This is a genomic window from Alcanivorax sp., assembly GCF_019431375.1.
Lineage (GTDB): Bacteria > Pseudomonadota > Gammaproteobacteria > Pseudomonadales > Alcanivoracaceae > Alcanivorax > Alcanivorax jadensis_A.
Genome location: NZ_CP080267.1, coordinates 1,095,759 through 1,150,793, shown reverse-complemented (window position 1 = coordinate 1,150,793; position 55,035 = coordinate 1,095,759). Strand labels below are relative to the sequence as shown.

At 57.5% G+C, this 55,035-nt stretch carries 59 protein-coding genes and 3 pseudogenes (1 of these 62 cut by a window edge); 42 read left to right on the top strand and 20 right to left on the bottom strand.

All coding sequences use genetic code 11. From position 1 onward, the window contains the following. From KZ772_RS05245 to KZ772_RS05185, 13 genes are all read left to right on the top strand, one after another. Window positions 1-294: the final stretch of a branched-chain amino acid ABC transporter permease gene (locus KZ772_RS05245; protein WP_290538782.1), read on the top strand. 771 nt of this gene lie to the left of the window's left edge; only the last 294 of its 1,065 coding nucleotides appear in the window; its start codon lies off the left edge, out of view; it ends in the stop codon at window positions 292-294. Beyond that, window positions 287-1,054, top strand: a complete 768-nt coding sequence (locus KZ772_RS05240) for an ABC transporter ATP-binding protein (RefSeq protein WP_290538781.1) — start codon at window positions 287-289, stop codon at window positions 1,052-1,054. The genes KZ772_RS05245 and KZ772_RS05240 overlap by 8 nt, the downstream gene beginning before the upstream one ends. Further along, complete coding sequence (locus KZ772_RS05235; protein ID WP_063508089.1) at window positions 1,041-1,748, top strand: ABC transporter ATP-binding protein; 708 nt, start codon at window positions 1,041-1,043, stop codon at window positions 1,746-1,748. The genes KZ772_RS05240 and KZ772_RS05235 overlap by 14 nt, the downstream gene beginning before the upstream one ends. A gap of 69 nt (window positions 1,749-1,817) precedes the next feature. Continuing rightward, entirely contained in the window at window positions 1,818-2,915 is a 1,098-nt protein-coding gene (locus tag KZ772_RS05230) for an ABC transporter substrate-binding protein (RefSeq protein WP_290538780.1), read from the top strand. Between the two features lie 80 nt (window positions 2,916-2,995). Beyond that, window positions 2,996-3,160 carry a 3-hydroxyacyl-CoA dehydrogenase NAD-binding domain-containing protein gene (locus KZ772_RS18585; protein ID WP_365870866.1) on the top strand — a complete coding sequence of 55 codons (165 nt, stop codon included), beginning with the start codon at window positions 2,996-2,998 and terminating at the stop codon, window positions 3,158-3,160. Window positions 3,161-3,171: 11 nt separating this feature from the next. Then, a complete protein-coding gene (locus KZ772_RS05220) occupies window positions 3,172-3,588 on the top strand; it encodes a 3-hydroxyacyl-CoA dehydrogenase family protein (protein ID WP_290538778.1) in 417 nt (138 codons plus the stop codon). A gap of 180 nt (window positions 3,589-3,768) precedes the next feature. Then, window positions 3,769-4,965: an acyl-CoA dehydrogenase family protein gene (locus KZ772_RS05215; protein ID WP_290538777.1), complete on the top strand. Its 1,197-nt coding sequence runs from the start codon at window positions 3,769-3,771 to the stop codon at window positions 4,963-4,965. A gap of 10 nt (window positions 4,966-4,975) precedes the next feature. Further along, window positions 4,976-6,118: an acyl-CoA dehydrogenase gene (locus KZ772_RS05210; RefSeq protein ID WP_290538776.1), complete on the top strand. Its 1,143-nt coding sequence runs from the start codon at window positions 4,976-4,978 to the stop codon at window positions 6,116-6,118. Window positions 6,119-6,420: 302 nt separating this feature from the next. After that, the gene (locus KZ772_RS05205; RefSeq protein ID WP_290538775.1) at window positions 6,421-7,449 is read left to right on the top strand and encodes an NADP-dependent oxidoreductase; all 1,029 of its coding nucleotides are present in this window, start codon (window positions 6,421-6,423) and stop codon (window positions 7,447-7,449) included. Then, a complete protein-coding gene (locus KZ772_RS05200; protein ID WP_290538774.1) occupies window positions 7,449-8,897 on the top strand; it encodes a DHA2 family efflux MFS transporter permease subunit in 1,449 nt (482 codons plus the stop codon). The genes KZ772_RS05205 and KZ772_RS05200 overlap by 1 nt, the downstream gene beginning before the upstream one ends. Continuing rightward, on the top strand, window positions 8,894-9,814 hold the full coding sequence (locus KZ772_RS05195; protein ID WP_290538773.1) for a 2-dehydropantoate 2-reductase: 921 nt from the start codon (window positions 8,894-8,896) through the stop codon (window positions 9,812-9,814). The genes KZ772_RS05200 and KZ772_RS05195 overlap by 4 nt, the downstream gene beginning before the upstream one ends. 311 nt (window positions 9,815-10,125) lie before the next feature. Then, complete coding sequence (locus KZ772_RS05190; protein WP_290538772.1) at window positions 10,126-13,479, top strand: Ig-like domain-containing protein; 3,354 nt, start codon at window positions 10,126-10,128, stop codon at window positions 13,477-13,479. A gap of 14 nt (window positions 13,480-13,493) precedes the next feature. Further along, window positions 13,494-14,348, top strand: coding sequence for an OmpW family outer membrane protein (locus tag KZ772_RS05185; RefSeq protein WP_290538771.1), 855 nt, complete (start codon window positions 13,494-13,496; stop codon window positions 14,346-14,348). A 107-nt stretch (window positions 14,349-14,455) separates the two neighbouring features. Here the strand turns inward: KZ772_RS05185 and KZ772_RS05180 are convergent, their stop codons facing one another. After that, the gene (locus tag KZ772_RS05180) at window positions 14,456-15,424 is read right to left on the bottom strand and encodes an NAD(P)H-quinone oxidoreductase (RefSeq protein WP_290538770.1); all 969 of its coding nucleotides are present in this window, start codon (window positions 15,422-15,424) and stop codon (window positions 14,456-14,458) included. Between the two features lie 157 nt (window positions 15,425-15,581). On the opposite strand from KZ772_RS05180, the gene KZ772_RS05175 reads away from it, so the two are divergent. After that, window positions 15,582-16,601, top strand: a complete 1,020-nt coding sequence (locus KZ772_RS05175; RefSeq protein WP_290538769.1) for an MBL fold metallo-hydrolase — start codon at window positions 15,582-15,584, stop codon at window positions 16,599-16,601. Window positions 16,602-16,775: 174 nt separating this feature from the next. Here KZ772_RS05175 and KZ772_RS05170 read toward each other — a convergent pair whose 3' ends face one another. Both KZ772_RS05170 and KZ772_RS05165 read right to left on the bottom strand, forming a co-directional pair. Continuing rightward, window positions 16,776-18,206, bottom strand: a complete 1,431-nt coding sequence (locus KZ772_RS05170) for a hypothetical protein (RefSeq protein ID WP_290538768.1) — start codon at window positions 18,204-18,206, stop codon at window positions 16,776-16,778. A 50-nt stretch (window positions 18,207-18,256) separates the two neighbouring features. Next, window positions 18,257-19,414, bottom strand: a complete 1,158-nt coding sequence (locus KZ772_RS05165) for an acyl-CoA dehydrogenase family protein (protein WP_290538767.1) — start codon at window positions 19,412-19,414, stop codon at window positions 18,257-18,259. Between the two features lie 327 nt (window positions 19,415-19,741). Between KZ772_RS05165 and KZ772_RS05160 the strand changes: the two genes are divergently transcribed. From KZ772_RS05160 to KZ772_RS05115, 10 genes and pseudogenes are all read left to right on the top strand, one after another. Further along, window positions 19,742-20,944 carry a 3-oxoadipyl-CoA thiolase gene (locus KZ772_RS05160; protein WP_290538766.1) on the top strand — a complete coding sequence of 401 codons (1,203 nt, stop codon included), beginning with the start codon at window positions 19,742-19,744 and terminating at the stop codon, window positions 20,942-20,944. Window positions 20,945-20,990: 46 nt separating this feature from the next. After that, window positions 20,991-22,157, top strand: coding sequence for an acyl-CoA dehydrogenase (locus tag KZ772_RS05155; RefSeq protein ID WP_290538765.1), 1,167 nt, complete (start codon window positions 20,991-20,993; stop codon window positions 22,155-22,157). Between the two features lie 117 nt (window positions 22,158-22,274). Further along, window positions 22,275-22,730, top strand: coding sequence for a MarR family transcriptional regulator (locus tag KZ772_RS05150; protein ID WP_290538763.1), 456 nt, complete (start codon window positions 22,275-22,277; stop codon window positions 22,728-22,730). A 127-nt stretch (window positions 22,731-22,857) separates the two neighbouring features. Continuing rightward, a pseudogene (locus tag KZ772_RS05145) lies at window positions 22,858-23,285 on the top strand (organic hydroperoxide resistance protein). Between the two features lie 131 nt (window positions 23,286-23,416). Next, window positions 23,417-23,866: pseudogene (locus KZ772_RS18580) on the top strand (YbaY family lipoprotein); the annotation flags it as partial. A 634-nt stretch (window positions 23,867-24,500) separates the two neighbouring features. Continuing rightward, window positions 24,501-24,956 carry a MarR family transcriptional regulator gene (locus KZ772_RS05135; protein ID WP_290538763.1) on the top strand — a complete coding sequence of 152 codons (456 nt, stop codon included), beginning with the start codon at window positions 24,501-24,503 and terminating at the stop codon, window positions 24,954-24,956. Between the two features lie 127 nt (window positions 24,957-25,083). Next, entirely contained in the window at window positions 25,084-25,512 is a 429-nt protein-coding gene (locus KZ772_RS05130; RefSeq protein WP_290538762.1) for an organic hydroperoxide resistance protein, read from the top strand. Window positions 25,513-25,649: 137 nt separating this feature from the next. Next, window positions 25,650-26,492 carry a YbaY family lipoprotein gene (locus KZ772_RS05125; protein WP_290538761.1) on the top strand — a complete coding sequence of 281 codons (843 nt, stop codon included), beginning with the start codon at window positions 25,650-25,652 and terminating at the stop codon, window positions 26,490-26,492. Between the two features lie 75 nt (window positions 26,493-26,567). After that, window positions 26,568-26,915 carry a DUF3302 domain-containing protein gene (locus KZ772_RS18575; protein ID WP_365870861.1) on the top strand — a complete coding sequence of 116 codons (348 nt, stop codon included), beginning with the start codon at window positions 26,568-26,570 and terminating at the stop codon, window positions 26,913-26,915. Then, window positions 26,915-28,042 (top strand): HlyD family secretion protein, encoded by a 1,128-nt coding sequence (locus tag KZ772_RS05115; RefSeq protein ID WP_290538760.1) that lies wholly within the window; start codon window positions 26,915-26,917, stop codon window positions 28,040-28,042. The genes KZ772_RS18575 and KZ772_RS05115 overlap by 1 nt, the downstream gene beginning before the upstream one ends. Here KZ772_RS05115 and KZ772_RS05110 read toward each other — a convergent pair. Then, window positions 28,036-28,281, bottom strand: a complete 246-nt coding sequence (locus tag KZ772_RS05110) for a hypothetical protein (protein ID WP_290538759.1) — start codon at window positions 28,279-28,281, stop codon at window positions 28,036-28,038. The genes KZ772_RS05115 and KZ772_RS05110 overlap by 7 nt on opposite strands. Before the next feature lie 122 nt (window positions 28,282-28,403). On the opposite strand from KZ772_RS05110, the gene KZ772_RS05105 reads away from it, so the two are divergent. The 3 genes from KZ772_RS05105 to KZ772_RS05095 all read left to right on the top strand — a co-directional run bounded on the left by KZ772_RS05105 (window position 28,404) and on the right by KZ772_RS05095 (window position 30,465). Further along, the gene (locus KZ772_RS05105) at window positions 28,404-28,955 is read left to right on the top strand and encodes a YigZ family protein (protein ID WP_290538758.1); all 552 of its coding nucleotides are present in this window, start codon (window positions 28,404-28,406) and stop codon (window positions 28,953-28,955) included. Between the two features lie 176 nt (window positions 28,956-29,131). Next, window positions 29,132-29,539 carry a DUF1330 domain-containing protein gene (locus KZ772_RS05100; protein WP_290538757.1) on the top strand — a complete coding sequence of 136 codons (408 nt, stop codon included), beginning with the start codon at window positions 29,132-29,134 and terminating at the stop codon, window positions 29,537-29,539. Window positions 29,540-29,733: 194 nt separating this feature from the next. Next, window positions 29,734-30,465 (top strand): dienelactone hydrolase family protein, encoded by a 732-nt coding sequence (locus tag KZ772_RS05095; protein ID WP_290538756.1) that lies wholly within the window; start codon window positions 29,734-29,736, stop codon window positions 30,463-30,465. Window positions 30,466-30,578: 113 nt separating this feature from the next. Here KZ772_RS05095 and KZ772_RS05090 read toward each other — a convergent pair whose 3' ends face one another. After that, window positions 30,579-30,998 carry a DUF3617 domain-containing protein gene (locus KZ772_RS05090; protein ID WP_290538755.1) on the bottom strand — a complete coding sequence of 140 codons (420 nt, stop codon included), beginning with the start codon at window positions 30,996-30,998 and terminating at the stop codon, window positions 30,579-30,581. 71 nt (window positions 30,999-31,069) lie between these two features. Further along, entirely contained in the window at window positions 31,070-31,708 is a 639-nt protein-coding gene (gene nth, locus KZ772_RS05085; protein ID WP_290538754.1) for an endonuclease III, read from the bottom strand. A gap of 73 nt (window positions 31,709-31,781) precedes the next feature. On the opposite strand from nth, the gene gltS reads away from it, so the two are divergent. Then, the gene (gene gltS / locus KZ772_RS05080; protein ID WP_290538753.1) at window positions 31,782-32,966 is read left to right on the top strand and encodes a sodium/glutamate symporter; all 1,185 of its coding nucleotides are present in this window, start codon (window positions 31,782-31,784) and stop codon (window positions 32,964-32,966) included. Window positions 32,967-33,243: 277 nt separating this feature from the next. Here the strand turns inward: gltS and KZ772_RS05075 are convergent, their stop codons facing one another. Next, entirely contained in the window at window positions 33,244-33,774 is a 531-nt protein-coding gene (locus KZ772_RS05075) for a glycine zipper 2TM domain-containing protein (protein WP_290538752.1), read from the bottom strand. Between the two features lie 121 nt (window positions 33,775-33,895). Continuing rightward, entirely contained in the window at window positions 33,896-34,462 is a 567-nt protein-coding gene (locus KZ772_RS05070; RefSeq protein ID WP_290538751.1) for a hemerythrin domain-containing protein, read from the bottom strand. 109 nt (window positions 34,463-34,571) lie between these two features. Here KZ772_RS05070 and KZ772_RS05065 point away from each other — a divergent pair, with 109 nt between their 5' ends. Further along, on the top strand, window positions 34,572-35,003 hold the full coding sequence (locus tag KZ772_RS05065; protein ID WP_290538750.1) for a hypothetical protein: 432 nt from the start codon (window positions 34,572-34,574) through the stop codon (window positions 35,001-35,003). 145 nt (window positions 35,004-35,148) lie between these two features. Here the strand turns inward: KZ772_RS05065 and KZ772_RS05060 are convergent, their stop codons facing one another. From KZ772_RS05060 to rsxA, 6 genes are read right to left on the bottom strand one after another with little or no spacing between them, the layout of a single operon-like run. Beyond that, a complete protein-coding gene (locus tag KZ772_RS05060) occupies window positions 35,149-35,862 on the bottom strand; it encodes an electron transport complex subunit E (RefSeq protein ID WP_290538749.1) in 714 nt (237 codons plus the stop codon). After that, window positions 35,855-36,502 carry an electron transport complex subunit RsxG gene (gene rsxG, locus KZ772_RS05055; protein ID WP_290538748.1) on the bottom strand — a complete coding sequence of 216 codons (648 nt, stop codon included), beginning with the start codon at window positions 36,500-36,502 and terminating at the stop codon, window positions 35,855-35,857. The genes KZ772_RS05060 and rsxG overlap by 8 nt, the downstream gene beginning before the upstream one ends. Beyond that, window positions 36,499-37,518 (bottom strand): electron transport complex subunit RsxD, encoded by a 1,020-nt coding sequence (gene rsxD / locus KZ772_RS05050; RefSeq protein WP_290538747.1) that lies wholly within the window; start codon window positions 37,516-37,518, stop codon window positions 36,499-36,501. Before rsxD ends, rsxG begins: the two co-directional genes overlap by 4 nt. Further along, on the bottom strand, window positions 37,518-40,403 hold the full coding sequence (gene rsxC / locus KZ772_RS05045) for an electron transport complex subunit RsxC (RefSeq protein WP_290538746.1): 2,886 nt from the start codon (window positions 40,401-40,403) through the stop codon (window positions 37,518-37,520). Before rsxC ends, rsxD begins: the two co-directional genes overlap by 1 nt. Next, window positions 40,400-40,984: an electron transport complex subunit RsxB gene (rsxB, locus tag KZ772_RS05040; RefSeq protein ID WP_290538745.1), complete on the bottom strand. Its 585-nt coding sequence runs from the start codon at window positions 40,982-40,984 to the stop codon at window positions 40,400-40,402. Before rsxB ends, rsxC begins: the two co-directional genes overlap by 4 nt. Next, window positions 40,981-41,565, bottom strand: a complete 585-nt coding sequence (gene rsxA / locus KZ772_RS05035) for an electron transport complex subunit RsxA (RefSeq protein ID WP_290538744.1) — start codon at window positions 41,563-41,565, stop codon at window positions 40,981-40,983. The genes rsxB and rsxA overlap by 4 nt, the downstream gene beginning before the upstream one ends. A 283-nt stretch (window positions 41,566-41,848) precedes the next feature. On the opposite strand from rsxA, the gene KZ772_RS05030 reads away from it, so the two are divergent. Then, the gene (locus tag KZ772_RS05030; RefSeq protein WP_290538743.1) at window positions 41,849-42,976 is read left to right on the top strand and encodes an aminotransferase class V-fold PLP-dependent enzyme; all 1,128 of its coding nucleotides are present in this window, start codon (window positions 41,849-41,851) and stop codon (window positions 42,974-42,976) included. 201 nt (window positions 42,977-43,177) lie between these two features. After that, window positions 43,178-43,828, top strand: a complete 651-nt coding sequence (locus KZ772_RS05025) for an alpha/beta fold hydrolase (RefSeq protein WP_290538742.1) — start codon at window positions 43,178-43,180, stop codon at window positions 43,826-43,828. A gap of 271 nt (window positions 43,829-44,099) precedes the next feature. Here the strand turns inward: KZ772_RS05025 and KZ772_RS05020 are convergent, their stop codons facing one another. Both KZ772_RS05020 and KZ772_RS05015 read right to left on the bottom strand, forming a co-directional pair. Then, window positions 44,100-44,831: a type II restriction endonuclease gene (locus tag KZ772_RS05020; protein WP_290538741.1), complete on the bottom strand. Its 732-nt coding sequence runs from the start codon at window positions 44,829-44,831 to the stop codon at window positions 44,100-44,102. Beyond that, on the bottom strand, window positions 44,821-45,069 hold the full coding sequence (locus KZ772_RS05015; RefSeq protein ID WP_290538740.1) for a helix-turn-helix transcriptional regulator: 249 nt from the start codon (window positions 45,067-45,069) through the stop codon (window positions 44,821-44,823). Before KZ772_RS05015 ends, KZ772_RS05020 begins: the two co-directional genes overlap by 11 nt. A gap of 97 nt (window positions 45,070-45,166) precedes the next feature. Between KZ772_RS05015 and KZ772_RS05010 the strand changes: the two genes are divergently transcribed. The 5 genes from KZ772_RS05010 to KZ772_RS04990 all read left to right on the top strand — a co-directional run bounded on the left by KZ772_RS05010 (window position 45,167) and on the right by KZ772_RS04990 (window position 49,229). Further along, the gene (locus KZ772_RS05010) at window positions 45,167-46,087 is read left to right on the top strand and encodes a Dam family site-specific DNA-(adenine-N6)-methyltransferase (protein WP_290538739.1); all 921 of its coding nucleotides are present in this window, start codon (window positions 45,167-45,169) and stop codon (window positions 46,085-46,087) included. 323 nt (window positions 46,088-46,410) lie between these two features. After that, on the top strand, window positions 46,411-47,238 hold the full coding sequence (locus KZ772_RS05005) for an ATP-binding protein (protein ID WP_197492679.1): 828 nt from the start codon (window positions 46,411-46,413) through the stop codon (window positions 47,236-47,238). Window positions 47,239-47,245: 7 nt separating this feature from the next. After that, a complete protein-coding gene (locus KZ772_RS05000) occupies window positions 47,246-48,133 on the top strand; it encodes a cation diffusion facilitator family transporter (protein ID WP_058090873.1) in 888 nt (295 codons plus the stop codon). Window positions 48,134-48,487: 354 nt separating this feature from the next. Then, window positions 48,488-48,877 (top strand): hypothetical protein, encoded by a 390-nt coding sequence (locus tag KZ772_RS04995; RefSeq protein WP_272962493.1) that lies wholly within the window; start codon window positions 48,488-48,490, stop codon window positions 48,875-48,877. A gap of 1 nt (window position 48,878) precedes the next feature. After that, complete coding sequence (locus KZ772_RS04990; protein ID WP_272962494.1) at window positions 48,879-49,229, top strand: hypothetical protein; 351 nt, start codon at window positions 48,879-48,881, stop codon at window positions 49,227-49,229. Between the two features lie 146 nt (window positions 49,230-49,375). On the opposite strand, the gene KZ772_RS04985 is transcribed toward KZ772_RS04990, so the two are convergent. Continuing rightward, complete coding sequence (locus tag KZ772_RS04985) at window positions 49,376-49,759, bottom strand: MerR family transcriptional regulator (protein WP_272962495.1); 384 nt, start codon at window positions 49,757-49,759, stop codon at window positions 49,376-49,378. Between the two features lie 74 nt (window positions 49,760-49,833). On the opposite strand from KZ772_RS04985, the gene KZ772_RS04980 reads away from it, so the two are divergent. Together KZ772_RS04980 and KZ772_RS04975 are read left to right on the top strand one after the other, a co-directional pair. Then, entirely contained in the window at window positions 49,834-50,286 is a 453-nt protein-coding gene (locus KZ772_RS04980) for an SRPBCC family protein (RefSeq protein ID WP_272962496.1), read from the top strand. A 124-nt stretch (window positions 50,287-50,410) separates the two neighbouring features. Further along, window positions 50,411-50,782 carry a hypothetical protein gene (locus KZ772_RS04975; protein ID WP_272962497.1) on the top strand — a complete coding sequence of 124 codons (372 nt, stop codon included), beginning with the start codon at window positions 50,411-50,413 and terminating at the stop codon, window positions 50,780-50,782. Window positions 50,783-50,916: 134 nt separating this feature from the next. On the opposite strand, the gene KZ772_RS04970 is transcribed toward KZ772_RS04975, so the two are convergent. The 3 genes and pseudogenes from KZ772_RS04970 to KZ772_RS18565 form a co-directional block, all read right to left on the bottom strand. Continuing rightward, window positions 50,917-51,972 (bottom strand): oxygenase MpaB family protein, encoded by a 1,056-nt coding sequence (locus tag KZ772_RS04970; RefSeq protein ID WP_290538738.1) that lies wholly within the window; start codon window positions 51,970-51,972, stop codon window positions 50,917-50,919. Window positions 51,973-52,354: 382 nt separating this feature from the next. Continuing rightward, window positions 52,355-52,471 carry an SDR family oxidoreductase gene (locus KZ772_RS18570; protein WP_365871173.1) on the bottom strand — a complete coding sequence of 39 codons (117 nt, stop codon included), beginning with the start codon at window positions 52,469-52,471 and terminating at the stop codon, window positions 52,355-52,357. 46 nt (window positions 52,472-52,517) lie between these two features. After that, window positions 52,518-52,889: pseudogene (locus tag KZ772_RS18565) on the bottom strand (SDR family NAD(P)-dependent oxidoreductase); the annotation flags it as partial. Window positions 52,890-53,201: 312 nt separating this feature from the next. Here KZ772_RS18565 and KZ772_RS04960 point away from each other — a divergent pair. The 4 genes from KZ772_RS04960 to KZ772_RS04945 all read left to right on the top strand — a co-directional run bounded on the left by KZ772_RS04960 (window position 53,202) and on the right by KZ772_RS04945 (window position 54,879). After that, window positions 53,202-53,333 carry a hypothetical protein gene (locus KZ772_RS04960; protein ID WP_290538736.1) on the top strand — a complete coding sequence of 44 codons (132 nt, stop codon included), beginning with the start codon at window positions 53,202-53,204 and terminating at the stop codon, window positions 53,331-53,333. Window positions 53,334-53,613: 280 nt separating this feature from the next. Further along, window positions 53,614-53,931: a hypothetical protein gene (locus KZ772_RS04955; protein ID WP_290538735.1), complete on the top strand. Its 318-nt coding sequence runs from the start codon at window positions 53,614-53,616 to the stop codon at window positions 53,929-53,931. A 371-nt stretch (window positions 53,932-54,302) separates the two neighbouring features. Further along, complete coding sequence (locus KZ772_RS04950) at window positions 54,303-54,581, top strand: type II toxin-antitoxin system RelE/ParE family toxin (RefSeq protein WP_290538734.1); 279 nt, start codon at window positions 54,303-54,305, stop codon at window positions 54,579-54,581. Window positions 54,582-54,591: 10 nt separating this feature from the next. After that, window positions 54,592-54,879: a HigA family addiction module antitoxin gene (locus KZ772_RS04945; RefSeq protein WP_103917038.1), complete on the top strand. Its 288-nt coding sequence runs from the start codon at window positions 54,592-54,594 to the stop codon at window positions 54,877-54,879. The last annotated feature ends 156 nt before the right edge of the window (window positions 54,880-55,035 follow it).

Here is a 55,035-nt window from a genome sequence, read left to right as displayed (position 1 = left end):
CTGGTGGGTGGCATAGGCACCCTGATGGGGCCGCTGTTGGGCACCCTGGCGATTACCTGGCTGACCCAGTCCCTGCAGTTCCTGGAAGAGTATCGGATGATCGTGTTCGGCCCATTGCTGGTGGTGCTGGTGATCTTCTTCCCGCGTGGGGTGGTGGGGACATTCCTGACCTGGCGTGGCCGCCGTCTGGCCGCGGCCCAGGAAACCGCCAAAAAGGAAGCTGCCAGCGAAAAAAAGCCGTCGTCGAACAAGGCGGTGACACCTCGCAACCAGGAGGCCGGTAACCATGCTTAAGATCAATAACCTGACCAAACGGTTCGGTGGCCTGGCGGCGGTGAATAACGTCAGCATCGAATTTGAAGCCAACAAGATCAACGCCATCATCGGTCCCAACGGTGCCGGTAAGAGTACCTTCTTCAATCTGGTAGCCGGGGCCATGGCGCCCACGGAAGGTTCCATCGAATACCAGGGCATGGATATCACTGGCATGGCCTGTGATCGCATCGCCCGGCTGGGTATCGCGCGAACCTTCCAGACCACCTCGCTGTTCGATGAATCCACGGTGCTGGACAACCTGATTGTGGGCCACCGTCTGCGCACCCAGTCACGGCTGTGGGATGTGATCATCAACTCCAAGCGCCTGCGTGATGAAGAAAAGAAGTGTCGTGCCCGGGCCCAGGAAGTGCTGGATTTCGTCGGCCTGTCCCATATCGGTCATCGCATTACTGCGGACATCAGCCAGGAAGAAAAAAAGCGCGTGGCGTTTGCGCTGGCTCTGGCCACCGATCCGGAACTGGTGCTGCTGGATGAGCCCGCCGGTGGTATCAACCCGGAGGAGACCGAGAATCTGGCGGCATTGATTCGCAAGATGGTGGAGCACGGCGTCACCGTCTGCCTGATCGAGCACAAGATGGACATGATCATGAGCCTGGCGGACAAGATCATGGTGCTGGACCACGGTGAAAAAATTGCTGAAGGCACCCCGGAACAAATCCGCAACAATCCGGTGGTAATCGAAGCCTATCTGGGGAGTGATGACGATGCTGCAGCTTAACGATGTGGAAGCCCGCTACGGCAGCTTCAAGGCCCTGGAAAAAGTGTCCATGACGGTGGGCGAGGGTGAACTGGTGGTATTGCTGGGAGCGAATGGCGCCGGCAAGAGCACGCTGTTCAATACCATCAGTGGCTTGCTCAAACCCACCGCCGGCAAGATTTCCCTGAATGGCAAGGATGTCACCGGCCTGAAGCCCTCCGGGCTGGTGCAGAGCGGTGTGGTGCAGTGTCCGGAAGGGCGCAAGCTGTTCCCGGAAATGTCGGTGCTGAAAAACCTGATGCTGGGTGCCTATGTGCATCGCCGGGACAAGGCCGCCATGAAGAAGACGCTGGACCAGGTGCTGGCACTGTTTCCGATTCTCGACGAGAAGAAGGACCATGCGGCCGGCTCCCTCAGTGGCGGCCAGCAACAGATGGTGGCCATTGGTCGCGCCATGATGGGCCGCCCCAAACTGCTGCTACTGGACGAGCCTTCACTCGGGCTGGCTCCGCTGGTGGTGAAGCAGATGTTTGAAACCATCAAGGGCATCAACGAACAGGGCACCACAGTGTTGCTGGCGGAGCAGAATGCCTTCGCCGCACTGAAAATTGCTCACCGCGCTTACGTGATCGAAAACGGTCGCCTGGTGATGGAGGGCGATAAAGACGCGATGCTGGGTAACGAAGAAATTCGCAAGGCCTATATTGGCGCCTGAGTGAACTTCACAAAACCAGCAGCGTGTGCGCTACAACAAGCTTGAGCAAAACAATAACGGGAGAGTTTCATGAGCAACGGAAAAAATACACTGGTTAAGCGCTTCAGCCGTCTGGCCTGCGCCAGTGCCATCGCACTGGCTGCCAGCGGTGCACAGGCCGCCGAAACCGTTACTATCGGGTTCACCGGCCCACTGAGTGGCGGTGCTGCCTTGTACGGCCAGAACACCCTGGAAGGTCTGCAAATGGCCGCCAAGGAAATCAACGACAAGGGTGGTTTCAAGGTGGGTGATGAAACCTACGAAATCAACCTGGTATCCCTGGATGACAAGTATGCCCCCAGTCAGGCGGCGGTGAACGGCAAGCGCCTGGTGCAGCAGTACAATGCACCGGTGATCTTTACGCCGCATTCCGGTGGTACCTTTGCGTTGCAGGCCTTCAATGAGCGGGATGATTTCCTGGTGATGTCCTATACCTCTGTGCCTACTGTGACCGAGAAGGGTAATGAACTGACTGTGCGTATCCCGCCCACCTTCACCGGCTACATGAAGCCGTTCACCAAGATCGCCATGGAACAGAATGGCAAGAAAGTGGCCATCGCAAATGCTACCCATGACTACGCCAAGTACTGGACCAAGGCATTCGTCCCCACCTGGGAAGCCATGGGCGGTACCGTGGTAGCGGACAACCCCATGGACTACAACAAGTCGGCGGACTTCTATACCGGCGTGAGCAAGGTGCTGGCAGAGAAGCCGGATGTGCTGTTCATCGGCGGGGCGTCCGAGCCTACCGCACTGGTAGCCAAGCAGGCCCGTCAACTGGGCTTCAAGGGCGGCTTCGTGATCATGGACCAGGCCAAGATGGGTGAAATGTCCAAGATCATTGGCGGCTACAAGATGCTGGAAGGCTCCGTGGGTGTGGTCCCGCTGACCATGTACGAAGAGCAGGGTGCCAAGGACTTCGTTGCCAAGTACCACAAGCAAAATGATGGCAAGGATCCGACCACCGAAGTGGCCTACAACTACTTCGCCATGCACACCGTGATTCAGGCCATGAAAGAAGCCGGTACCGTTGAGGACTCCAAGGCGATCCGCGCGGCCATGGGCGATGCCCTGAAGAGCTTCGACAGAACGCCAAACGTGAATCAAACAGGTTGCCCAGCTTTATAGGCACCGGTAAAAATTCTCGATTCGCAAGAACTGCGAACGAGGCGCTGAGATTCCTGGTAATCGAAGCGGTGTTCGAGAACATGGACGTGAAAAAGGGCCGTGTTCAGCGAACTGGAAGAGGGGACGTGAACCGCATCGCCGCTTTCACCAACCGTCCCGAAGACGTGATGGGCATGCACTTTTTCAGCCCGGCCAATGTGATGAAACTGCTGGAAAACCGTGGCGAAAGACCTCCGACGAGGTGATTGCCACTGTCATGGATCTGAGCCGTCGCATCGGCAAGGTCGGTGTGCTGGTGGGCGTGTGCCATGGTTTCGTCGGCAATCGCATGCTGCACAAGCGCCAGGCGGAAGCCATCGAGCTGGTCAATGAAGGCGCCAGCCCGGAACAGGTGGACAAGGTGCTGTTCGATCTGGGCTTCCCCATGGGGCCTTTTGCCATGTCTGACCTGGCCGGTATGGATGTGGGCTACCGCATCCGTGAGGAATTGCGAAAGGAAGACGACGAACTGGTTGAAGCCGGCCGATTGGGCCAGAAAACCCAGGCTGGCGTATTTGACTATAAAGAGGGCGATCGTACCCCTGTCCCTTCACCGGATGTAGACGGCATTATTGAACAATACCGTAGTGAAAACGGGATCACCCCGCGCGATCAGCGAACAGGAAATCCTTGAGCGCTGCATGTACGTGATGGTCAACGAGGGCGCGAAGATTCTGGAAGAGGGCATCGCCGCCCGCCCGCTGGATGTGTAACCGACCGTTGGAACCTTGCTTGCAAGGCGAACGCGTTCTGAAGTCAGCAAGGCTCCAACAGTGGTTGCGAAGCAAAGAACAACCTTTCAAGAGGTTTAAAAATGGATATCAACTACACCCCGGAAGAACTGGCGTTTCGCGATGAAGTGCGCGCCTTTCTGGACGAGAAGCTGCCCAAGGAAATTGCCAGCAAGGTCAAGAACAACCAGCACCTGGGCAAGGAAGACACCATCCGCTGGCAGAAAATTCTCAACGAAAAAGGCTGGATGGCCCTGCACTGGCCGAAGGAACACGGCGGCACCGGCTGGTCTCCGATCCAGAAGCATATCTTCGAGGAAGAGTGTGCCGAGTACGGTGCCCCCACCGTGCTGCCTTTCGGTGTGAACATGGTGGCACCGGTAATCATCAAGTTCGGCACTGAAGAGCAGAAGAAAACCTATCTGCCCTCCATCCTTAACAGTGATGTGTGGTGGTGTCAGGGTTATTCCGAGCCGGGCGCCGGTTCTGACCTTGCCGGCCTGAAAACCAAGGCCGTCCGTGAAGGCGACCACTATGTGGTCAATGGTCAGAAAACCTGGACCACCCTTGGCCAGCATGCTGACTGGATCTTCTGTCTGGTGCGCACCGACCCCAATGCCAAGAAACAGGAAGGCATTTCCTTCCTGCTGATCGACATGCAGACCCCGGGCATCACCGTGCGCCCCCTGATTACTCTGGACGGCGAGCACGAAGTGAACGAAGTGTTCTTCGACGACGTAAAAGTGCCGGTGGAAAACCTGGTCGGTGAAGAGAACAAGGGCTGGACCTGCGCCAAGTACCTGCTGACTTTTGAACGCACCGGTATTGCCGGTGTGGGCCAGTCCAAGGCAGCCCTCAAGCACTTGAAAGAAGTGGCTGGCAAGGTGCAGCAGAATGGCAAGCCGCTGATCGAAGACCCGCTGTTCCGCAACCGTCTGGCGGATGTGGAAATGGAATTGATGGCCCTGGAAATGACCAACCTGCGCACCGTGGCTGCGGCTCAGGCCGGCGGTGTCCCCGGGGCGGAAAGTTCCTTTCTGAAAATCATGGGTACCGAACTGCGTCAGGAAATTACTGATCTGTTCCGTCGTGCAGCAGGTCCCTATGCTCTGCCATTCATGCCGGAAACTTTTGACGCGGATTACGACGGCGAGAGGGTGGGCCCCGACTTTGCCAACAGCGTTTCCACCAAATACTTCAACATGCGCAAGCTGTCGATCTTCGGCGGCTCCAATGAAATTCAGAAGAACATCATCGCCAAGATGATTCTGGGACTGTAAGGAGACGACCATGGACTTCAAACTGAGCGACGAACAACGCATGCTCGAGGAAACCGTGGGCCGTCTGGTTCGCGATGGTTACCCCTTTGACGTACGCGAAAAAGCCCGCACCAGCGAGCTGGGGTATTCAACAGAAATGTGGCAGCAGTTCGCCGAACTGGGCCTGCTGGGTGTACCGTTTTCTGAAGACTTCGGTGGCTTCAATGGCGGTGGTCCGGAGCTGATGGTAGTGGCCGAAGGTTTCGGTCGTGGCCTGGTGCTGGAACCCTATCTGGCCACTGTGGTGCTCAGCGGCACCCTGATTAATTCCCTGGGCAGCGACAGCCAGAAAGAGGCATTGATTAGCGCCATCGTCGGTGGCGAAGTGCGTCTGGCCCTGGCCGCCTACGAGCCGGAAGGCCGTTATGACCACACCCATGTGGCCACCACCGCGGAAAAGAGTGGCGATGGCTATGTGATCAACGGTAGCAAGGCGGTGGTCCTGCACGGCGATAGCGCCGACAAGCTGGTCGTGATTGCCCGTACTGCTGGCAGCACCAATGACCGTAATGGCCTGTCCGCCTTTGTGGTGGATGCCGCCGCCGACGGTGTCAGCCGTCGTGGTTACGAAACCATTGATGGCCTGCATGCGGCGGAAATCACCTTCAACAATGCGCCGGCGGAGCTGCTGGGTGAAGAAGGCAATGCCATTGACGCCCTGGAGAAATCCCTGGCGCTGGGCATTGTCGCCCTCTGTGCGGAAGCCACCGGCGCCATGGAAGTGGCCTGTGACCACACCTTGAACTACATCAAGGAACGCCAGCAGTTCGGCGTACCCATCGGCAAGTTCCAGGCCCTGCAGCATCGCATGGTGGAAATGCGCATGGAACTGGAAAAGGCCCGCTCCATGACCATTCTGGCCGCCTGTTCCCTGGAGTTGTCAGCGCCGGTGCGTGCCAAGCGTCTGGCTGCGGCCAAGGCAATCATCGGCAAATCCGGTCGCAAGGTGGCGGAAGAAGCCATCCAGCTCCATGGTGGTATGGGCATGATGGAAGAAACCGCCGTGTCTCATTACGCCAAGCGTATCGTGATGATCGATCACCAGCTTGGTGATCTTGGCTACCACATGCAGCAGCTGGAAAGCCTGCTGGATGTGGATGAAGACGCAGCATAAGGCAAAACACCAAGGCGGCTTCGGCCGCCTTTTTTGATGACAAAAATTATTTTGCTGTAGGAGCGTCGCTTGCGGCGCGATAAAGGCCAGTTGCAAGTATCAAGTTTCAAGCTGCAACGCGAATAAAGCTCAATGGCAATCCGAGACATCAGTCCCGCGCTCAACCTGGTATCGCGGGCAAGGCCTTTGAGATTGGTGGTACATTGATCGCGCCTTGCAACTTGTCACTTGAAACTTGCTCCTGCTTTCCATCTCGCCGCCAGCGACGCTCCTACAGCGGGCATTGAATACGGGAGAGCACCATGACGATCAATCGCCAGATTATTCTGTCCGAGTACCCCAAGGGCATGCCTCAGGCCGAGCACCTGCCCATGCGCGAAGGGGAGATGCCGTCTCCGAAAGACGGGCAGGTTCTGATTCGCACCATTTACCTGTCCCTGGACCCCTATATGCGTGGCCGCATGAGTCCGGCCAAGTCCTATGCCGCCAGTGTGGAGCTCGGTGATGTGATGCAGGGCGCCACCGTGGGCCAGGTGGTGGAATCGCGCCTGGAGGGTTATGAAGCCGGCGATTACGTGCTCGGTTTTGGTGGCTGGCAGGAATACTCCGTGCAGGGCAAGGAGATGCTGCGCAAGCTGGACCCGAAACAGGCGCCCATCAGCACTGCTGTGGGTGTGCTGGGCATGCCGGGCTTTACCGCCTACGCCGGGCTGCTGGAAATCGGCCAGCCGAAAGAAGGCGAGACGGTGGTCGTTTCTGCCGCCAGCGGCGCGGTGGGTCAGGTGGTCGGTCAGATCGCCAAGCTCAAGGGCTGCCGTGTGGTGGGCGTGGCCGGAGCCCCGGACAAATGCCAGCATGTGATCGACGCTTATGGCTTTGATGCCTGTGTGAACTACAAGGACGACGACTTTGAAGCCCAGCTCAAGGCGGCATGCCCCGATGGCATCGATATCTATTTCGAAAACGTGGGCGGCAAGGTGTTCGATGCGGTGATGAAGCTGGTCAACGATTTCGCCCGCATTCCTCTGTGTGGTCGCATCGCCCACTATAACGATACCGAAGCGCCCCAGGGGCCAGACCAGTTGCCGGCGTTTCTGACCAAGCTGCTGGTCAAGCGGGTACTGATCAAGGGCTTTATCCAGTTCGATTACGCCCACCTGATGAAGGACTTCGTCCGTGACATGGGCAGCTGGATGCAGGCCGGAAAAATCCAGTACCAGGAAGATGTGGTGGAAGGACTGGAAAATACCGTGGACGCCTTTCAGGGTCTGCTGCAAGGGCGTAATCGGGGCAAGCTGTTGGTGCGGGTTAGCGAAGACACCTCCCGGTAATGGCGGCAGTGGAAGCGCAGGTCCTGGCGCTTTTCGCTCTCCATGGGCCGCGCTACCGCTGGCTGGCCACGATAACGGTGATGCTCGGCACCATGTCCGTGGTGCTGGCGTCCACCATTATCAATGTGGCCATTCCCACCATCATGGTGGAGTTTCAGCTGGCGCAGGACCAGGTGCACTGGCTGGCCACCGGTTTTCTCGCGGCCATGACCGTGGGCATGCTGCTCAACGCCTGGTGTGCCCAGCGGTTCGGTGCCCGTGGTGCCTACCTGTTGGCCATGGGGCTGTTTATTGCGGTGTCCCTGGTGGGTGCTGTCAGTGATCAGTTTCCCTTGCTGGTGGCCGCGAGGGTGGGGCAGGGCCTGCTTGCCGGGCTGATCCAGCCCTTGGCCATGATCACTATCTTCCAGGTATTTCCGTATAACCGGCGCGGCCAGGCCATGGGCATCTATGGGCTGGGCGTGGTGCTGGGTCCGGCGATTGCGCCGGCCATCGGTGGGGTGCTGGTGGATACCCTGTCCTGGCGGGCGGTGTTCCTGGTGGTGTTGCCGGCCTGCGTGGTGGGCATGGCCATGGCCTGGCGGTACCTGCCGGGCAAGGACCGGGAGGCACCTCCGCTTCGTCTGGATACCGGCGGCGTGCTGCTGCTGGCCGTGGGCATGACGGCGGTGCTGTGGGGGCTGGCCAACGGCCATCGCCGTGGCTGGGTCGATCCCCTGCTGTTGGCGGCCTTGCCGGGTGGGCTTATTACCATGGTGTTGTTTGTGCTCTGGCAACGCCATACCCGGCAGCCGCTCATGGATCTGCGCGTGTTCCGTTATCCGGGTTTCACCGGCAGTTTTCTCATGTCCATGGTGATCGGTGCCGGGGTGTTTGCATCCACCTATGTGACGCCGCTGTATTTCCAGCAGGTGCTGGGTGAGAGTGCGGCCAGCGCCGGCCTGATGCTGATGCCGGCTGGGTTGGCCATGGCCTTCACCTTTCCGGTGGCCGGGCATCTGACAGACCGGTTTTCTGAAACCCGCATCATGCTGGCCGGGCTGCTGTTATTCGCCCTCAACATGGTGCTGATGGCCGGTGCCAGCCTGACCACCTCGGCGGTGTGGCTGGTATGGTGGACCCTGCTGGGCAGGGTAGGGTTGGGCCTGATGATGCCACCATCGTCCACCGGCGCACTGGGGTTATTACCGCCGTGGCTGATTCCCCAGGGCTCTGGCATTTTTAATTTTGCCCGCCAGATAGGTGGCGCCCTGGGCGTGAACCTGTGCGCCCTTTGCATACAATTCTTCAGTGACCGTTACGGCCAGACTGATCCTGCCGCGACTCTGGCACAGGCCTTCGAGTTTGGTTTTGACCGGGCTTTCTGGTTGTTGTTGATCGTTTTCCTGCTGGCGCTGTGGCCGTTGCATGCCATGCGGCAGGGATTATTGAAAGAGAGATGTTTATGACGGATAAACCCCGCATCCTGATCGTCGGTGCCGGCGCCATCGGCAGCTTCTACGGTGCCATTCTCAAACGCGCAGGCTGTGAAGTGAGTGTGGTACTGCGCTCGGATTATGACGCAGTAAAAGAGAGCGGATTTCGCTTTACCAGCCCGTTGGGCGAGCTGTCCTGGCAGCCGGATCGGGTGTATCGCCCCGATGACACACCGGATGCGTTTCCCGACTATGTGCTGCTGTGCGTCAAGGTGTTGCCGGGCGTGGACCGGGCCGCGCTAGTACGGCCCTGGATGGGCGAGCACACCGGCCTGGTGCTGATCGAGAATGGCCTGGATATCGAACGGGAGCTGGCCGATGCCTATCCACACCATCCGCTGGTGAGCTGCCTGGCATTTATCGCTGTCAGCCGCACCGGCCCCGGTGAGGTCCATCATCAGGCCTATGGCCAACTGGTAATGGGCAACTTTCCCGCTGGTTTTGATGATCACTGTCACCGGTTAAGCGGCCTGTTCAGGGAAGGGGGCATTGACGTCAACGATAGCGAGGCAGTGGTGGGGGAGCGCTGGCGCAAGTGTGTCTGGAATGCACCGTTCAATCCCCTCAGTGTGCTGTGCAATGGCGCCGATACCCTGTCGATTCTTGATGCCCCCGGTGGTGAAGACCTGATCCGCACCATGATGGAAGAGGTAATGGCGGTGGCTGCTGCCGATGGTTATCCGCTGCCGGCAGATCTGGTGGAAAAGAATCTGGCGGGCACTCGCAAGATGGGTGCCTACAAGAATTCCATGGCACTGGATTACCTGAACGACCGGCCCATTGAACTGGATGCCATCCTGGGGAATCTGGTGGCCATTGCCGGGCGACACCAGGTGCCGGTGCCGCATCTGACGACTGTGCTCACCGCGTTGCGTATTCGCTACCCGTGAGCGTTGTTTGTCCGCAGCTTGATAAAAAACGTCATGTTGCGGTTTTTCTTGTCAACGAATGATTACGAACAAAGTTTGAGTACAGGAATGGTGACCAGAAAGCCGGTTTTCTAAAGCCGTTGAATTGCTTGAGAATTTGCTGCGTGAAGTATACGTGAAGGCAAAAAGTGTCTATTTATCAGGTAGATAAAACGCACCATTATGTGGATTGTTGCTTACAAACGATAACTTGTCCCGTCCTCCCGCCACTGAATCCTGTCCCCGGAATCAATAGAAAAATCTGCCTCCAAAAACAAGAAACGGGTGAAAGGATGCGCACAATATCGCTACAGCGCCTGGCTGTTTTATGTCTGCTTTATCCCCTGCTGAATGCCTGTGAAGACGACCCGGATGTGTTTGTTCCACCGGAGCCCGGCGACGCTTTGATTTATGCATACCCTTCGGATGGCATGGTGGATCTGCCACTCGGCAGCAAGTTGTTGCTGACTTTTTCCAGCGCCATTGATGAGGCTGCTGCCAAGGCGGAGTGTCAGCCTGACGGTGAGAATTTCGCGGGCGCACTGTGTCTGGCGGACAGTGAGGGAAACCTGGTGGATCTGGCCAGTGTCCAGGTCTCGAACCGCAAACATACCCTGACCTTTCCCATGTCTGGTTTGCGCGCCGGTGAGGAGTATCGGTTATGGGTGTCCCCGCAGATCGCCTCCGGCATCGTCAACCTGGATGATCAGGACGGCCCGCTGATTACCTTTCGTACCCGCCAGTACAACCCGCTGCCCGATCAGGTGCCCGAGGTGCTGGCCATCAACCAGGAAAACCCCGGGGCGTACCTGCCCGAGCCTGTGGCAGACGAACGTTTTCCGTTCATGGATTTCTCACCGGTGCGCATCACCTTCACCGAGCCCCTGGTGGAGACCACCGTACGCTACGGGGACACGGTCAAACTGGAGCATCAGGCGTCCGGTGAACTGGTGGATGTGAGGATTCTCAATGAGCGTCACTACATCACTCTGGACCCAAAGGACGACCTGATTGGCGGCGATACCTACACACTCACCCTGCAGGGTCTGGAAGATTTCGATGAAGACGTTCTTGAGACGGTGACCTATGAGCTGACGCCCAAGCTGTCCAAGGACGACGTGGTTGATCTTAATCCGCCCATCAAACAGCTGATGAAAGCCCAGCCGGCCCAGGGGGATCCAGGCTACCCGCAAGCCTCACGGTTGCACGGGTTGCCGCTTAACCAGTTCAATCTGGTTACCGAGGCACTGGGTATGACCCAGGTGAATGCCATGCCGCTGGTACTGGAAGGCTGGATGGGTCGGCCGGACGTGCATGTGGAAGCGGTGCCAGTGGTCGCGCGAGCCGGCCAGCAGTTACGCATTACCGGTATTGATCCGATCAAGCTCGGTGGTGAGGTGCGCACCCCCATGTTCACTGGCGATCTCATCGGCACCTTTGTGACCGACGTGACGGGTTATCTGGTCACCAATCCCTATCGCCCCAAGGGGTTCCAGCCGGATGATGATTACGCCCCCATGTTTGTGTACATGAATTTTGATCTTGCCATGCATGCGGTAGAGCCGCGGGGTAATGCGTCAGTGAACCAGAACCTGATGCATATCCAGGCGGTTGGCGTGGTGGATGTGAAGGATGGCGCGCTGACCTTCGAGGTATTCCGAACCCTGGAACTGGATATCCTCAGTGGTGCCGCCAAAGTCAGCGCGGACTTTGCGCTTGGCGTGCGTGCGGATGTGGACTTCGAGTTCGAGCAGTTTAATCGCGATCCTCTCCAGGCAACCGGATCGTTCCCGGAACATAATCAGCCCCAGGTGGAGCCGAGCAACAATATCGTTGTGGTGTTCAACGAGCCGGTGCACGACGAAGGAATGGAGCAGGTGAAACTGTTCCGTCAGGACAGCAGCGAGCCGGTGCCGGTGCAGGTTCGTAGCAGTGGGTCCAATCTGGTGATTACGCCGCTCAATGAGCTGGCAGCAGGGCAGCGTTATTACCTGGATCTGGGTGATGGGCTGAAAGACCAGGATCTGTTCGATCCTTCGCACCTGCAGTTCGTGCCCGGGGATGCCACCGATGGCACGGGCCAGATTGTTTTCGATACCGCCAGCTATGCGGCTGACAATGGTGCACCGATACTGCCACCGGTGGTGCTGGGGGCTTACCCCGGTATTGGTTGTGCCTTGGAAGATCGTGGCGTCGAACGCCAGGATGCCGGTGGCAATACCGTGAAAATGGCCGGTCGCTGTGTGGGGGGGCTGGCGTCGGATTCACTCTATTACCCCTTTTCCTATGACGTCAGTCGCCCCATCGAGATCAGTTTCAATATGCCCATGGAAATGGCCTCCATGACGTTCGGCACCATTGCCGCCGATGGTCAATCCTGTGAAGGCGGGGCCATGTGTCTGGGGGAACAGGTGAATGGCCAGTGGCAGAGCATCCCCATGTCGGCACGACGCAACAGTCTGCGTCTGCGGGCTCTGCCGGCACCGGATACCATCATCCCCGGCAATGCGTACCGGTTGGTGATCAACGGCGGCGACAGCGGCGAAGCGGTGTTCCGCAGTCACGATCGTTTCGGCAACCTGGGCATCAACACGGATCCACTCAACGGCATGGGCACCTGTGGCCCGCTTTCCAACCAGCCCTGTGTTGGAGGGCCGCCGATTCTGCTCGATTTCACCGCCACACCGGATGAAGGGGCTGCCTATGCCACTGTCCTGACCCGGGAGTACACCGACGTCAATGGCAATGGCAACTGGGATAGCGATGAAGTGGAAGCGGTCAACAACCATGCCCGTGGCCACGTGAAAAGCACAGGTGGGCTGATCGGGGGCGCCAATCTGGATGAGGGTGATCAGATTTTTACCAGTGCAGCATTGCCCATGGCGTTCTTGCCCAAGGAGCCACTGGATCTCAGTTATATCGGTTTGGTGGATGAGGGAAATGGCCGCTGGTGCGCGACACAGGAAGATGCCAATGGTGACATCTACTGCATCCAGACTGTTGGGGAGTCGGCCATTCCGGTGGAGATCAATGCCCAGCATGTGATGGGCACATCACTGACCGCCAACGCCACTCTGGCCATTCCCATACTGGGCGACCTGATTCCGCTGCCGCTGGAAACCGGTGCCCTGGTCCTGCGCTTTCGTCCCTATGATGACAAGCCCCCACAGCCCCTGCGCGGGTTTGTGGTCAACCAGATAGACCCGGACAGCGGGGAGGAAATTGCCGATCCGATCTTTATCACTCGCCTGGATGCCTGGCTGGACGCGCCGGACCTGCGCCTGCTCTCCGCATTGATCCCTGGTGGGCAAGCCATTCCCAATGTGGCGGATGCCAACGTGAGAAGCCTGCCGGTGTCGGCCTACCTGACAGGGCCGGTGAAATTCCTGCGCAACGGGCAGATCACCCTTGAGTCGCGCAATGCGTCCGCCATTGCATCAACGCTGAACCTGTCGGTGGATCTCGGCGCCCTGATTCCGGTGCTGGGAGATCTTCTTGATCTGATCCTCAGCGGCATTCTCCCCGAAGAAGGCGTGGGCTCACTGGAGCTGGGCATTGCCAGGGACGACTTCCGCATCCGTGTGGTCAACAACCCCACCCACGCCCGCCTCACCACGGCCGGTCAGGAAAATGCGGGGGCGCGTTGATAATGAGAAGAACAATGGATGTTAAAAAACGGTTTCTCCTGGTTGTCGTGCTGGGGTTTCTTTCTGCCCATGTTGCCAGTCAGGACATGTACGGCCCGGATTACCCCGGGGTGACATTCACCCAGAAGATTTTTGGCGAAGACCGGCTCTACTTTCGCTTCGGAGCCATCCATATGTCCCCGGACATAAAGACCCGGTCGATCACCCTCAGCAACCTGTCAGAGATTGCTGAAGTGGCGGTAGAGCCTGGTGAGCAGGAAGGTGAGGCGTTCAGTGATCCGCTCACCATTCCGGCCGCTATCATTGGTTACAAGCTACGCTGGGGGGATGGCGGCTGGTCCATCGAAACCATGGCAGCATTACCGCCCACGCTGGAGCTGAAAGCCAAAGGAAAGCTGGCGGATGAGCCTCTGGTCACCGAGGCAAATGGCATCCCCACCGGGGTGCCGGCACTGGGAGAAAAGGTGGGTGAAACCAAAGTGGCGCCCCCCATGGTGACTCTGGTAAAGCGCTTCCGCATGGACCATGACTTCCGACCTTATGTGGGGTTGGGGGCGGTTTACCTGTTTACCTATGACAGCCATGTCACCAACCCGATTCTCACTGAAGTCGGTGAGCCGGAACTGGAAATTCAGGACAAGTTCGGTTGGGTAGGTCAAATAGGGGTGGACTGGCGTCTGAGTGACTACTGGTGGCTGGCGGCGGATATGAAATACGTTAGCGTCAAGGAAGTGAAAGCCAAGGTGGACCGCACCTTTATCCGTGCCCCTGGCCTTCCGCAGTATCAGTATGCGGAAGTGGGCGATGCGGAGTTCGTGGCGGACATGAATGTGTATGCCTTCCACCTGGGTGTGGGGTTCACGTTCTGACATACTCCAATCCGGCTCCTACGAAGTGGTTGTTTTGGTCATTGAGGCCCAGTGGATAAACGTGAAATAGTATTTCAAATACTGTTTCCCGCTGGGCCTTGCTGATGTCAGTCGCCAACCACAATTACCCGCTTGCCACTGAAGTCGTTCCCGGCCATATGGTCGTGGGCGGCTTTGGCGTCGGTGAAGGGGAAGGTTTCCAGTGGCAGGGGCAGCAGGCGACCGCTGGCAAACAGGGGCGCAAGCCGGTCATTGAATACCTGCGCCATGCGGATGCGGTTTTCCAGCGGCTGGCTGCGCATGGTCATGCTCTTCAGTGTCTGGCGCTTCATCAGCAGGGCGCCAAGATTCAGTTCCGTGGTCAGCCCGCCAAGGATGCCGATATTTACCAGGGTGCCCTCGGCACGCAAGCCGCCGAGCAGGGCATTCCAGTCCGGGCCGACCATATCCAGAATGACTGCCACCCCGTGTCCGCCGGTCAGCGCATCAAGCTGGGCTTTCAGCGTGCTGTCCTCGCAGACCTGGGCCGCCAGGCCCATGTCGTTGGCCGTGTCCAGCTTGCTCAGGTCGCGGCTGCTGCCGATGGGGCGGGCGCCCAGGGTCGCGGCCAATTGCGTGGCGGCCAGGCCGACTCCTGCGGTGGCAGGGCGAATCAGACACCACTGGCCGGGCTGCAAGCCGCCTTCCAGAAACAACGCCCGGTAGGCGGTCAGAAACGCCTCGGGCAGGGTGGCAGCGCGGGCAAAGTCCATGCCGTCGGGAACGGTCAGTGCTTCCCGCTCATGGGTGACAACCTGCTCCGCATAGGCACAGCCGGGCACCAGGCCCATCACCGCATCGCCCACCTGCCGTTGCAGCACCCGCTCGCCCACGGCGCTGACCACCCCGGCGTATTCCAGCCCGGGAATCCGACTGTCGGTGCCCGGCGGTGCTGGGTAGCGCCCCAGTACCTGCAACAGATCCGCCCGGTTCACGCCGATGGCTTTCACCTGCACGCAAATTTCCTCCGGCCCCGGTTTCAGGTCCGGCAGTGTGTCCAGTTGCAGTTGCTGATCCTCAATACACCAGGCACGCATCAGTGTGCTCCTTTAAAACATGTGTCGGCACAGCGTGCCGGAAAAATAGACTCTCTTCCCGTAGGCGCATCGATGGCGGCGCGATATTCAGCGTTGTTTATCGCGCCGCCAGCGACGCTCCTACGGATAGGGCTCTGTGGTGAAGAAAAGGTTCGCTATGTCCTTACACTATCCGTTCACTGATCTGCCGCCGGTAGGCCAGCGTTTCAAGGTGGCCGACGGGGTTTACTGGCTGCGTTTTCCGCTGCCCTTTGCCCTCGACCATATCAATCTCTGGTTGCTGGAAGATAACAACGGCTGGGTGATCGTGGATACCGGGCTGGGGGTTCGCCGCAGCCGGGACATCTGGCAACAGCTGCTGGCCGAGCAACTGGACGGCAAACCGGTGAACCGCATCATCGTCACCCATTACCACCCGGACCATCTGGGCATGGCCGGCTGGCTGCAGCAACACTGCCAGGCGCCGGTGATCATGAGCCGTGGCGAGTGGCAGCTGGCCAGCCATATCTGTGACGCCAGCGACGAGCAGACCATCCAGCGCTTCAAACACTTCCTCGGCAGCCACGGGCTTCAGGGCGACAATCTGGCCAAGGTGGCGGGCAAGGGCAATGGCTTTCGTCGCGTGGTGATGCCCATGCCTGTGGATCCGCAATTTGTCGGAGCCGGTGACAACCTGACGATTGATGGCCAGCGCTGGCAGATTCATATCGGTCGCGGTCATGCCCCTGAGCACTTGTGCCTTTACCGGGAAAGCGACCGCCTGTTGATCAGTGGCGACCAGGTGCTGCCCACCATTTCCAGCAATCTGATGGTGCGCCCCACGGAGCCGGAGGCGAACCCGGTGGTAGCCTTCGTGGACAGTCTCAAGGCAATTCGTGATGCCTTGCCGGAGGACACCCTGGTGTTGCCCGCCCACGGTCTGCCGTTTCGAGGTTTGCATCAGCGGATAAATGCACTGGTGGACCACCATGACCAGCAACTGGAGCAGGTGCAGGCCGCCTGCCGTCAGCAACCCCATAACGCCCACGACATCCTGCCGGTGATGTTCAATCGGGAGCTGGATGTGCAACAGCTGATGTTTGCCATGGGCGAAAGCATTGCGCACCTCAATTGTCTGGTGGAGCAGGGCCGCGTGCAGCGGGAATATCGCAACGGCGTCTGGCACTTCGCGGCCTGATTCCGAGAGCTGCAAGTTTCAAGTTACAAGTTTCAAGGCGCGGGCGAACCAGGCATGAGCTGATAGGCCATGCCCGCGCCATTGCTTGGCTAGAAACGCGGAGGAAAGCATTTGTCAGATGGCTATGCTGTTTTCCGCGCCTTGTATCTTGCAGCTTGCAACTTGTAACTACTCTCACAACCACTGCCCCAACATCCCGATCCACAACGACAGCATCGGTACCACCAGCAAAAAGAACAGTCCGTTCCAGCGCCAGGCGATTCGGTAGGGCGAGCGGCCGATCAACTGGCTGAGTACCAGCATCGATGCAGTGAACGGCGAGGAGATCATCGACAGGCTCCAGGCGCACATCAGGCCCACGGCCAGCAGGCGTGGATCTACGCCCACCCCGTCTCCGAGCAGAGAAGCCAGCAAGGTCACCGACACGATGGGGTTGAGTCCCACTTGTGCCAGTGCCACCACCAGCAACATGGCAGCCACGGCCATGGCGGCGCCCTGCAGGTGGGTGGCCAGCAACAGCTCGTGTAGCAGTTGTTGATCAATCAATGGCGTGATCAACGCACCCAGGCAGGCGGAACCGCCGAGCACCGCAATTTCTCCCCGGTTGGCGCCAAAGATCAGTCGTGAATGTCGCCCCAGCAATGTCAGTGCCCGAGGCAGGCCAGTGCCGCCGCCCAGTCGCTGCCGTTGCAGGGCCATCCACAGCACCGCTGACAACGGGCAGGCCACCAGCACGGCGACGGGCAAACGCAGGTTGGCTGCCACCGATACCGCAAAGACGCCCAGGGTGATCGCCAGCGCCAGCAGGGTGAACTGCCACAGGGGTGTCAGGGACGGTGGTGCGGTGTGCGGCACCCGGCTGGCCAGATGGCTGGGCCGCCGTTGCCAGTCCAGCCACCAGCCCAGCAGGAAGAACAGGCCGGCGGTGGGCAACGCCACCGGCGCCAGTGTGGCCCAGGTAAGGCTGGGCATATTGGCCAGGATCACCGCCATGGTGATACCCAGTGGCGACACCAGTGGCGCCAGGGCAAAACCGCGCAGAATCGATAGCATCATGCGCCGCTCCCGCGCCGCTTGAATATCGTCATGGCCGCCGGCGGCTTTCAGGGTATTGCTGCGCAGTACCATGGCACCGAACAGGTTGAGCACACCGATATTGATGATCACCCCGAACAGGGCGGTGCCCAGAGAGAGGGTAGGGTAGCGCAGGGCAGGCTTCTGCCGGATCAGGGTATTGCCGGCCTCACGCACCAGCCGCGAGCGCATGGCGGACACCCGCAGCAGACCCAGGGACGACACAAAGGTGGCAAAGAAACAGAGCCGGTCCAGCGCCTGCAGCAGAATGGGGAAGGGCTGGGTCTCATGCCAGACAACCACGCCGGCCATGGCGATAACCACCAGCAGAATTCCCTTTGCCATCCGTGCCTGGCGGGGCCATTGCACCAGCAGGTAAAACAGCAGCGTAATGCGAGCTAGCCAGGCGCCGGTTTCCAGATCGAATACCAGAAACAACAGGGTGCCCAGCATGCACAGGGGGAGAGTGGCGTTAAGCGTGTTTCGTACCCGCCGTGGGAGCATGTCGAAGATCCCCTTGGGGGCTTGCATGGCGAATCAGCGAGCCCTTCGCCATGCAAGTATAGCTCTTACAAAGAGGGTCATGATCGTGCCGCCTGCCGCGCCAGTTCCCGGGCAATGACAATCTGCTGGATCTGGGTGGTGCCTTCGTAGATCCGGAACAGGCGCACGTCACGGTAGAAGCGCTCCACCGCGTAGTCGGCCATGTAGCCGGCACCGCCGTGAATCTGCACGGCCCGGTCGGCGACACGGCCTACCATTTCGGAACAGAATAACTTGCAGCAGGAGGCATCCAGGCTGACCTTCTCTCCCCGGTCCTTGCTGCGGGCCGCTTCCAGGACCATGGAACGTCCGGCGAACATCTCTGCCCGGGAATCCGCCAGCATGGCCTGAATCAACTGGTGCTCAATGATGGGCTTGCCGAACTGTTTGCGCTCGGCGGCAAAGTTCACCGCATCCTCGATCAGTTTTGTGGCCACGCCCACGCAGATGGCTGAGATATGCAGGCGGCCACGGTCCAGGACCTTCATGGCAGTCTTGAAACCGACCCCTTCCTTGCCACCGATGATGTTTTCGGCGGGTACCCGGCAGTTATCGAAAATGATGTCGCAGGTGTGGGCACCTTTCTGGCCCATCTTCACGTCGGCTTTGCCACGGGAAATGCCGGGGGTATCCCCTTCCACGATAAAGGCGGTAACGCCACCGCCCCCCTGGATCTCAGGATCGGTACGGGCCATCACGGTAAACAGCCCCGCATGGGGACCATTGGTGATATAGCGCTTGGTGCCATTGAGGATGTAGTGGTCGCCGTCCCGCTGGGCGCGCGTCTTCACCGCTCCGGAATCCGAGCCCACATCCGGTTCGGTCAGGCAGAAGGCGCCAATCACGTCGCCGGTGGCCAGCGCCGGCACGTATTTCTGTTTCTGTTCTTCGGTACCATCAATAAGGATGCCCTGGGCGCCGATACCATTATTGGTACCCATGAGCGAGCGGAAGGCAGGGGAGGTGCGACCCAGTTCGAAGGCCACCAGCACTTCCTCTTCCATGGTCAGCCCCAGGCCGCCGTATTGCTCGGGAATCGACAAACCGAATAGCCCCATGGCCTTCATCTCGGCCACAATGTCCTCGGGAATGGTGTCCGTCTCGGCCACCTGCTGTTCGGCAGGTACCAGCCGTTCACGGACAAAGCGGGCAATGGTATCGGTCAACTGAGTGAGGGTTTCGGCATCACGGATCATGGTCGGGTCCGGCGGTAGCGTTGGTTCTTTTAGGAGGAGTGACCGCAGGGCGAATCACTTGCATCGCACTCTGTCACGGCCTATCCTGCTCGTCAAGTTTTCAAAATAACATTCCGCACAGCGGACAAAGAAGTTGCAAGTGACAAGTTGCAAGTTGCAACGCGGACCAGGCTGGTTCCTCCCGACGACGCTTTCCCCGCGCTTAAAAGCCATGGCAGCCAAAGCTGCGTTGGAGCGCGGTGGAGATGATGGCCGAATAGCAGATGCCCATGCCGCGTTGCAACTTGTAACTTGTAACTTGCAACTCCCTAGATCGGGAGAGTGCAAATGCTGGATGCCTATATCTACGATGGCCTGCGAACCCCCTTTGGTCGCCATGGTGGCGCCCTGGCACCGGTGCGACCGGATGATCTGCTGGCCGGGGTGATCCGTGAGCTGGTGCAGCGTAACGGGTTCGAGCCGTCCCGCTATGAAGACGTGGTGATCGGTAATACCAACCAGGCCGGTGAGGATGCCCGCAATGTGGCGCGCCACGCCGGCTTGCTGGCGGGGCTGCCGGAATCCGTGGCGGGTATTACCGTTAACCGCCTGTGTGGTAGTGGCCTGGCGGCGACGCTGGATGCGGCGCGCATGGTGACGGTGGGTGAGGGCGAGCTGATTGTGTCCGGCGGTACCGAGTCCATGAGCCGGGCGCCGTTCGTGATGGCCAAGGCGGAGAAAGCCTTCAGCCGCGACATGACTATTTTCGACAGCACCATCGGTGCCCGCTTCCCCAACCCGACTATCCTCAGCCAGTTCGGCGCCGATACCATGCCGGAAACCGCCCAGAACGTGGCGGATGATCTGGGCATCGGCCGGGAGGAGGCGGATGCCTTTGCGGCCCGCTCTCAGCAGCGATACGAGGCGGCGCGGGAACGCGGTTTCTACCGGGAAGAAATCCTGCCGGTCACCGTTCCACAGGGTCGCAAGAAAGACCCGCTGATCGTGGCAGACGATGAGCATCCCCGCGCCGGCACCACCGCTGAAAAACTGGCAAAACTGCCTGCTATCGTTGAGGGTGGCATCATTACCGCAGGGAATGCATCGGGCGTGAATGACGGTGCGGCGGCTCTGATTATCGGTTCCCGTGCTGCCGGTGAGGTGGCGGGTATTGCCCCCCGTGCGCGCATTCTTGCCGGCGCCGTGGCCGGTGTGGCGCCCCGGGTCATGGGCCTGGGGCCGGTGGAGGCCTGCCGCAAGGCGCTGGCCCGGTCCGGCCTGACTCTGGACCAGATGGATGTGATCGAGATTAACGAGGCGTTCGCCGCCCAGGTTCTAGGCTGCTGCAAGCAGCTTGGTCTGGCCGGGGATGATGTGCGGCTGAATCCCAACGGCGGCGCTATTGCCGTGGGGCATCCGTTGGGGGCGTCCGGCGCCCGTCTGGCCCTTACCGCCATGCGCCAGCTGGAAGCCACGGGTGGTCGCTATGCGCTGGTGAGCCTGTGTATCGGTATCGGCCAGGGGGTGGCCATGGTGATTGAGAAGCAGTGAACAGTTAATAGTGAATAGTTAACAGCGAAAGAATTTGGGAAAAGACATGCAGAGATTCGACTGGAAAGACCCGTTATTGCTGGAAACTCAGCTTACCGAAGACGAGCGCATGATCCGTGATGCGGCCCATGATTACTGTCAGAGCAAACTGATGACCCGGGTGCTGGAAGCCAACCGGCACGAGATTTTTCACCGGGAAATCATGACCGAAATGGGCGAACTGGGTTTTCTCGGCCCCACCATTCCCGAGCAATACGGCGGCGCCGGTGTGAACCACGTGAGCTACGGCCTGGTGGCCCGGGAAGTGGAGCGGGTGGATTCCGGTTATCGCTCGGCCATGAGCGTGCAGTCGTCGCTGGTGATGTTTCCGATCTATGCCTTTGGCAGTGAAGCGGTGCGCCAGAAATACCTGCCGAAACTGGCCACCGGCGAGTGGGTCGGCTGCTTCGGCCTCACCGAGCCGGATCACGGTTCCGACCCTGGCTCCATGAGCACCCGTGCCAAAAAGGTGGACGGGGGTTATCGTCTTAACGGCGCCAAGACCTGGATCACCAATTCCCCCATTGCCGATGTGGCAGTGGTATGGGCGAACCTGGACGGCAAGATTACCGGCTTTGTGGTTGAGCGCAGTTTTGACGGTTTCACTACCCCGAAGATTGATGGCAAGTTCTCCCTGCGCGCCTCCATCACCGGGCAGATCATGCTGGATGATTGCTTCGTGCCGGAAGAAAACCGTCTGGATGTGGAAGGCCTGAAAGGCCCGTTCAGCTGCTTGAACAAGGCCCGCTACGGGATCAGCTGGGGTGCCATGGGCGCGGCGGAATTCTGCTGGCAGGCGGCGCGCCAGTACACTCTCGACCGCAAGCAGTTCGGCCGGCCCCTGGCGGCGACCCAGCTGATCCAGAAAAAGCTGGCGGACATGCAGACCGAAATTACCCTGGGCCTGCAGGGCGCGCTACAGCTGGGGCGGTTGATGGATGCCGGCAACTGGGCGCCGGAAATGGTGTCGCTGATGAAGCGTAACAACTGCGGCAAGGCTATCGACATCGCCCGCCAGGCCCGTGACATGCACGGCGGCAACGGTATCAGCGATGAATACCATGTGATCCGCCATGTGATGAACCTGGAAGCGGTAAATACCTACGAGGGCACCCACGATGTCCACGCCCTGATTCTGGGCCGTGCCCAGACCGGGATTCCGGCATTTGGCTGATTGGCCGCCGGTTTACGCAGAATGAAGCCCCGGATTTCCGGGGCTTTTTTGTGGCGCCGTCGGAGTATTTTGGTTGCCGGGCTTGCTATTAAATAGTGCGCTATTTAATATGGGCGCATGAATGATGACGCCACCACCGATGCCTCCTGGCTGAAGCTGGACCTGCAGGTCTGTTTCGCCCTGTATTCCGCGCAGCTTGCCATGAGCAAGGTGTACCGCAAGCTGTTGAAAGAGCTGGGGCTCACCTATCCCCAGTATCTGGTGATGATGGTGCTGTGGGAGCAGGATCGGCTTTCCGTGTCGGAAATCGGCGAGCGCCTGTTTCTGGATTCCGCCACCCTGACGCCCCTGCTCAAGCGCCTGGAAGGCATGGGTCTGGTGCTGCGCCAGCGCAGCCGTCCGGACGAGCGCCATGTGGAAGTGACCCTTACCGAGTCAGGCAGGGCGTTGCGCCAACAGGCGGAGAAAGTGCCGGAAGCGGTACTGTGCGCCAGCCAATGCAGTCCTGAAGAGTTGGTGCAGCTGCGCGACGAGCTGCATGGATTGCGTGCACGACTGGCAACGGCGGACTGAGACCAAATGGGAAACATCGACCTGGATCCCTGCGGGTTCCAGATCGGCAAGCAAGATCGTGCGTTTTGGTTTATTTAAATAGTGTGCGATTAAATCGTGAACATGAAATGACACCAAGGAGAACACCATGAGTCTGGAAAAAGTATTGTATGAAGCCACTGCCACAGCCACCGGCGGTCGTGATGGTCGTGCTGCCAGCGATGACGGCCAGTTGTCAGTGAAGCTCAGCACCCCGAAGGCCCTGGGTGGGCCGGGCGGCGAGGGCACCAACCCGGAACAGCTGTTCGCCGCCGGTTACTCGGCCTGTTTCCTGGGCGCCCTGAAGCTGGTGGCCGGTAAAGCCAAGGTTACCCTGCCGGAGGAAACCGCCATTACCGGTCAGGTGGGTATCGGCCCCCTGGGTGGCGGATTCGGCATTCAGGCGACCCTGAATGTGAATCTCCCGGGCTGGATCAGGAACAGGCACAGACCCTGGTAGAGAAAGCCCATCAGGTGTGCCCATACTCCAATGCCACCCGCGGCAATATTGATGTGGAGTTGGTCGTTACCGTTTAAGGTTGAACCTTGAAGAAAGGTAAAAAAGCAGCCCATTGGGCTGCTTTTTTATGGGCGGTGCTTTATTAGTAGAGCTCGGCAGGGAACCGCCGAGCGTTCAGCGAATCCTATCGTCCTGACGACCAAAAGGAATGATCATGCGACCTTCAATATTTACCCTCCGTTCTGTTCCCGTGTTGCTCGGCTCCGCCGGCATTGTTGCCCTGCTTGCGCTGGCAGGCTGTGATCAGGGCAAACCGGAATCTGATAGTGAACAACCTACGGTTGAGCAGCAGAGCGAAAAAGCCGAGCAGCAGATCCTCAGCGGTAAAGTCATGTACCGCGAACGCATGGCCATGCCCGCAGGGGCAACGCTCACGGTAAGCCTGGAGGATGTGTCGCTGGCGGACGCGCCGTCTACAGTGATTGCCGAGCAGCATATTGATGACCCGGGTCAGGTGCCGGTGCCCTTTACCCTGCGTTATGCCAAGGACGCTGTCGTCCATGATCACCCCATGGCCTATGCGGTACGCGCGGAAATCCGTGGTGCGGACGGGCAGTTGCTGTGGCTCACCACCGAACGTCATACCGTCGAGCTCGGCGAGCGGGCCAGCGGTGAAGACATCACCGTCATGTTGCAGCGGATCTCCTCCGGACAGCCTGAGGATGCACAGCCGAAAACAGGTATGGCCGGAGCGAAAGAAGCTGGCGCCACCTTCTGGGCTGTGGGTAACGAGCCCGGTTGGCACTTGGCCATTTACCCGGAAGAAAAGCTGGTGTTTGTGGGCGATTACGGCGAAACCACGGTAACCACTCCGGATCCGGGGGCTCAGACCGAAGGCTCTGAAACCATCTACCAGGCCAACACTGAAACCGCCCAGCTGAAAGTGGAAATCATCGAAACCTCTTGCGAAGATACGATGAGTGGCGAGACCTTCGAGTATCAGGTGAAGGTCACCAGCAACGAGACGCTCTACAAGGCGACCCTGAATGTGAATCTTTTCCCAGGCTGGATCAGGAACAGGCACAGACCCACAATGAAATACCTACGAGGGCACCCACGATGTCCACGCCCTGATTCTGGGCCGTGCCCAGACCGGGATTCCGGCATTTGGCTGATTGGCCGCCGGTTTACGCAGAATGAAGCCCCGGATTTCCGGGGCTTTTTTGTGGCGCCGTCGGAGTATTTTGGTTGCCGGGCTTGCTATTAAATAGTGCGCTATTTAATATGGGCGCATGAATGATGACGCCACCACCGATGCCTCCTGGCTGAAGCTGGACCTGCAGGTCTGTTTCGCCCTGTATTCCGCGCAGCTTGCCATGAGCAAGGTGTACCGCAAGCTGTTGAAAGAGCTGGGGCTCACCTATCCCCAGTATCTGGTGATGATGGTGCTGTGGGAGCAGGATCGGCTTTCCGTGTCGGAAATCGGCGAGCGCCTGTTTCTGGATTCCGCCACCCTGACGCCCCTGCTCAAGCGCCTGGAAGGCATGGGTCTGGTGCTGCGCCAGCGCAGCCGTCCGGACGAGCGCCATGTGGAAGTGACCCTTACCGAGTCAGGCAGGGCGTTGCGCCAACAGGCGGAGAAAGTGCCGGAAGCGGTACTGTGCGCCAGCCAATGCAGTCCTGAAGAGTTGGTGCAGCTGCGCGACGAGCTGCATGGATTGCGTGCACGACTGGCAACGGCGGACTGAGACCAAATGGGAAACATCGACCTGGATCCCTGCGGGTTCCAGATCGGCAAGCAAGATCGTGCGTTTTGGTTTATTTAAATAGTGTGCGATTAAATCGTGAACATGAAATGACACCAAGGAGAACACCATGAGTCTGGAAAAAGTATTGTATGAAGCCACTGCCACAGCCACCGGCGGTCGTGATGGTCGTGCTGCCAGCGATGACGGCCAGTTGTCAGTGAAGCTCAGCACCCCGAAGGCCCTGGGTGGGCCGGGCGGCGAGGGCACCAACCCGGAACAGCTGTTCGCCGCCGGTTACTCGGCCTGTTTCCTGGGCGCCCTGAAGCTGGTGGCCGGTAAAGCCAAGGTTACCCTGCCGGAGGAAACCGCCATTACCGGTCAGGTGGGTATCGGCCCCCTGGGTGGCGGATTCGGCATTCAGGCGACCCTGAATGTGAATCTCCCCGGGCTGGATCAGGAACAGGCACAGACCCTGGTAGAGAAAGCCCATCAGGTGTGCCCATACTCCAATGCCACCCGCGGCAATATTGATGTGGAGTTGGTCGTTACCGTTTAAGGTTGAACCTTGAAGAAAGGTAAAAAAGCAGCCCATTGGGCTGCTTTTTTATGGGCGGTGCTTTATTAGTAGAGCTCGGCAGGGAACCGCCGAGCGTTCAGCGAATCCTATCGTCCTGACGACCAAAAGGAATGATCATGCGACCTTCAATATTTACCCTCCGTTCTGTTCCCGTGTTGCTCGGCTCCGCCGGCATTGTTGCCCTGCTTGCGCTGGCAGGCTGTGATCAGGGCAAACCGGAATCTGATAGTGAACAACCTACGGTTGAGCAGCAGAGCGAAAAAGCCGAGCAGCAGATCCTCAGCGGTAAAGTCATGTACCGCGAACGCATGGCCATGCCCGCAGGGGCAACGCTCACGGTAAGCCTGGAGGATGTGTCGCTGGCGGACGCGCCGTCTACAGTGATTGCCGAGCAGCATATTGATGACCCGGGTCAGGTGCCGGTGCCCTTTACCCTGCGTTATGCCAAGGACGCTGTCGTCCATGATCACCCCATGGCCTATGCGGTACGCGCGGAAATCCGTGGTGCGGACGGGCAGTTGCTGTGGCTCACCACCGAACGTCATACCGTCGAGCTCGGCGAGCGGGCCAGCGGTGAAGACATCACCGTCATGTTGCAGCGGATCTCCTCCGGACAGCCTGAGGATGCACAGCCGAAAACAGGTATGGCCGGAGCGAAAGAAGCTGGCGCCACCTTCTGGGCTGTGGGTAACGAGCCCGGTTGGCACTTGGCCATTTACCCGGAAGAAAAGCTGGTGTTTGTGGGCGATTACGGCGAAACCACGGTAACCACTCCGGATCCGGGGGCTCAGACCGAAGGCTCTGAAACCATCTACCAGGCCAACACTGAAACCGCCCAGCTGAAAGTGGAAATCATCGAAACCTCTTGCGAAGATACGATGAGTGGCGAGACCTTCGAGTATCAGGTGAAGGTCACCAGCAACGAGACGCTCTACAGTGGTTGTGGACGGGACCTGTAGCCGACCGATACATGCCTGGCATGGATTGCCGGTGGTGACGGAAGCTCACTGAGACTGACAAGGGGGAAGGGCTGAATGTTGAGTTATCTGGCGTTGGGGTTACTGATATTTGTGGCGCTGGTGCTGTTTTACGGCATCATCGTTATCCACGATATCCCCTATGAAATTGCGAAGAAACGGAATCACCCTCACCAGGATGCCATCCATGTGGCCGGTTGGGTGAGCCTGTTCACTCTGCATGTGCTGTGGCCTTTCCTGTGGATCTGGGCAACGCTTTATCGTCCCGAGCGGGGCTGGGGGTTTCAGCAAATACAGGAGCAGCAACAGGTTGATGAGGCGTTGCTGGTTGCCTTGCAGGAAAAGCTGGATGCCCAGGCTGAGCGGATTGCCGCCCTGGAAGGCAAGCTGGAGGAGAAAGCCTGATGGAAATGCTTATTCTCCTCACCTATACCGCTATCTGTGTTTTTATCTTCAAACTCTTCAAGATTCCGCTGAATAAATGGTCGGTGCCCACTGCGGTACTCGGCGGTGTGGTTCTGGTGGGGGCCATGGTATTGGCCATGAACTACAACCACCCGTTCACCCGCAAGGTGCGTCAGGTCTATGTGGTGACGCCGATAGTCCCGGAGGTGCGTGCACGGGTACTGGAAGTCCCGGTGACACCGAACACTCCGGTGAAGAAGGGCGATCCACTGGTGATTCTGGATGATACCCGTTACCAGGCCAGGGTCGCCCAGCTGGAGGCACAGCTGGCTGACACCAGTCAGTTGGCAGAGGGCAACGTGGCTTCAGTGGCGGAAGCGCGAGCCAGAGTGGCGCAGGTTACGGCCAAACGTGACCAGGCAGTGCGAACCCTGCGTCGCTACGAAGGCGCCTTGTCTGCATTCAGCAAACAACAGGTCGATACCCAGCGTGAACTTGTCACTGCTGCCAATGCGGATCTGCAAGCCGCCCGAGCCGCCTTGGCCAAGGCGGAAACACAGCTCAACGGTTCCGTCGATGGTGACGACCCGGCGGTAGCCGCCATCAAGGCGCAGTTGGATGAGGCACGTTTTGATCTGGAGAACACCATCATCCGAGCGCCGGTGGATGGTTTTGTCACTCAGTTGGCGGTTCGTCCGGGCATGATGGCGGTGCCTTTGCCGCTCAAGCCGTTGGCCAATTTTGTAAACAGTGAGAAACGCCGCTATGTGGGTGCCTTCCGTCAGCAATCCCTGCTGCGTTTGCAGCCCGGCAGCGAAGCAGAGGTCACCTTTACCTCGTTACCGGGGCAGGTGTTCACCGGCAAGCTGGTGGAAGTGTTGCCAACGATTGCCGAAGCCCAGCTGTCTGCAGGTCAGCAGCTGATCGGCGGTGATGCCTTCCGGCGCATGGATAATGAAGCCTTGGCGATCATCGAACTGGAGCCCAATGAGAGTGTCGATGCGTTGCCAATGGGGGTCAGCGCCCAGGCTGCTGTCTATTCCGAGCATCTTCACCATGTGGCAATCATTCGCCGAATTCTGCTGAGGATGATGAGCTGGCAACATTACCTCTATGTGGATCACTGAGTCTCATCACGGGCGGCCATGTGCCGCCCTTTTTCATCCGGTGCCAGCAGGTGATAGATAAATCGCCCGGCGCCCAGCCATAGCAGGGCACAAAGCCCAGAGAAGAAAACACTGCCATCCTGATACAGGGCCCACAGCAGCGGTGCGAAAATCACACCGCTGACGGGTAGGGCAACACCGATGGCCAGCCGCTTGCGGCGGCGCAGGCTGTCATCGTCTCGGCTGAGGGGGTCGGTCATGGCAAGTCGCGTATTCGGATAAAGGCGACAATTACCTTACCATAGCCGCTTCCCGCCAGTGATACCCGGAGTGTGCCATCAAAGGTTATCCCGTCCCCGCCAGTCCCGTTGACCGGGAGCTGTTGATCAACAAAAGCCGTTTCATTACTTGGCTGCGCCCGGTAACCAGCCGCGAACAGGCCATGGCGGTGATCGATGAGGCCAAATCCCTTTATCCGGATGCCAGCCATCATTGCTACGCCTACCTGCTCGGTAACCCGGCGTCTGCCCAGGCCGCCATGAATGACGATGGCGAACCCTCCGGCACCGCCGGCAAACCCATTTTCAATGTGATCCAGCACAAGGGCATGAGTGATGTACTGGTGGTGGTGATCCGTTATTTTGGTGGTGTAAAACTGGGGGCGGGCGGTCTGGTCCGTGCCTACGCGGCAGCGGCAGAAGCGGTGCTGGCGGAAGTGGAACGGGTGGAAAGTGTTCCCCAGGTCACCTGCCGGCTGGAGATGGACTTTCCCCTGGAGCAGCGCCTTCGTCACTGGGCGGACCAGAATGAATCCGAGGTGCTGGACGTGAATTACAGCCAATCGGTGGCGATGACACTGCGCTGTCCGACGCAGAGTCTGGAGGGCCTGGAAAGCCTGTGTGCGGCGGAACAGATTACCCTGGCAACACTGTGACCGCTTTGGCGTGCAGGGTGTCGTGATTGGCCCTGTCTTTCTTACGGATCCAGGGGCAAGGTGATGACTGAACCTTGCAAGGCGTTAACCGGAAACCTGCTGTTGGAGCCTTGCTCGCAAGGCGAAGCTTGAAAGATGGCTCGACCTCGCTGATAAAAAAACCAAACGGAGTCACCATGTCAGAGAAACCGGTTGTTGATCCCAACCCGCAACGCTTGCCCGAGATTATGGCATCCCTGCCGGACGATACCCCCATCGTCATGCTCAACCTGCTGCGCTTTAACGACATTGCACGCTACAAGGATGGCGAAGCGGATTACAGCGGTCGCGAGGCGTACCAGAAATACTCCGACGTGGCTTTCGGCAAGGTGCGTGGGGTAGGCGGTGAGTTGGTCTGGAAGGGCAAGGCCCTGGCGGGCGTGATTGCCCCGGAAGGAGAGAAATGGGACGACGTGTTGCTGGTCCGCTACCCCTCCAAACAGGCATTCGCCTCCATGCTGGCCGACCCGGAATACCGGGACGCCACCAAACACCGCACCGCCGCCCTGCAGGAAGCGCGGCTGGTGGCCATGCAGGAAGGGTGAGAGGCAGTTAATAGTGAATAGTTAACAGTTAACAGTTAACAGTTAACAGTTAACAGTTAACAGTTAACAGCGAAGCCAGTCGCAGCGTCAGACGTGGGAGCTATCTTGAATGCGTCGTTTGGCCTGAGGAGAGTGGTGATTGGGAGCATAATTCGCTATTACTTGTTCACTGTTAACTGTTCACTGGGTTTCTCATGTCCAACCAACCTGTAGGCATTCCCATTCCCGGCGGTCACACCATGCGTGCCCGTTGGCTGCGCCCCAAGACGGCCAATCCTCACAAGGCGGCGGTGATCGCTATTCATGACATCTTTGGCTATACCGAGGACATCGAGCGCATTGCCCAGCGGCTGTCGGATAACGGTTATCCGGTGCTGGTACCGGATCTCTATGATCTGCCTGGCAGTAAGGCCCTGTGTGTGGTGAAAACCCTGAAGGCCCATGAAACCGGCAAGGGCCAGACCTTCGAGCAGCTGGAAGCCTGCCGGGAATGGTTGCTCAATCAGGGCGAAGAGGCGGTGACCCAGGTGGGTGTCATGGGCTTCTGCATGGGCGGCCGCTTTGCGGTGCTCTACGCCAGCCAGGCACCGGTGCAGGTGGTAGCTCCTTTCTATGGTGGGATCCCGAAAAACGTCAAAGAAGTGACCGGTATCTGTCCGGCGGTGGGGGGCTGGGGTCGCACGGACATGATCTACGGTGATCATGGTGATCGTCTGGCAAAACACATGGAGGCGCTGGGCGTGCCCCACGATATCAAGACCTACGAGGGGGTGGGCCATTCCTTTATGAACGACCACCAAACCTTCACATTCAAGAAACTGGGGCCGCTACCGCCATTGCGCTCAAAATTCGATGCGGGCGCGGCAGAAGACAGTTGGCAGCGCGTGCTGGCCTTTTTCGAAAAGGTGTTTGCCGGAAAGATCTGAAGCGCCTCGCTGCCCGTTGGTAGGTGCGTTGGAGCCATGCTCGCATGGCTCCAACGGGTAGGTGGTAGGTGATGATGTTGTTGGCGCCTTGCTCACAAGGCGAACCCCTGGTCCTACTCAGGGCAATCCGAACTGGCCCATTTTCCTTCACTCTTCGACACCATCTTGTTGCCCGGCATGGTCATGTGGATGGTGCTGGTGTAATGGGTATCGTTGTGCAGGGTTACCGAGCCTTTCATGGTGCTCTGCATGCCGTTCTGGTCACAACGGGCTTCCCAGGTCAGGTTGTCACCGCTGCGATCCACCTTACCCAGATCACATTCATCCGCGTTCCAGCTCTCCTGCAGGGCGCTGACCACGTCTTCGGCCTGGTCAGGTGTGAGGCACTCCTGCTGGGTATGCGCACGCATCTGAGGCGGCAGGTTGTCGCCTTCCATGGTGGTATTGATCTGCCACAGGCCGGGTTTCAGATCGCTGGCCATAACCGGCGCGCACAGGCCCAGCAGCGTTGCCAGCAGGAGGGTGTGTTTCATGTCGCGTCCCTTCGTCAATTCAACCGTGATATCCCAGAGTAGCAATGGGCGGCGGGGGGCTCAATTGCCGCCTATGCAGGCCGCTGGCTCGCTGGGAACTCGCACAGATCAGCGATCAGGCACTCGCCACACTTGGGCTTGCGGGCGGTGCACACATAGCGACCGTGCAGGATCAACCAGTGGTGGGTATCGCGCAGGAATTCCTCCGGCACCAGCCGCACTAAACGCTTTTCCACTTCCAGCACATTCTTGCCCGGGGCGATGCGGGTGCGGTTGGAGACCCGGAAGATGTGGGTGTCCACCGCCATGGTGGGCAGACCAAAGGCGGTATTGAGCACCACATTGGCCGTCTTGCGACCAACGCCGGGCAGCGCTTCCAGCTCCTCGCGGGTCCGTGGCACCTGGCTGTCGTGCTGCTCGACGAGGATTTTACACAGCTGAATGATGTTTTCGGCCTTGGAATTAAACAGGCCGATGGTCTTGATGTACTCTTTAAGCCCGTCGACCCCCAGGGCGAAGATCGTCTCCGGTGTATTGGCCACCGGGTAGAGCCTGGCGGTGGCCTTGTTCACGCCCACGTCCGTGGCCTGGGCAGACAGCACCACGGCCACCAGCAACTCGAAATCGCTGCTGTATTCCAGCTCGGTGGTGGGGTGGGGGTTCTGGTCCCGCAGACGGGTAAAGATTTCAGTTCGTTTCTCGCGATTCATAACAGCTTCCAGTTGTCGCGGGCAGTATAGCGGATCAATTGGCGGCTCCCCAGCCGCGAACAAGGAGAAAGGGATGCAGTTTTCCGCCATGGAAACCCTGATGGTCGCATTGCTGGTGCTGGGCGCCGGTCAGTGGATAGTGCACAAGGTCGAGCTGCTGTCTCGGTTGAATATGCCCGAGCCGGTGGTGGGTGGTTTGCTGGCCACCATTGTGGTGACGGCCATGCAGCTTTCCGGTATCAGCCTGACCTTTGATGAGAGTATCAAGACGCCGGCCATGTTGTTTTTCTTTGGTGCCGTGGGGCTGGCCGCGGACTTTCGTCTGTTGCGCCGGGGCGGCTGGGCCATGCTGCTGTTCGCGGTGCTGGTGATCGTGCTGGTGGCCCTGCAGGATCTGGTCGGCGTGATGATGGCCAAGCTGATGGGGCTGGATGCCTGGTATGGCCTGATTGGCGGCTCGGTGACCATGACCGGTGGCCACGGTACCGGTGCCGCCTGGGCGGGCGTTTTCGAGCGGGATTTCGGCCTTACCGGTGTCAGTGAGCTGGCGGCGGCTTCCGCCACCTTCGGGCTCATATTCGGGGCGCTGCTGGGCGGGCCACTGGCCATGTTCCTGATTCGCCGCTACCGGCTTGCCGCACCGGCCCACGGCGCGGCGGTGGAGGATGTGGATCACGACGAAGCGGAAACGCCGCGGCCCATCTCTGCCGCCAGCGTGATCCGCATCATGATGTTGCTGTCGGTGGGCGTGGTGGTCGGCACCGTGGCGGCAGAAGAATTTGCTTCCGTGTTCCGGTTACCCACCTTTGTGTGGGTGCTGTTTGTCTGCATCGTACTCGGCAATACGGCCCGGCGCCTGTGGCAGGTCAACGATGCCACCATCGACGTGGTGGGCAACACGGCGCTGGGGATTTTCCTGGCGATCACGCTGATGAGCCTGCAGTTGTTACAGCTGGTGGACCTGGCCCTGCCCATGCTTGCCATGCTGGTGGTGCAGGTGGGGCTGGCGCTGGCGTTCATTACCCTGGTGACCTTCCGGATGATGGGGCGCAACTATGATTCGGCAGTGCTCTGTGCCGGTCACTGCGGCTTTGCCATGGGCGCTACGCCTACGGCAGTGGCTAACATCCAGGCGGTCACCCAGCACCATGGGCCGTCCCCGCTGGCATTCATCATTGTGCCGGTAGTAGGGGGCTTTATCGTGGATATTGCCAACGCGACGATCATCCAGACGTTCGTGTCGGTGCTGTCGGGTTGACCGCAAAGGCACCAAAAAAGCTCATGGCGCATTTGCGGGAATTCAGGCAGGTCGGACGTCTGACGTCAAAAACCGAAACCAGTCTGCTTTCAAGCGCTTCCCGGGGAGGTCGTGGGTGTCACGAGGCCAGGATAGCTGCTTCAAGGCCAGCAGGTTTTGTGGTTATAGCGTCAGACCTCTGACGTCCGACCTCAGACCCGGTATCACTTTCCCTCTGATCCGCGATGAACCAAAAAAAGCCCGCGTCCGCGGGCTTTTTTATGCCGTCAGGAGAGGGTTACTGGGTAACCACTTGCCCCTCTTCGATGCGCAACCGTTCGCCGGGCTTCTTGTCCATGCGAATGGTTTCTTCCTGATCATTGAAGACGTAGGTCACGTCATAACCTTCAGTACGACTCTTGTCTTCCATCACCGTGTTACAGCGCTGTTCCGTGGTGGTGTAGGTGTTTTTATCCTGCATCCCTTTCTGGATCTGGTTACCGGCTACACCACCGACAATGGCACCACCTGCTGTGGCGGCGTCCTTGCCACTGCCGCCGCCGAACTGATGGCCGATCACGCCGCCGACCACGGCACCGACCACACTACCGGTTACGCGGTGTTCATCCTTGACCGGCTTCTTGCGCTGCACGGTCACTTGCTGACAGACCTCGCGGGGTTCCTGCCAGGTTTTCACAATCGGGTCCACATTCACCACTTCGGCATAGCCTGAGGTGGCCGGGGTCATGGCCTGGTAGGCACCGTAGCCGACGCCGGCGATGGCCACGGCCCCTGCGATACTGAGGGCGGCAACTGCTGCACTTTTCATGGCTCACTCCTTGTTAGTTGGTTGTGACCATTATGATCCCTAAATCAGCTCAAGGTTCGTAACCTGGCGCACATCAAGTGCAAAAGAATGTGAATTATGGCGTTCAATTGAAAGCAAAAATTCACATATACAACAAATAGATAGGCACAATTATGTCTTCCTCGTCGTCCATATGCCGGTGCAGCAATGCCTCAAGATCTGCCGCTTGCCGGTGCGCAATGTCCAGTTTCCTCGGGTCAGTCGCCAGCGCCGGGAAGTGATTGAGCTGCTGGTCTATATCATCCAGCAGGGCATCCAGTACCAGGTGATCCTGTTCCAGCACGTCGAAACCGGCCGCCAGCCGTGGGTGATGCTGACGTAATACCGGGAATACACTGCTGTCCTCGAAGCCATGATGGCTGTGCAGGTTTTTCAGCAGGTTGTGGCCGTGGTTGCCGATAGTGGTGAGCAGGCGACGGTTGGCCTCTGTCTTCCGATCCGCCTCAGCCAGCTCCAGGACATGGGTGAGAGCACCATGATACTGCCGGGCCTGGCGCTTCAGGTTGCGGTGGTTGCGTTGCAGGGCCCGGGCATTGCTGATCAGGTAATGGGGATGGTCCCGCCACTGCTCCCGCGCCGGGCCGTACAGCCGTTCGCGGATATCCTCGGGCAGCGGGTGGTGACGTAGGGTGTGAGTCTTGTGGGTCATGGCATTTCTCCTTCCCCGATACAGTGACGTTTTGTCTGGCTGGATTGAATCGCGTTTAATAGCGCGGATTTATCGGAGAATCTGATCCATTCATGGGGGGGGGGATGGCATGTCACAACTGGACCAGCAACTGGAAAGCGAATACTTCCACCTGACCGGGCTGATCGATTCGTTCGATCAGAAGTCGCTCACCATCAAGGCGTGGAGCGTCACTCTGGCCGGCGTATTGGCCGGATCGGGGGCATTCTTTGATCGTCCCGCGCTGCTCTGGGTGGGAGTGGTGGGCAGTTTGATGTTCTGGTTGGTAGAGGGACACTGGAAGGCCTTTCAATCTGCTCATTACGCCCGCATCGAGAAAATCGAAGCGCATTTTCGAGGTGAAGTGGATGATATTGCCCCGTTCCAGACAGCTATCAGCTGGGATCGCAGCCGTCGTGCCGGGGGAAGGCAGGAGTTGCTACGGATTCTGCGCTGGCGACATGTGTTTCTGCCGCACGGATTGGTAGCGGTGGCTTTACTGGTGGCAGGGTTGGTGCTGTAGGAGAGACGCTCGCGCCGCGAAAGGGCTTACCGTAGGAGCGTCGCTGGCGGCGCGATAACAGCCGTCGCAAGTAGCGAGAAGCGAGTTTCGAAACGGGTTTATCGCGCCGCCAGCGACGCTCCTACAGCAGGGCGAAGTGGTGCATTTAACTGACTTTGCCGGTGGTGCGCACCCGGCGGCTGACTTTGGGTTCGTCGCTGGCTCTGGCTTTCTGGATCGCCTTGAGGCGTTTGTCGATCACGTTCTTGCCGGCGATGATCAAGCCCAGGCCCACGAAGGCGCCCGGTGGCAGAATGGCGAACAGGAAGCCGCCGTAGTTTTCCACCACCTGAAGTTGCCAGTCCGCCGCCATGGGGCCGAACAGCAGCTGCATGTTGGTAAACAGGGTGCCCTGGCCAACCAGTTCGCGCATGCCGCCAAGGATCAGCAGGATCACCAGAAAACCCAGGCCCATCATGAAGCCGTCCAGGGCCGCGGGTAACACCGGATTCTTGCTGGCAAAGGCATCGGCGCGCCCCAACACGGTACAGTTGGTCACGATCAGCGGAATGAAGATGCCGAGGATTTCATAAAGCTCGAAGGTGAACGCCTGCATCAGCATTTCGATCACCGTCACCATGGCGGCGATGATCATCACGAAGGCCGGCAGGCGCACCGCATCGGTCACGTACTGACGAATCAGGGACACGCAGATATTGGAGCCCATTAGTACCACCAGGGTGGCCAGGCCCAGGCCCAGGGCGTTGACTACGGTGCCGGTCACTGCCAGCAGTGGACACAAGCCGAGAATCTGCACGGTGGCCGGGTTGTTGTTCCACAGCCCGTCCATGCTGATCTTTTTGTAGTTCACGTCACTCATCACACGTCTCCGCCGGTGCTGCCTCGGAAGGTGCCGCAAAGACAGCCGCCTGGTTGGCGTCGAAATATTGCAGGGCGCGGTGTACCGCGCCCACCACGGCACGGGGGGTGATGGTGGCGCCGGTAAAGCTGTCGAACTGGCCGCCATCCTTCTTCACCGCCCAGCCTGCATCGGCAGGATTGCCCAGTGACAGGCCATTGAAACCATAAATCCAGTCGGATTTTTTGGTTTCGATTTTATCGCCGAGCCCCGGGGTTTCATTGTGCGGGGGCACCACGCGTACGCCCTGAACCTTGCCTTGCGTATCCACACCGACGATCAGGGCGATATTGCCACCGTAACCGTCCGGGGCGGTGGCTTCCAGTACCGCGCCGTTGGGCTCGCCATCCTGGCGTGCCCGGTAGATATGGTGGCCGTTGCGGCCCAGCAGCGGGTCGCTGACGGTAATGCGATCGGCCAGCAGATCGTTGTCATGCCGGTCGTGGGGCATCACTTCATTGAGCGAGGCCATCAGTGCCGCCTGCTTGTTGCACTCCACCTTGCCGATGGTCAGTTCATTGGTGATGGCCAGGGCCGCGGCGGTGCTGATGGCAAACAGGCTGAGGATCACGGCGTTTTTGGTAATGGCATAACGCATCATGACTGGGTGCCCCTGTTTGGCTTGTCGTGGCCATAGGTCCGTGGCTGGGTGTAGTAATCGATAAAGGGCGCGCACAGATTCAGTAACAGCACCGAGAACGCCACGGCATCCGGGTAGCCGCCGAAGCTGCGGATCACCCAGATCAGCACGCCGATCAGTGCCGCATAGATCAGCCGGCCACTGCGGCTGGTGGCGGCGCTCACCGGGTCGGTGGCGATAAAGAAAGCGCCGAGCATGGCCCCGCCGGAGAAAATCTGGAACAACGGGTCGGAAAACCGCACCGGGTCGATCAGCCAGGCAATCAGGGCGGGCAGGGCCAGGCCGCCCAGAAAACCCGCCGGGATATGCCAGGTAATGATCTTGCGGCTGATCAGATAAAGGCCACCCAGCAAAAAGGCCAGATTGACCCATTCCCAGCCGAGCCCGGCAAACTGGCCATGCAGGATGCCGTGGCTGGCCAGCTCGCTGTCGTTGCCGGCCCAGGTACGGAAGGTATCCAGGGGCGTGGCGCCGCTCAGGCCATCCACCGGCAACTGGCCGGTAAACAGCTGCCAGCTTTGCGCCAGGCTGGGCGCTTCGCCCGGGGCAATCCACTGGGTCATGGCCACCGGGAAAGAAATCAGCAGCAGCACATAGCCGACCATGGCCGGGTTGAACGGGTTCATGCCCAGGCCACCGTAGAGCTGCTTGGCCACAATAATGGCAAAGCCCACCCCGATCAGGGTCAGCCACCAGGGGGAGGTGGGCGGCAGCGCCAGGGCCAGTAGCACGGCGGTGAGCACGGCGCTGTAGTCCTTCAGGTAGAAGGCCACCGGCCGACCGCGAGCTTTCAGGATCAGTGCCTCGCTGACCAGCGCTACCACCACGGCCCACAGTACATTGATGACCGTGCCCCAGCCGAACTGCCAGGTCAGCACCGCCAGGCCGGGCAGGGTGGCGTAAATCACCTGACGCATGAAGGCGCCGGTGTTGTTGTTCACCGTGGTGTGGGGCGAGGTGGAAGAGATCAGTGCCATCAGTCTTGCAGTCCTTGTTCTTCTACCGCCTGCTTGAGCGCCATGCGGGCGATCTGGGCTTCCGCCTCCAGGGCCTGTAATTCGGAACTGAGCGCTTCCAGGGTGTCTTCCGAGGCGCTGTCCCGTTGTTGCTCAAGCTCGCGCTGTTTGTCGGCCAGGGCGCTTTCTGCCCGGGCTGCCTCCAGCTTCAGGGTCTTCAGATCCTTGCCGGTGTGAGCGCGGATATCCGCCTTGGCTTCTTCCACCAGCGCATCCAGGGCATCGCGGGCCACGTCAGCCTTGGCTTTCAACTTGTCCACTTTCTGCTGCATGGCATTGAGCTCCTCGGCGGGAATGTCGCCGTTTCGCTCGCCACGCTCCAGAGCGGCATGGGCTTCCTTGTACTGCTTGTGGGCCATGTTATAGGCGGTTTTCAGAGCCTTGAGGCGCTTCTGGCGCTTGGCGGCCACCTCTGGATCCACCGCCGTCAGCGCCTGCGGGGCTTCGGTTTCCGGGGCCTTGGGGGTATCCGTGGGGGCCGGTGGTGTCTTGGGGGCGGCCGGGGCCGGTGCGGATGCCTTCGCCTCGCGCAGTTCGGCTTTCCAGTGGTCGGCCTCGGCTTTCAGACGGTCCGCTTCGGCACGCAAGGCGGCAACGTTGTCCGCCCCGTTCTCGTCGGCCTCTTTGGCGGCTTTGACGGCAGCCTTGTAGGCTGAAGAGACCTCGCCCACTTTCTTCTTCAGGTCGGCCAGTGGATCGGCTGGCGCAGCGGCGGGTGCCGGAGTGGGCGTGGCCGGCGCATTGGCCTTGGCGTCGCGCAGGTCGGCCTTGAGTTGGTCTGCCTTCGCTTTCAGTTCGTCCGCCTGGCTGCGCAGCTCGGCGGCATTGTCGGCGCCGTTTTCTTCCGCTTCCTTGGCCGCTTTCACCGCTGCCTTGTAGGCGGAAGAGGCGTCACCCACCTGTTTCTTCAGGTCCGCCACCGGGTCGGCTTGAGGGGCTGCGGCGGTTGTGGCCGGGGCACTGGCCTTGGCATCGCGCAATTCTGCTTTCAGTTTGTCGGCACTGGCCTTCAGTTCATCGGCTTTGGCGCGCAGGTCGGCGGCATTGTCGTCGCCATTTTCCTCCGCTGCCTTGGCGGCTTTCACGGCAGCTTTGTAGGCCGTGGATGCCTCGCCAACCTGCTTCTTCAAGTTGCCGACCCGGTCTTCTGTGGGGGCGGCAGCAGGGCCAGCGTCCTTGGCGTCACGCACGGCGGCCTTGGCCTTGTCGGCCTCGGCTTTCAGGCGGTCCACTTCGGCTTTCAGTTCGTTGATGTTGGCGGCGCCTTCCGCCTCGGCAGCCTTGGCCGCTTTCACGGCGGCCTTGTAGGCCTTGGACGCTTCCAGGGATGCTTGCTTGAGGGCGACTGTGTCCACGGACGGTGTGCTGGTCTCGACTTTCTTCTTGCGGTTGGCTTCCAGCCGCGCCTGACGACGGGCTTCTTTCTCGGCCTTTTCCGCTTCGATGCGAGCCTGGCGCGCTTCAAATCGCTGGCGGGCCTTGTCGGCTTTTACCTGTTCGGCGGCCTGTTGGCGCACTTCTGCCTTGGCATAACGGTAGTACTGCACCAGCGGGATATGGCTGGGACACACATAGGCGCAGGCGCCGCACTCGATGCAGTCCATCAGGTTGTGGTGCTGGGCCTTTTCCAGGTCGTCATTCTTGGCGTGCCAGTAGAGCTGCTGGGGCAGCAGGTTGGCCGGGCACACGTCGGCGCAGGAGCCACAGCGGATGCAGGGTTGCTCCGGGGGCGGCTCGGGCAGTTCTTCCAGGGTGGCGGCGATGATGCAGTTGGTGGTTTTCACCACCGGCACTGCCGGGTTGTGCAGGGTGAAGCCCATCATCGGGCCGCCCATGACCAGACGGCCGATGTTGTCCGGATCCACGCCGCCGTGCAGCAGCAGATCGCGTACCGGGGTGCCCAACAGCACCTCCATATTACCCGGCTGGCTCACGCCTTCGCCGGTGAGCGTGGTCACCCGCGACAGCAGTGGCTCGCCGTCGATCACCGCTCGTTTGATGGCATAGGCGGTGCCCACGTTCTGGCACACTACGCCCACCTGGGCCGGTAACTGGCCGCTTTTCACTTCCTTGCCAGTGAGCAGCTGGATCAGCTGCTTTTCGCCGCCGGAGGGGTACTTGGTAGGCACTACCCGCACGTCGATGTCGCAACCCTTGCAGGCCCGCTTGATGATGGAGATGGCTTCGGGCTTGTTGTCCTCGATGCCGATCAGGGTACGGCGCGGATTGAGCAGGTACTGCAGGATGTTGATGCCGGCAATGATCTCGTCGGCACGCTCGCGCATCAGACGGTCGTCGGCGGTGATGTAGGGCTCGCACTCCACCGCATTGATCACCAGCTCTTCCACGCGCTGGTGGTCGCCCAGGTTCACCTTGATGCTGGTGGGGAAGCCGGCGCCGCCCATACCGGCGATGCCCGCATGACGGATGGTGTCCACCAGTTCGCCGGGGCTCAGCTCGGTGTAGTCGGCCACACCGGCATGCTCGATCCATTCATCCTTGCCGTCCGTGTCGATGACGATACAGATGGCATCCATACCGGACGGGTGCTGAATGGCGCGGGGGCCAATGGCGCTGACTGTGCCGGAGGAGGGTGCATGAATGGCCGCGCTCACCGCGCCGCTGGGCTCGGCGATCATCTGGCCTTTCAGTACCCGCTCACCGGGTTCCACCAGCGGTTTGGCCGGGGCACCGATGTGCATGTTCAGTGGCAGTATCAGCTGCGCCGGCATGGGGCCGGGGGCAATGGCGGTGCCGTTGGAGATGTCCTTTCTTTCCGGCGGATGAATACCGCCGTGGAAGTCGTAGACCTTGCGGCTGCGCGAACGGAACAGGGTACGAATCACAGGTTCACCACCTCAATACGGCTGTCCGGGCGCTGGCCGATACCGGCGGGGCGGTTCCAGCCCCAGGTCTGCAGGGTGGGTTTGACTTCCACCATGTCGATGCAGTCCACCGGGCAGGGTTCCACGCACAGGTCGCAGCCGGTGCACTCGTCCACGATCACCGTGTGCATCAGCTTGGCGGCGCCGACAATGGCATCCACCGGGCAGGCCTGGATGCACTTGGTGCAGCCGATGCACTCGTCCTCGCGGATATAGGCCACCTTGGGGATGTCGGCATCCTCGGCGCCCTCGTCATCCAGGGTCAGCTCGTCCCGGCCCAGCAGGTCGGTGAGCGCGTCCACGGTATCCTGGCCGCCTGGCGGGCAGCGGTTGTGCTCCTCGCCTTCGGCAATGGCTTCGGCATAGGGGCGACAGCCCGGGTGCCCGCACTGGCCGCACTGGGTCTGCGGCAGCAGGGAATCGATCTGGTCGACAATGGGGTCGCCCTCGACCTTGAATTTCTCCGAGGCAAAGCCGAGCACCGCACCGAAAACGGCGGCCAGGGCAAGCAGGGCGGCCACGGCAATCAGCACAGCGGTCATAGCTTGATCAACCCGGAAAAGCCCATGAAGGCCAGCGACATCAGGCCGGCAGTGATCAGGCCGATGCTGGGGCCGCGGAACGCCTCGGGCACATCGGCCACGGCAATACGCTCACGCATGGCGGCAAACAGCACCAGCACCAGGGAGAAGCCCAGCGCCGCGCCCAGGCCGTAGGTAAGCGATGACATAAAGGTGGCATCGTCCTGGCGTACATTCAGCAGCGCCACACCGAGCACCGCACAGTTGGACGTGATCAGCGGCAGGAACACGCCCAGCACCCGGTAGAGCAGGGGGCTGGCCTTCTTCACGAACATTTCGGTGAACTGCACCGCCACGGCGATCACCAGAATGAAGCTGATGGTGCGCAGGTACTCCAGTTCGAAGGGCACCAGGATATAGGCCCAGGTCAGGTAGGCGAGCACGGACGACAACGTCAGTACGAAGGTGGTCGCCAGGGACATGCCCATGGCGGTCTCGATCTTGTTGGAGACCCCCATAAAGGGACACAGCCCTAGGAACTGCACCAGGACAAAATTGTTTACCAGCACAGCGCTGATCAGAATCAGGACGTACTCTGTCATGTGATCGTGGCTCGCTTGCCGAGAAAGAAAGACGTTAAACGCGGTGTTTACAGGGCGTTAAGGGCGCATAGTATGAGGCAGCGCCCCGGTTGGCTCAAGATTGTTCCGACATAAGCTTAATTGACTGCAGACAACAGTCATTGACTGCGAATTAACCAGTTGATGCCCCTTTTGCCATGCTTTTTGCCCGGGACGGTTGCGGCGCTGGCGGCAATCCAGTATCCAAGACAGACAACAACGCGACGAGACCGGCCAGAGCCGGTTGCTGCAGAGGTGACCCCCCGTGACAGATTTGCCCCGTGACTTTGACCGAGACGGCCTGCTTGAGTATTCCGTGGTTTTTACCGACCGCTCCCTGAACCACATGTCCCAGCGTTTCCAGCAGGTCATGCGGGATATTTCCAGCAACCTGAAGCAGGTCTATAACGCCCACTCGGTCACCGTGGTGCCCGGCGGCGGCAGTTTCGGTATGGAAGCGGTGGCCCGCCAGTTCGCCACTGGCCAGCACTGCCTGGTGATCCGTAACGGCTTCTTCAGCTACCGCTGGAGCCAGATTTTCGAGATGGGCAGCATCCCGTCCAAAGAAACCGTGTTGAAAGCGTCCCCCACCAGCGACCAGCCCCAGGCACCGTTCGCTCCGGCCCCCATCGAGCAGGTGGTTGCCACCATCAAGGCGGAGAAGCCGGCCATGGTGTTCGCCCCCCATGTGGAAACCGCCTCCGGCATCATCCTGCCGGATGACTATCTGAAACAGGTGGCCGACGCCGTACACAGCGTGGGCGGTCTGTTCGTGCTGGATTGCATCGCCTCCGGCACCATCTGGGTGGATATGAAAGCCATCGGCGTGGATGTGCTGATCAGCGCCCCCCAGAAAGGCTGGAGCTCTTCCCCCTGTAGCGCCCTGGTGATGCTCAGTGAAGCGGCAGACCAGCGCCTGCACGAAACCACCAGCACCAGCTTCGCCTGCGATCTGCGCAAATGGCGCGACATCATGATCGCCTACGAAAACGGCGGCCATGCCTACCACGCCACCATGCCCACCGACGCCCTGCGCGGCTTCCGTGACACCATGCTGGAAACCATGAAAGAAGGCCTCACCGCCGTGAAGGAACGCCAGTGGAAACTGGGCACCGCCGTGCGCGAGCTGATGGCCAAGCACGGCTTCGCCAGCGTCGCCGCCCCGGGCTTCGAAGCCCCCGGCGTGGTGGTGTCCTACACCGACAATGACACCATCAAGAGCGGCGCCGCCTTTGTGCAGCTGGGCCTGCAGACCGCCGGCGGCGTGCCCCTCATGTGTGACGAACCCGCGGACTTCAAGACCTTCCGCGTGGGCCTGTTCGGCCTGGACAAACTGGGGGATGTGGATGCGGCGGTGGCGCGGCTGTCGTCCGCCCTGGATCAACTTGGCTAGCCATGAATGGCGACTGGCACCGTTTTGAGGGTGTTTGCAGGCTTGCTGTTGTGGGTCTGTTTTAGTCCCACTCTTCTTGCCGATGCCATTCACTCAAGAGATCAGAGTGGTGCTCGCACTTCTCTGGACAGTCCCCTCTCCCCTTGCGGGAGAGGGACAGGGAGAGGGGGAACGGCCTTGCTGGATACCGAGGGCACGACAATGACAATCCAGAACCCTGAATGCGTCATCCTGCTCCATGGTTTGGCTCGCACCGCCCACTCCATGAAGAAAATGGCAAACGCCCTGGAGAGCACCGGCTACACGGTGGTGAACCAGGGCTACCCCTCCACCCAAAAAGACATCCAGACCCTCGCCGCAGACACCCTGCCCAAAGCCCTGGCAAAATGCCCGCCCACCGGCACCATCCATTTCGTTACCCATTCCATGGGCGGCATCCTGCTGCGCCAGTACCTCAGTCAGCACCGCATCGACAGACTGGGCCGCACCGTCATGCTCGGCCCGCCCAACCAGGGCAGCGAAGTGGTGGACCGCCTGGGTGACTGGGCCCCATTCCAGTGGTTCAACGGCCCCGCCGGTAGCCAGATGGGCACCGGCCCCGACAGCGTCCCCAACCAGCTCGGCCCGGTGGACTTCCCCCTGGGCATCATCGCCGGCAGCGACACCATCAACTTTTTGCTCTCCACCCAATTACCCGGCCCCAATGACGGCAAGGTCACAGTGGAAAGAACCAAAGTCGAAGGCATGCAGGATCATCTGGTCTTGCCGGTGACGCATCCGTTCATGATGCGCAATGGGGACGTGATTGATCAGGTGAAGGTGTTTTTGGCGGAGGGGGCGTTCAGCAAGTAGGGATTGCGATTCCCCTTTTCAACGGAAGCTTCCGTTGAACCCGGAAAGGGAAATGCCAACATGTTGATTTAGTGGGCTTTTGGTTTTTCTGTCTCCGAGTTCAAAGGAAAGGAGTTATAAGGAACGTTCCGTATAACTCCGTGTAGGAAATTGGCTATAGCCTGCCAAGCGATTGTTATGGCAGGATTTTCTCTTAAGAAAAGGGGCTCGGCTCCAGAATTATAAGGAATCGAGTTATTCGGAACGTTCTAATGAATACACTGTTAGGCGCCTAGTTCTGTTTCCATACTCGATACCCTGAGATATCCGAAAATTTCTTCTCTCTTTCTTCAGCGGTTCGCTCGTAATTTCTCCAGTAATCTAAGAATTCCTCTTCTGAAGAAAATGGGCCATTTCCTGCGGTAAAATCTTCAATTCTCCCGTTTATACTTCCAATGTTTGTTGTATTTCCTGATCCTGCTTTATCGCCAGAAATTTTCCACTTTTCTTGAAAGAAAGTCTTAACATCCTTATAAGGTAGAACTATGTCAGAGATTTCATCTGTCGTATAAATCTTGTGCTCGGCTGATTTTTTTACAGCCACTCTCGTATAAACAAACCCCATCACCCAATGTTCTTTATACTGATCGAATGGATACACTATATTTTTAGTGTTATTCCTAATGAAGCTTGTGTAGCCACCCAAAGTATATTTGAACTTGCTTTCAGGCTTATCTATGTAAGTAGTCTTAACATCAATAGCAATTTTTTCATTGTCATTATCGGATTTTTGCAAAGTAAAATCTGGATAATGGTTTTGTACAGTTGGTTCTACCAAGGTATAACCATTCTCATCTGCAAACTGCTGAATTATGGGTCTTGAAAAAAGCTCAAAAATTGTACTTAAGACTTTTGTATCGCTACCTATTGGATAAATCTTCTTTTCAGATGAGATAACACCACATATATTGTAATCAGCTTCATATTCAGCCAACAACTTATCAAACTTCTCTTTAAATCCCACGTTTTCTTCCTTTTTCAATCTTCTGAATAACATCTGAGGGGGATTCATTGAGTGCATTACAAACTTGAATAAACTCAAGAACGTCTAGCCTGCGCTCTCCGCTTTCATACTTTGAAACAAACGACTGTGGGCGACCAAGAGCTTCAGCTAATTGAAGCTGGGTCACCTCTTTCTGAGCACGCAATCTTTTTAATATCTCGTGGTACAAAGAAACTACCCCCAATAAATTGCCAGACATTCTGCATCCCAATTTGGAATATCCCAAATTGGGATTGTTTTCGGGCGGAGAATAAGCTAATCTGGCGGTTTAAGTATTCTGGTAGCACGAGTCTGTTATGGCACAGAAAGTATTAGTCCCTCCAATGAAGTCCCAAGGGATCAAAACAAAGTTAGTACCATGGATCGAAAGTCTTGTTCCTGAGGATTTCTCTGGGCGATGGGTAGAGCCATTCATGGGTACTGGTGTTGTCGCTTTCAACATAGCCCCCAAAAAAGCGCTAATGTGCGACACCAATCCCCATATGATCAATTTCTATTCAGCTATTCAATCGGGCGAGATTACTCCCGATATAGCAAGAAGGTTTTTAGAAAAGGAGGGTGCGATTCTCTTAGAAAAAGGAGATGAGCATTACTACAGCATAAGAGAGCGATTCAATGAAAAGCACGCCCCCCTAGATTTCCTATTTATAAATCGGGCAGGCTTTAATGGAATGATACGGTTTAATCGAAAAGGAGGTTTCAATATCCCTTTTTGTAAAAAACCGAATCGGTTTGCAAAGGCATATGTCACTAAAATTGTAAATCAAATTTCTACGGTTAGTCAGATCCTGGAGGCCAAAGATTTTGATTTTAAATGCCAATCGTTTGAAGAGACTATAAACGAGGCAAAGGCTGGCGACATTATCTATTGTGATCCTCCCTATATAGATAGGCATGTAGATTACTTCAATTCATGGGATGAAGAGCATGAAATAGGTCTCTTTGATAGCTTAAGCGAGTCATCCTGTGACTTCATTCTTTCAACATGGCATCACAATGACTATAGGAAGAATGAATACATTGAATCTCATTGGTCGAAATTTAATATTTTGACGAGGGAGCACTTTTACCACGTTGGTGGTAGTGAAAAAAATCGAAATCCAATGATAGAAGCAATAGTCACAACAATAGATACTAAAGAATACAAATACAAAGAGCCTGAAACACAAGAGCAACTTACCTTGCTAGAGCCTACTCTTCACTATGGCAGCGCCTAACAAGCGCATGTTGTCGGACTGGTTTTACGCTGCGCTCCAAACCAGCCGCAAATGCGGGCGTTATGCCCCATTAACCCTCAAGAAGGAGCGAATATAAAAAGTTAAAATCAGCGGCTATCGTTGGAACCTTTGGAATCGGGGTGGTTCTTACAAACACGGCGAGCGCATTCGAGGATTTAGGCAAAGACTGTAAGCCTATGCAAGAGCTGTTTTTGCAGCTGCAGAAGTGTCCACGCACCGGGGTGAGGCACAAGCCACGATGAATCAATACACTGGATTTCCAGATCAAGAGAATAATCAACCAAACAGGTGGTTAAAGAAAGATGACATACTCATCAGGTAGTTTAATCAATCAAAAAAAATGGATCTTACTTTTTCATTTTATTATTGGTGCAATAATAGGCGTGCTTCTATTACATCCGTTGACGACAATGGTATTCTGGTACGAATACAAGGGCTTAATCGAATTTCCGGGTAACAGCCCGATAGAGTTTTTGATTCAGCGTTTAATTACTGAATTCAAGTTTGAATTAATACCTATGAGCTTTGTGTTTGCACTGCTTGGCGGTATTGTTGGTCTATTGTTCGGTCTGTACCATATAAGACTGTCTGGCCAAAAAAATCTTGTCCGCTATCTGGAACACGAGCTTGCTGAAGAATTACCCTTATTGATTGCCAGAGGCGAAAGTGAGCATCTTGAATTCAAATCCACGTATCGTTGGGATGTAAGACAACAGCGAACGAATCGCGCACTTGAGTTGATTGTCATCAAAGCCATCGCCGGTTTTTTAAATCGCGAAGGCGGTACATTGCTGATCGGCGTTGAGGACAACGGCAATATCATTGGCATCGACTCTGACTTCCAGACATTGAAGCACAAAAATAGAGACGGCTTCGAACGTGCACTGATGGATACGGTTAAAACCAGTCTGGGAGGAAACGCTTGCGCATTACTTCATTGCCGGTTCCACGATATCGAAAATAAAACCATCTGTCGCGTCATTGTCGAGAGCGCTGTTGAACCTGTTTATTATCATGAGGACAGCGTAGCACGGCTTATGGTACGCACAGGTAATAGTACACGAGAGCTGGATGCGCGGGAAGCACATGCCTATCTTTCCAGTCGAACGACAAAATCTTTTTCTTTATAGGTACACAATGAATACGCATTCGCATAACCACGACACTGAATCAATAGGTGATCGCCGCCTGGGATTCGCCATCGCTATCAATATGCTCCTGACATTAGCCCAGGTCGTCGGTGGTATTCTATCGGGCAGCCTTTCACTGATTGCTGATGCACTGCATAACTTCAGTGATGCCGCCTCACTGCTCATTGCCTGGGTCGCCAGAAAGATCGGTCGTCAACCGGCCGATCATTTCAGAACCTTTGGTTATAAACGCGCTGAAATCATTGCTACATTAATTAATTTAGTCACACTTGTCCTGATTGGGCTGTACCTGATCTATGAAGCGCTATGGCGAATCTACGAACCACAGATTATTGAAGGCTGGATGGTTGTGATTGTGGCGTCGATTGCGCTGGTGATTGATCTGGCAACCGCGTTTCTTACCTTTACTATGTCTAAGCACAGTATGAATATCCGTGCCGCTTTTTTGCACAATGTATCGGATGCGCTGGCCTCAGCGGGTGTTATTGTTGCCGGTACACTGATCCTTCTTTATGAGTGGTACTGGAGTGATACCTTAATAACATTATTGATAGCCGCGTATGTTTTGTACCAGGCAGCCACGATGTTACCAAAAACCATTCATATCCTGATGCAGGGAACACCGGAGGGCATTGTTATTGATGATGTCATCACAGCCATGCAGCAGGTAACAAATGTTATCAATGTTCATCACGTACATATCTGGCAACTTGACGAGCATCAGAATGCATTAGAAGCTCATGTTCTACTTTCTGATTATTCACAACTGGATAAAGTGAAGGGTGAATTAAAAACAGCGCTTGCACAAAAATTCTCCATCGGGCATTCAACACTCGAGTTTGAGATTAAAGAATGCAAATATGATCAGTGTTAACTTTTTTATATCGAAGCAAGTTTTAAATGAGTAATTGTGGAAGTGAAGAGTCTGTAATCATTCTTCATGACAGATTGCGTTATGTTCTAGGCATCGTATTTTAATGGTCAATTGTTATCTGATTATAAGAAACAAAAACGTCAGCAGCTCTTAAGGCTGTGATTGCAAAGAAGGACAAGGCATAACAAGGCGCTGCACTCGGACAAAATAAAGCTGCGCCGCTTCGCTTTGCATCTTTATTTTTCCGGTGAGCTTGGTCGTTAGCCAAAAAACCTAGATTCCGGTAATAACTGCGCAACCCAAGTTCCAAAATGGTGTTTGGTTATCCATGCTAAATTGAAGGTGCTAAAACAAATGGATGAAGAATTGAAATTTATGGGAATCAAATTCGCGTGTATTCAGGCTCAAAAAGGGGGCTTTAAAATAGAGGCTGTGAATAACGATCTTTCACTGATTCCAGATGCAGTTCTTTCGCGGGAAGGAATTATTTATCATCTTTTTGTTTGTACATCGGTCTACCCAGAATCACCAATCTTCACCGAAAACGAGATTCAGGGGTATTACAGCCATGCTGAATCGAACAAGGCAGTTGCGTTGGGTTGCTCTCTAGTGCTCTTTAACCCTGATGCAAAAAATCAGGAAGAGCTTTCAGACCTTAGTAATGGTGTCTCAGCCAAAGTTGCGAAAATGGGAATCATTGGGCCCTTGGCGAAGACGAACCCTTTTCTTGATAGGGGGAATTAAATTGGATCAAGAAATCTACATGTGGACGCTTTGGGCGTTTACTTGTTCTACGCAGCTCAGCGCAACGGTTTGGCGGAATCCAGTTCAACTTAGCCCTCTAGGTGCGCAACTGACTGTTTTTAACATCGTCGCGCCGTTATCTGTATTTTCATTTTTGGGGTGGTATATCGCGGGTCTTTTTCTTTTTAGTTGGAAAGTTCTATTGGCGAGCTTCATCATTGGTACTCTCTTGGCTCTTTTCTTGGAAACTTGGACAAAAGGACGGGGCATCGTTTATACGCCAGCAGTGCTATCCGGACTTATTGGCATTGGCCTTAGTGCAGCTCAATTAGTAGTATTTATAAATGCGTGATATTTCTAATCTGTCACCAGAAGATCATTCGTATGCAACTACAGAAGTCTAACAAGCGGCTGCACCGGACAAATTTTCGCTGTCACCTTTTTTGCGTGGCAAAAAAGCAGCCATCAAAAATTTGTTCGGTGAGCCGGGCGTTAGAGCTAATGAGTAGTAGCAACAGTAAAGCCGTGCTGTCGTGCACGGGCCTCCAGGCGTTTTTGCTCCTTGCCGAGCAGACGGCTGGCAGCCTTTAGATTGGCAATCTGTTCTTCGACCTTGGCCCGTTTTTCGCCTAGTAATCGCGCACCTTGCGCGCAGTTAATGCCGCGGCTGCGCAAGCCTTGCAGCACCTCCCTGATTTCTGCCAAGGAAAAGCCCAGAACCTGCATCTGCTTCAAGAGGTGTACATCCCTGACCAGAGTCTCCGGATAATTGCGATAATTGTTACTATCGCGGGCAATCTTACCCAGCAGACCTTGCTGTTCATAGTAGCGTAGAGTGTGCCGCCCCAAGCCTGTTCTGGCCTCTAATTCAGCGATTCGCATCGAAATTCCTTGACTGTAAAGCCCACTCGATACCCTAGCATTAAATCACCATCGTAATGCAACAGGTGAAACTCATGTACTCATTAGCCGCAAGCGCAATCGAGATCGAGTGCAACATGGCGCAGGCCTACACCTACGCAAGCAATCTGGAATACTTCTCTGAATGGTTTCCTGGCGTCATTGCTATCGCATCCGGTAACGACATACCACACGGTAATCCGGGCAAGATCTATCACGAAATCGTTCAGGTGCCTCTGCGGGGAAGACGGCGAGTTCGGATCACTGTCGTGCAAGCCGAGTCTCCCCACCTTCAAATCACCGAGGGTAACCTGCCCGCACTCTTACCCAGGATGGAGATGCGTTTCACATCCCTGGGCGCGCATCGCTGCACTGTCGAGTGGCGTATGTACAGCCGACGCAGTAATGGTATGAGTCGTTTTTTCATACTGCCATTGGCTAGGAGGATCATGCGTCGGCGGGCGCCGCATGGGCTGGCTGCGTTGAAAGCACTGCTTGAGGGTGGATAAATGTTTCCTGAATTCTCCAAGCCCATCAAGCGGCCTATCTGGGTGGTATCAATGTTACTTCGAAACCAGAAAGTAGCCTCCTTGTGGTAAAATATTGACCACATTCTTAACTTCGGCCCTCAATATGCTCGTATACCTTCTCGTCGCCTGTGATCGCCTGGATGAAAAGCAGGAAAAGAAGCTCAAGCGCAACCTGCCTGACCTGCAGGCGGCGCTGCAGGCCTATGTGGATGAGAACGAAGCGGGCAAGGTCACCCTGATCAATGACTGCGAGAGTGACGATTGTGAGGACTGGCAACTGGGTATCAGCCAGCCGGTGAAGAAGAAGGCGCAGCTGAAGACGCCGGTCACCCTCTTCAATGATCTTGCCAAGCAATATGGCATTGATTGCGAGGTGGGCTCTATCGAGAACGGTGAGCGTGATCCGGTGAGCTACTTTGGCAAGCAGGAAGGGCAGGGGGATGCGTTTCTGATTGGGGAGTATCTGGGTGTGTAGTCTGGGTTGACCGTTACCCTTGAATCGCGCGCGGCCTGTTTCGCAAGCTGTGGCCTGATGATAAAAAAGCCCCCTGATTAAGGGGGCTTTTTTGTGGCTCTTTGCCGCTGTCGTAGCAGGGCATTAATGCAGGATCAGGTGGCGTTCTTGATGGTGGGAGTGTACTGCGCCGCATCGGTGGTGAATTCCGCATGGCCATAGTCCACCAGCAATTCGTTGATGCGTCTGACCAGTATCCTGTCCGCGATCTTGTTGGCCACGGGGATGTCTTGCAGGGTCCGATAGGCGATCAGGCGGGGCATGATCAACAGCGTGCCGATGCTGGACAGGGCGTAGTCGAGCAGGTGTGGTTCCACGCCCATCTCTTTCGCTTTGGATTTGTCATTCTTGCCGAGAAAGGCCTGGGAGAAGAACACCTTGGAGACGCTGCGCTCCACCAGGTTGTGGACCTTGCTTATCAGCTTTTCATCCTTGGGGCGGTAGACGGACATGGTGGCGCGGGTGAGTTCGCCGCAGGTCTCATCGTCGTAGCCTTCGCGCAGGGTGCCGGAGTAGGTGAGCATGGTGTCGATGATGTCCGGGGCCTCGGCGGGCAGCAATTCTTCAGGCAGGCCCAGCAGGAAGCACTGGTAGCGGGACAGTTCGACGATGGCCCGTTCGTTGTCGGTGAAATGCTTGCGGCCCTTGCGCATGGCTTTGAAGGCGGCCAGGTAGGCGGGCATGGTGCCGGCGGGCATCTGGTCGACCTGGGGGATGGGGATGCCGTAGATGGCCGGGTCCCATTTTTTTACCCGTTTGAGGATGTTGAAACGGACCATGGAGTGCATCAGGCGCACCATGGCGGCGGCCTTGAAACCGGGACCGAAACGCTCCAGGGCGCCGGGCAGGGTGGCGGTGGTGAAGAAACTGGCGGTTTCGTTGATGCGCCGGTTCACCGAATCGTTGGCCAGGGTGCCGGTGATGGCCATGGGCAGGCCGGAGTACTTGTTCATGAAGGTGGCCACGAAGGCACCACGGATCACGTAGGGGGCCAGGTTGGCCATCTGGTTGCGGCTCAGGCGGGCGCCTTCGCGCACCAGGTCCATGTCCACCCAGTCCGGGGTGGTTTCCATGGCGGTGATAAAGTCCACCAGTTCCTGGGGGGCATCGGGTACCGCGTCGAGCCCTTCGTCACAGGCTTTCTTCAGCATACCGATGAGATCGCGAAAGCTGTATGCCGGCAGCGTTGCAGGCCTATGTGGATGAGAACGAAGCGGGCAAGGTCACCCTGATCAATGACTGCGTGACAGTGACGATTGTGAGGACTGGCGAAGGCATCAGCCAGCCGGTGAAGAAAAAGCCCAGATCAAGGCGCCGGTGGCCCTGTTTAACGACCTTGCTGCCAAGCAATTCTGGCATTGATTGCGAAGTGGGCTCTATCGAGAACGGTGAGTATGACCCGGTCAGTTATTTCGGAAGCTGGGAAGGCCAGGGGGACGCGTTTCGGATCGGGGAGTATCTGGGGCTGTAGTGGGTCTGTGGAGGACAGGTCCGGAACCGCGATCCAGCGGTTCTGGGACCTGGCGCCTCTGGTCAGCGAGCGGTCATCCCGCCATCCACAGCCAGTGCCTGACCGGTGACAAAGCTTGCCAGTGGCGAAGCCAGCCAGATCACGGCGTTGGCTACCCTCAGGGGTGCCCATCCGTTCATGGGGTGCAGGCCGGCAAACTGGTTCGGTTTCCGGTTCCTTGCCGGTAATCCGGTCGATCATTTCGGTTTTGATGGCCCTGGGGCAGACCGCATTCACGCGGATGTTGTGTTCTTTAATATTCCGTGAGGCGGTTCGGCCGTTGAACCACTCCTCCTTTCGAGGCGCAATACGCGGGGAGCCCTGCGAACCCACCAGCCCTGCCACGGAGGCAATATTCACAATGGCGCCGTGGCCTTGCCGGGTCATCAGTCCCAGTTGGGTTTTCATGCACAGGAAAAGGCCGCGCAGGTTGGTGGCCAGGGTCGTGTCAGTTGTCCAGTGAGCACTCTGCAGTAAAATATGAGCCTCAATGCCGGCATTGTTGCAAGCGGCATCCACGCGGCCGAAGTGGGCAACGCCAGCGCCGATGCAGTTCATTCACGTCCTGGGGGTCGCCTTCGATGTCGGCGCTGACAAACAGGGATTTCTTGCCGGTGGCTCCAGCGCACGCAGCGGCTTCGCCACGGCGGGCAAATTCCCGTCGGTAGGATCAGATTGCAGCCGGAGCGGGCAAACCCTTCGGCAATGGCGTAGCCGATACCGCTGCCGACCCGGTGACCAGTGCGACGGCAGATTCACTGAACATGAGGCTCTCCGCATCTCACGGGTGTCTTCCTACTGTGGCCATGCCGGCGGGTCGCTGTTCTTTGATCTGGGAGACAAGATTGCGCACAGCGCAGTGGTTACACCGTGGAAAGAACCAAAGTGGAAGGCATGCAGGATCATCTGGTCTTGCCGGTGACGCATCCGTTCATGATGCGTAATGGGGAGGTGATTAAGCAGGTAAAGGCATTCCTGGCGACGGGGGCGTTCAGCAAGTAGGGATTGTGATTCCCCTTTTCAACGGAAGCTTCCGTTGAACCCGGAAAGGGAAGTGCCAACATTTTGATTTAATGGGACTTTGATTTTTTTGTCTCCGAGTTCAAAGGAAAGGAGTTATAAGGAACTTTCCGCATAATCCCGTGTAGGAAATTGGCTATAGCCTGCCAAGCGATTGTTATGGCAGGATTTTCTTTCGGATGCGGGGGTTGTGGTTTCAGGGTTATACGGAACCGGGTTATGCGGAACGTTCTAATTAATACGCTGTTAACCAGGGGGAGCAATGGACGAGCTCGTAGAATGCAACGAATTCCAAGGGAAGCCTTCTCTTGAGGGAAAGGACTTCGTCGACTACTTCAACTTGGAGTTCGGAACCTATCCCCCAGAGGAATTCGAAGGGGGCGAAGAGCAGCCTTTCTACGAACATGATTTTAAGTTTATTGGCTTTTATCTCAGCAAAGAGGGCCAGCAACAGATGTACTTTACGGCAGGGGCTAGGCCAAACTTATTCGCAATCGGAGTGCCCCTGACAAATGGGCAGGCTATGCTGTCCATGACTAGTGTGCCTCCGAGTAAGCTAGAGAAAATTCAAGTTGGTTAACAAGCGGCGGCAGGCGGATCAAATTTCCGCTCGTTCCTCGCTCCAATTTGCCCGCTGCGCCGGGCGTTAATGTGCTTATGAAGATACTGCTAGCAGTGGCAATTTTGGCTTTGGCTGTAGTCGCCGGATATGGTGTTGGCTACAAGAAGGGGGGGGGGAGGACTTCGCTTACCTAGAGCATATCATTAAATAATACGGGACACCCATGAATTGGCCTATGTCCTACAACAATCCCCGTTCTTCTCTGATATTTCGCTGCCCATAAGCGGGCTATTTTCAAGTTATAGCCTGGCAAGAAGCCCACGCATAAAGAACGCCATGCCCGGTTTCTCTAAAATTGACACCCGATACGTTACAGGTTACATTCGGCAGTGATACGAAGCTTTAGACATAAAGGGTTGGCCAGATTCTTTCAGTCTGGAAGTACCGCAGGTATTCAGGCGGCACATGCCAAGAGACTTCGGCTTATCCTCGGCAGGTTGCATGCCGCAGCAGATGCCAGTGATATGGACTTGCCGGGACTCAGATTGCATCCACTCACGGGTAACCGTATCGGGGTGTGGTCGGTAACGGTAAGTGGAAACTGGCGGGTGACATTTCGCTTTGAAGACGGTGATGCCGATGTCGTGAATTACGAGGATTATCACTGAGGTAGTAACCATGTTGATGCACAACCCTCCCCATCCCGGTGAAATCATCAGAGAGCTCTGTCTGGAGCCTCTCGGCTTGTCTGTGACCGCCGCTGCCGATGGACTTGGCGTAAGTCGTAAAACACTGAGCGCCATTCTGAACGGCAAGGCGGGCATCAGCCCGGAAATGGCGATCCGGTTGTCTATTGCCTTTGATACCTCGGCTGAAAGCTGGCTTACCCAGCAGTATCAGTATGAGCTCTGGCATGCGGAGCAGCGCCGAAAAGACCTTAAGGTCAAGAAGCTGGTTGCTGCGTAGAAGCCGGTGGAATTTATGAGCGGGAACACGAGAGTCAGGTTTTCCCCGTGCATCAAGGGGCTAAAGCTCTCTTACTTCTACGACCAGTAATCAGGCGAACATTGCCTTTCTCCCAAAACCAGTAGCTCCCCCCTCTGTGTTAAAGTGCCCCCACAA

Bases quoted from the DNA above. Each gene is read 5' to 3' on its own strand.
- KZ772_RS05155 (WP_290538765.1), top strand. From the start codon at position 20,991: ATGCAGAGATTCGACTGGAAAGACCCGTTATTGCTGGAAACTCAGCTT.
- KZ772_RS05075 (WP_290538752.1), bottom strand. From the start codon at position 33,774: ATGAAAAGTGCAGCAGTTGCCGCCCTCAGTATCGCAGGGGCCGTGGCC.
- KZ772_RS05160 (WP_290538766.1), top strand. From the start codon at position 19,742: ATGCTGGATGCCTATATCTACGATGGCCTGCGAACCCCCTTTGGTCGC.
- KZ772_RS05110 (WP_290538759.1), bottom strand. From the start codon at position 28,281: ATGACCGACCCCCTCAGCCGAGACGATGACAGCCTGCGCCGCCGCAAG.
- KZ772_RS04955 (WP_290538735.1), top strand. From the start codon at position 53,614: ATGGACGAGCTCGTAGAATGCAACGAATTCCAAGGGAAGCCTTCTCTT.
- KZ772_RS05165 (WP_290538767.1), bottom strand. From the start codon at position 19,414: ATGATCCGTGATGCCGAAACCCTCACTCAGTTGACCGATACCATTGCC.
- KZ772_RS05130 (WP_290538762.1), top strand. From the start codon at position 25,084: ATGAGTCTGGAAAAAGTATTGTATGAAGCCACTGCCACAGCCACCGGC.
- KZ772_RS05125 (WP_290538761.1), top strand. From the start codon at position 25,650: ATGCGACCTTCAATATTTACCCTCCGTTCTGTTCCCGTGTTGCTCGGC.
- KZ772_RS05200 (WP_290538774.1), top strand. From the start codon at position 7,449: ATGGCGGCAGTGGAAGCGCAGGTCCTGGCGCTTTTCGCTCTCCATGGG.
- KZ772_RS05195 (WP_290538773.1), top strand. From the start codon at position 8,894: ATGACGGATAAACCCCGCATCCTGATCGTCGGTGCCGGCGCCATCGGC.
- rsxA (WP_290538744.1), bottom strand. From the start codon at position 41,565: ATGACAGAGTACGTCCTGATTCTGATCAGCGCTGTGCTGGTAAACAAT.
- KZ772_RS05185 (WP_290538771.1), top strand. From the start codon at position 13,494: ATGGATGTTAAAAAACGGTTTCTCCTGGTTGTCGTGCTGGGGTTTCTT.
- rsxG (WP_290538748.1), bottom strand. From the start codon at position 36,502: ATGATGCGTTATGCCATTACCAAAAACGCCGTGATCCTCAGCCTGTTT.
- KZ772_RS05220 (WP_290538778.1), top strand. From the start codon at position 3,172: ATGGATCTGAGCCGTCGCATCGGCAAGGTCGGTGTGCTGGTGGGCGTG.
- KZ772_RS05180 (WP_290538770.1), bottom strand. From the start codon at position 15,424: ATGCGTGCCTGGTGTATTGAGGATCAGCAACTGCAACTGGACACACTG.
- KZ772_RS05025 (WP_290538742.1), top strand. From the start codon at position 43,178: ATGACAATCCAGAACCCTGAATGCGTCATCCTGCTCCATGGTTTGGCT.
- KZ772_RS05235 (WP_063508089.1), top strand. From the start codon at position 1,041: ATGCTGCAGCTTAACGATGTGGAAGCCCGCTACGGCAGCTTCAAGGCC.
- KZ772_RS18570 (WP_365871173.1), bottom strand. From the start codon at position 52,471: ATGAACGGATGGGCACCCCTGAGGGTAGCCAACGCCGTGATCTGGCTG.
- KZ772_RS05070 (WP_290538751.1), bottom strand. From the start codon at position 34,462: ATGACCCACAAGACTCACACCCTACGTCACCACCCGCTGCCCGAGGAT.
- nth (WP_290538754.1), bottom strand. From the start codon at position 31,708: ATGAATCGCGAGAAACGAACTGAAATCTTTACCCGTCTGCGGGACCAG.
- KZ772_RS04970 (WP_290538738.1), bottom strand. From the start codon at position 51,972: ATGCTGAAGAAAGCCTGTGACGAAGGGCTCGACGCGGTACCCGATGCC.
- KZ772_RS05095 (WP_290538756.1), top strand. From the start codon at position 29,734: ATGTCCAACCAACCTGTAGGCATTCCCATTCCCGGCGGTCACACCATG.
- KZ772_RS05065 (WP_290538750.1), top strand. From the start codon at position 34,572: ATGTCACAACTGGACCAGCAACTGGAAAGCGAATACTTCCACCTGACC.
- KZ772_RS05100 (WP_290538757.1), top strand. From the start codon at position 29,132: ATGTCAGAGAAACCGGTTGTTGATCCCAACCCGCAACGCTTGCCCGAG.
- gltS (WP_290538753.1), top strand. From the start codon at position 31,782: ATGCAGTTTTCCGCCATGGAAACCCTGATGGTCGCATTGCTGGTGCTG.
- KZ772_RS05135 (WP_290538763.1), top strand. From the start codon at position 24,501: ATGAATGATGACGCCACCACCGATGCCTCCTGGCTGAAGCTGGACCTG.
- KZ772_RS05215 (WP_290538777.1), top strand. From the start codon at position 3,769: ATGGATATCAACTACACCCCGGAAGAACTGGCGTTTCGCGATGAAGTG.
- KZ772_RS05175 (WP_290538769.1), top strand. From the start codon at position 15,582: ATGTCCTTACACTATCCGTTCACTGATCTGCCGCCGGTAGGCCAGCGT.
- KZ772_RS05230 (WP_290538780.1), top strand. From the start codon at position 1,818: ATGAGCAACGGAAAAAATACACTGGTTAAGCGCTTCAGCCGTCTGGCC.
- KZ772_RS04980 (WP_272962496.1), top strand. From the start codon at position 49,834: ATGTACTCATTAGCCGCAAGCGCAATCGAGATCGAGTGCAACATGGCG.
- KZ772_RS05005 (WP_197492679.1), top strand. From the start codon at position 46,411: ATGACATACTCATCAGGTAGTTTAATCAATCAAAAAAAATGGATCTTA.
- KZ772_RS05240 (WP_290538781.1), top strand. From the start codon at position 287: ATGCTTAAGATCAATAACCTGACCAAACGGTTCGGTGGCCTGGCGGCG.
- KZ772_RS05010 (WP_290538739.1), top strand. From the start codon at position 45,167: ATGGCACAGAAAGTATTAGTCCCTCCAATGAAGTCCCAAGGGATCAAA.
- rsxB (WP_290538745.1), bottom strand. From the start codon at position 40,984: ATGACCGCTGTGCTGATTGCCGTGGCCGCCCTGCTTGCCCTGGCCGCC.
- KZ772_RS04945 (WP_103917038.1), top strand. From the start codon at position 54,592: ATGTTGATGCACAACCCTCCCCATCCCGGTGAAATCATCAGAGAGCTC.
- KZ772_RS05190 (WP_290538772.1), top strand. From the start codon at position 10,126: ATGCGCACAATATCGCTACAGCGCCTGGCTGTTTTATGTCTGCTTTAT.
- KZ772_RS18575 (WP_365870861.1), top strand. From the start codon at position 26,568: ATGTTGAGTTATCTGGCGTTGGGGTTACTGATATTTGTGGCGCTGGTG.
- KZ772_RS18585 (WP_365870866.1), top strand. From the start codon at position 2,996: ATGGACGTGAAAAAGGGCCGTGTTCAGCGAACTGGAAGAGGGGACGTG.
- KZ772_RS04975 (WP_272962497.1), top strand. From the start codon at position 50,411: ATGCTCGTATACCTTCTCGTCGCCTGTGATCGCCTGGATGAAAAGCAG.
- KZ772_RS05150 (WP_290538763.1), top strand. From the start codon at position 22,275: ATGAATGATGACGCCACCACCGATGCCTCCTGGCTGAAGCTGGACCTG.
- KZ772_RS04995 (WP_272962493.1), top strand. From the start codon at position 48,488: ATGGATGAAGAATTGAAATTTATGGGAATCAAATTCGCGTGTATTCAG.
- KZ772_RS05210 (WP_290538776.1), top strand. From the start codon at position 4,976: ATGGACTTCAAACTGAGCGACGAACAACGCATGCTCGAGGAAACCGTG.
- KZ772_RS05170 (WP_290538768.1), bottom strand. From the start codon at position 18,206: ATGCAAGCCCCCAAGGGGATCTTCGACATGCTCCCACGGCGGGTACGA.
- KZ772_RS05060 (WP_290538749.1), bottom strand. From the start codon at position 35,862: ATGAGTGACGTGAACTACAAAAAGATCAGCATGGACGGGCTGTGGAAC.
- KZ772_RS05115 (WP_290538760.1), top strand. From the start codon at position 26,915: ATGGAAATGCTTATTCTCCTCACCTATACCGCTATCTGTGTTTTTATC.
- KZ772_RS04985 (WP_272962495.1), bottom strand. From the start codon at position 49,759: ATGCGAATCGCTGAATTAGAGGCCAGAACAGGCTTGGGGCGGCACACT.
- KZ772_RS05090 (WP_290538755.1), bottom strand. From the start codon at position 30,998: ATGAAACACACCCTCCTGCTGGCAACGCTGCTGGGCCTGTGCGCGCCG.
- rsxD (WP_290538747.1), bottom strand. From the start codon at position 37,518: ATGGCACTGATCTCTTCCACCTCGCCCCACACCACGGTGAACAACAAC.
- KZ772_RS05205 (WP_290538775.1), top strand. From the start codon at position 6,421: ATGACGATCAATCGCCAGATTATTCTGTCCGAGTACCCCAAGGGCATG.
- KZ772_RS05015 (WP_290538740.1), bottom strand. From the start codon at position 45,069: ATGTCTGGCAATTTATTGGGGGTAGTTTCTTTGTACCACGAGATATTA.
- KZ772_RS05000 (WP_058090873.1), top strand. From the start codon at position 47,246: ATGAATACGCATTCGCATAACCACGACACTGAATCAATAGGTGATCGC.